The organism is Pontiella desulfatans (assembly GCF_900890425.1).
Lineage (GTDB): Bacteria > Verrucomicrobiota > Kiritimatiellia > Kiritimatiellales > Pontiellaceae > Pontiella > Pontiella desulfatans.
The window spans coordinates 1,095,327-1,152,997 of sequence record NZ_CAAHFG010000003.1 but is presented as its reverse complement, the minus strand read 5'-3'; the positions used below and the strand labels follow the sequence as shown (position 1 = coordinate 1,152,997).

The window sequence follows — 57,671 nt, the reverse complement described above, 5'->3', positions numbered from 1 at the left end:
GTCATCCACCGTATCGTAGATTTCGAAGACCTTGTAGGCCCGGGTGATTTCGAAGACCATGCGCGGTTTTTTCTGGAGTTCCGCAATCTTCATGTCGCCCCCCTTTTCACTCACGCGCTTCAGCACGGCGATCAGGGTTCCCAATCCCGCCGAGTCCATGAAATCGACCTTCCCGAGGTCGAGCACGAAGTCCTTCACATCGCCTTCCGCTTCCTGCCAGCCGGCAAGTTGGTCGCGGAATGCATCCACCGTGGCGGCCGTGAGCGCCTGGTCGACCTGCACGACGCCAATCCCGTTTTGTTTGGTACAAGTTACCACCATATCAATTCTCCCTAATAAGCCCCGCGGCCGAACAACACGGCGGGGATGGTTTTCAGCATGATTACAATATCCTTGAAGATGCTCTGGCTCTGTATGTACTGCATATCCAGGCCGACCTGCTGGTCGAACGGCAGGTCGGAGCGGCCGCCGATCTGCCATAGGCAGGTGAGGCCCGGCTTGACGTGCAGGCGCTTGCGGTCGGCCAGCGAATAGGCCTTGACCTCCTCCGGCAAGGGCGGGCGCGGCCCGACCAGCGAGAGATCGCCCACGAGCACGTTGAAGAACTGCGGGATCTCGTCGATGCTGGATCGCCGCATGAACCGGCCGCAACGCAGTACGCGCGGATCGTCCTTGAGCTTGAAATTGATTTCGTCCTGTAGATCGTTTTGCTTGCGCAGCTCCGATTTCAACTCCTCCGCCCCATTGACCATCGAGCGGAACTTGTGGAACCGGAACTCCTTACCGTTGAGACCCACGCGCTTCTGCGTGTAGATGACCGGGAAGCCATCCTCGACCAGGATGCAAAGCGCCGCCATCAGGAACAACGGGAAAAGCACCACCAGCGCGACCAAGCTGGCTACGATGTCGATCATGCGCTTGAACACGAGCAGACTGCGCAGCATGCCTTCCCAAAAAACCAAACGGAAGCGCTGCTTCAGTTTCAGGATCTGAACATCCGCCTTGGTGACGGGTATATCCATCCGGGCAAACATTTCTCGCCTGGCCTTATAAACCGGTCGTTCCATCTATTCCTCCTCCCCGTCGATGATGGTGCAATAGGTCAGGTTCTGCATCTGCACCCGGTAGCGTTCGATGCGGTCGGTGATGGCGTTGGTGATGGCCAGGCCCCGACCGCGCTCTCCCATGTAGGCTTCGTCCAGCTCGCGGTTCAACGCCTCCTCCAAATCCCATTCGGTCCCCTCGTCACGCAGCACCAGCTGGCACACGCGCCCATCGATGCGCAGCTGGAGCCAGAACGAATCGTCCTCGTCCAAGCCGCCATGGTCCACCAGGTTCGCCCCCAGCTCCATCACCAGCAGGCGCAGCATTGCGGCGGTCTCCGGCGAGATGCCCTGCGACACCGCCGCCGATTCCGCCTGCTTTGCCGTATCCGACACGAGATAAATATTCCGCGGCACCGTCTGCTCAACCACGATCTTGAGCGGATCGAGCATGTGGATGGAAATCGCGGTGCAGTCGTCGCCCGCAATGTCGTAGTGGTGCGCCTCGACCTGGTCGAGCAGTTCGGCCGCCTTGTCCGACAACTCCGGCCGGGCCACCACCTCGGAATAGATCTTCGCCATGCACTCCCCGCACTCCTCGCCGGTGGCCCGGTGGCGTGCCTCGAGCAAGCCGTCGGTGAAGAGCAGCAGATAGGAGTTGCCCTCGTCCCGGATCACGATTTCGTCCTTCTCGCCATAGGGCCGTTCCGACCCAAATGGAAAGCCGATCGGCGCTCCGCCGCGCACCTTGAAAACCGCCGTATCAACCGGAACACCGTTGCGGATGAATACCGGGTTCGGGTGCCCGCAGTTCATGCAGCGCCACTTGAGGGTTTCCGGATCGTGGATGGCCATGAACATGGTGGCGAAATAGGAGGGGTTGTCGATGCGCCGGCGGATCACCATGTTCAACGCGTTGCAAACGGCGGCGGGCCCCTGGTCGGCATAGCGGTGGATCATCTCGCTGGCGGTCGCCTTCAGCAGCGAGGCAATCATCGCCGGCGCCACCCCATGGCCCGAAACGTCGGCCACATAGACGCAATGCTTGCCGTCCGGCAACGGGATGATGTCGAACGCATCACCGCCCACATCCATGCAAGGACGGTAGGCTATGCGCACCTCGAAGCGGTGCGAGAAATGGGGGATGTCGGAAAAGAGCGAACGCTGGATGGTGCCGGCCAGTTCGAGATCCCGCGAAACGCGGTTGTTCCACTTGGTGAGTTCGTCGTTGCTCTTCTTCAGCGCCAGGGCATTGCCCACGCGCAGCACCAGTTCGCGCGGGTTGAAAGGCTTGCGGATATAGTCCATCGCCCCAAGCTCGAAACCGGTCTCGATATCCTCGATTTTCGATTTCGCCGTCACCATGATGACCGGGATATCCGCCGTTCGCGGTTCGTCGCGCAACAAGCCGCACAGCTCGAAACCATCCATCTGCGGCATCATGACATCCACCAGAATCAAATCCGGCGTCTTCTGGAAAGCAACCGACAACCCCGACGGGCCGTCATCGGCATCGAACACTTCGCACCCGCGCGCCTCGAGCAGCTTGCGCAGATAGAGGCGGTTCGGCAACTCGTCGTCCACCACCAGCACCCGGCCGGACAGGTTTTGCAAGAGGCGTGATGTTGTTTTTCCAGAAAGACTGGTTTGGTCGGTCGAAATCATGCCTAGTCCAGTGTCGCCATCCAACGGGCCATGGCATCGACCATGGGCTTCGCATCGGCAAGGCGTTCATCCTTGGCCAGGTTTTCCACCTCCAGCCCCAGCACCGAGATTTCCGGCAGCCCCATGGTTCCGCCCATGCCCTTGATGGAATGGGCCGCCATGCGCACCATTTCCAGATCGGCTTGGGCGATGCCGTCCTGCAGCTCGCCCGTCAGGCGGCGGATCTCCTCAATGAAGACCTCGACCAACTCATCGTCCACTTCATCCGTATCGACCACAAACTGATCGATGCGGGAATCCAGATTGGGGATCAACTCCGCCACCCACTCGACGTTTCCAGGAATATTCGCCATATTTTCCTCCAGCATAAAAATGTTGTTCAAGAACCTTAAGATCATATCAGCATTCAGAATGGAGGCAAATCCGCAGTCGATCAATTTCCCGCCCCCGTTTTGCCGCCCCCACCGAACATCATACTTATGCAAGTATGATCAGACCACCTGTTGCCCCAGGCACATTATACCGACCGCGATTGACCCGATTTGCCTGATTCGGTAAGTTCACCGGCATGATCGCCCCAACCCGAACACCAGGATCCGCCAAACATGACAACAGATGACCCCAAGCAACGCATCATGAAGCTGCGCACGGAGATCGAGCGGCACAACCGCCTCTACTACATCGACGCCGCGCCCGAAATCACCGATCGCGAATACGACGCGCTGCTGCAGTCGCTGGACGAGCTCGAAAAGCGGTTCCCGGAATTCGCCAGCGCCACCTCCCCCACCCAACGCGTCGGCGGCGCGCCGCTGGATCGTTTCGAGAACGTCCAACATGCCGTCCCGATGATGAGCCTCTCGAACACCTACTCGAAAGAGGAACTGGTGGAGTTCGACCGCCGCATCCGCAGACTGATCCCGGAAGAGACCTTCGACTACATCCTCGAACCGAAGATCGACGGGGTTGCGATTTCGCTGCGCTATGAAGACGGAGAACTGGTGCGCGCGGTGACGCGGGGCGACGGCGCCACCGGCGACGATGTGACCTCCAACGTTCGCACGATCAATTCCATCCCCCTGCGCCTGTCCGACCTAATGCCCCCCGCCGTGCTGGAAGTACGCGGCGAAATCTACATGGACACCGCCGGCTTCGCCAAACTGAACGAAGAGCGGCAGGAAGCCGGACAGGAACCGTTTGCCAACCCGCGCAACGCCTGCGCCGGGTCCCTCAAACTGCTCGACCCGCGCGAAGTGGCCAAGCGCCCGCTCGATGCCATTTTCTATGCAACCGGCCAGCTCGACGGCATCGCCTTCGACACCCATGAACAAATGCTCCAGACCTTGAAGGGTTACGGATTGCGCATTACACCAAACTATTGGCTTAACGATACAATCGAGGAAATCCTCGACCAGCTCGATGCCCTCGAAGCCCTGCGCCACGAATTCCCGTTCGAGATGGACGGCGGCGTCATCAAAGTGAACGAGCGGCGGCTTTACGAGGACCTCGGCTACACGGCCAAAAGCCCGCGCTGGGCCGTGGCCTACAAATACGAACCGGAACAGGCCGAAACCACGCTGCATGCGATCTCCATCCAGGTGGGCCGCACGGGCGTTCTCACCCCCGTGGCGGAATTGGAACCGGTGCAGCTGGCCGGCACCACCGTCAAGCGCGCAACCCTGCACAACGAGGATGAGATCCGGCGCAAGGACATCAAGGTCGGCGACCGCGTGATTATCGAGAAGGCCGGCGAAATTATTCCGGCCGTGGTGAACGTCGTGAAAGAGAAGCGAACGGGGGCCGAAACCGAATTCCGCATGCCGACCGCCTGTCCGGTCTGCGGAAGCGAAGTGGAAAAGCGCGAGGGCGAGGTTGCCCTGCGTTGCATCAACCTCCAATGCCCGGCCCAGGTCAAAAGCTGGCTCACCCATTTCGCATCGCGCGGGGCGATGGACATCAATGGCCTCGGCGAATCGCTGGTTGAGCAACTGGTGGATGGCGGACTCGTCAAGAACCCCGCCGAGCTATACGCGCTGCAAAAGATTGAAGTGCTCGGACTCGAGCGCATGGGCGAGAAATCGGCCGAGAATCTCATCAAAGGCATCGAGGAGAGCAAGAAGCGCCCGTTCGAGAAAGTGCTGTTCGGCCTAGGCATCCGGCACGTGGGCAAGGGCGCGGCCTCCATACTGGCCAAGGAGTTCAAGAACATCGATGCGTTGATGGCCGCCGACATCCAACGCCTGGAAACCATTCACGACATCGGCCCCATCGTCGGGAAATCGGTTGTGGAATATTTCGTGTCCGATCAAGCCCGGGGCGTGCTCAACCAGCTTCGCGAAGCCGGCGTAAACTTCGAACAGGCGCAGGCCGGCGGCAGCAATGAACTGGAAGGCCTGACCTTCGTGCTCACCGGTTCCATGGAATCGATGTCGCGCGAGGAAGCGGGCGACAAGATCCAGGCGCGCGGCGGCAAGGTCAGCGGTAGCGTCTCGAAAAAAACCAGCTACCTCGTGGCCGGGGAGAGCGCGGGATCGAAGCTGGCGAAGGCGGAAAAGCTGGGCGTGACCATCCTTAGCGAGGAGCAGCTGCTGGCCCTGCTCGGCTCCGACGAAAAACTCAAGGATCAAAAGGCCGGCCAGCTGGGATTCGAGTTCTGATGTATGTCCGCAAGTCAGCGCCCGGGGTACGGAATGGTACGGTTCAGAAAAAGAACAACCACACGTATACCTACGCCGACAAGTTCGTGATCAGCCGCAATACGGCCTGGCGCGGCTACCGGCACGTCGTTACGAAACGCGACGTGCACGACTTCCTCGAAATCGTCCCCGACTGGGAGCACGGCCACCATGGGGTCGAGTGCATCCATCTCTCCGGGGGCAGCAAGGAGGTGTGGGGATCATACAAATATTTCTACGATACGCGGACGGGGATCATCATCCTGCCGGCGTGGCACAAGGAGTTTTGGTTCGACATCAACGCGTGGTATTTCGAGAAAAACCGCTACATCTTCGAAAAGCTACGGCTAAGTTACGATAGGAATGGGGACGACTACCACTGCCGCTTCACGACTAAAAAGGCCAAGGCCTTCATGCTGCTGCATGTATTCCTGCACGAGCTCGGGCACCATTTGGATCGGATGAACACCAAGGCCCGCAAGGAACCGGTGAGGGGCGAGGAGTTTGCCGATCAATATGCCGACCAAACCTGCGAACGAATCTGGGACGCCTACTGCGACCGCTTTGGACAACCCTAACCGCCCCACAACTGGAGGGGCGCACAGCTCGGATGGAACCTCGCCCTCCCAATGTGGAGCGGGCTTTCTTGCCTGCTCATGGCCGGGCTGGGCAGGACTTTGGCAAAATGATTTAGAGCAAAATGATTCTCGGTGCGGACGGAGAGATTTTACAGGACGATTAATGACAGGACTATTTCCGGTGCGGGCGCAGGGGAAATTAGTGTTCATTCGCGGTTAAGCAAATGATCCTGTCATTCCATTATCCTGTCTTGTGAATTTTACGCCTCCTCGTGGCCATCCCAACGCCTGCGCTGCCTTGCTGGAGGGGCGCACGCCGTGCGCCCGGGCGGACGGCGTCCGCCCCTCCACGCCCGGCTCGGATGCAACCTCGCCCTCCAGCTTCGGGGCGGTGGGCGGACCCCATGGAAAACCTGATGCCAAAGCTTGGGGAGCGATGGGTTGCCATGCATACTCACCGAATGATCGTTAGCATATTCAATGATGTGATCGGCCCGGTGATGCGCGGCCCTTCGAGTTCCCACTGCGCCGCCGCCCTGCGCATCGGCCGCCTCGCGCGCGAGCTGATGGACGGGGACTTCAACGACGTGCTGGTGGAGTTCGACCGCGCCGGCTCGCTGCCGACCACGCACGATACGCAGGGCTCCGACATGGGGCTCTTCGGCGGCCTGCTGGGATGGGATGCGGCCGACGAACGGCTGCCTACTTCGGCGCAGGCGCTGCGCGAGGCCGGCGTAGGCGTTTGCATTGAAACCGTCGATGCGGGCGACCCCCACCCGAACACCTATCGGCTCACCCTGAAGAGCGATAAGGAAACCCGCTCCCTACGCGCCATCTCAACCGGCGGCGGCAGCATCGAGGTGATCGATCTCGACGGATTCGCCATTTCGATGACGGGCGATTGCTGCGAAACCCTGGTCTGGGCCGACGGGCCGGTTGAAGGCATCCTCGCCCGGCTAAAGGATTTCGAGGCCGACGAGATTCTCGTCCATGAATCCGGCGACCGGAGATTGGTTGAAATCAAGGCGGCAACTTTCATTGGCGATGAACTACCGGAGGAGCTTTGCATTAAACGGCTGAGCCCCGTGCTGCCGGTGATGTCGCGCAAGGCCATCGCAGTTCCCTTCGGCTCCTGCGCCGAAATGCTGGAACATGACGCCGGACGCGGCACCCCGTTGTGGCGGCTGGCCGTGGACTATGAAATGGCGCGCGGCGGCCTGACGGAGGACGAGGTGATTGCCCAGATGGCCGGGATTGTCCGGATCGTTCGGCGTTCGATTGCCGAAGGCATTGCCGGGACGGAATACAACGACCGCATCCTCGGCCACCAGAGTGGTCGCTTCGATGAAATGATGCACAGCGGCGCGTTGCTCGACGGCGGCGCATTGAACCGTATCGTGCTCTATGTGACGGCGTTGATGGAGGTGAAGAGTTCGATGGGCGTCATTGTCGCCGCGCCGACGGCGGGCGCCTGCGCGGCACTGCCGGGTGCGGTGGTTGCGATGGCGGAAGCGATGGGGCTCGACGAAGAGGCGATGGCGAAGGCGCTGCTGGCCGCCGGCTTGATTGGCGTTTTCATCACGACCCGGTGGACGTTCGCCGCGGAGGTCGGCGGCTGCCAGGCGGAAGGCGGATCGGCGTCGAGCATGGCGGCCGCCGCATTGGTTACCCTGGCCGGCGGATCGTTGCAACAGGCCGTGGCGGCGGCATCGATGGCGCTCCAGAACCTGATCGGACTGGTCTGCGATCCGGTGGCCAACCGGGTGGAGGTTCCGTGCCTCGGCAAAAACGTGGTTGCGGCAAGCAACGCTCTCTCCTGCGCCAACATGGCCTTGGCGGGGTTCGATCCGGTGATTCCGCTCGACGAAGTGATCGATACCGCCCGGCGGGTCGGAAACCAGATGCCGCGCGAGCTGCGCTGCACCAACCTCGGCGGCCTCTCCACCACCCCGACCGCCAAGGTGCTTGAAGAAAAACTATCGGCGCGCCGCTCCGGATGCGGAGGCTGCGGGCAGTAAACAGGACGGAACCAATATGAAAACACTCACCCGGCAACAATTCATAAAGGTTGCGGCGGCGGCGATGCCCGCGGCCCTCGCAACCAACCAGGCCTTCCCGGCTCCGGCGCCGGGCCGGCGCCCCAACCTCGTGTTTGTCTTTGCGGACCAGATGCGCGCATCCGCCCTGGGCTGCATGGGCAACCCACAGGTGATTACCCCGAACCTGGACCGCCTGGCCGGCGAGGGCCTGCTGGTGACGAACGCGGTTTCGGCCCAACCCGTCTGCACGCCCTATCGCGCCCACCTCATGACCGGCCGCTACGGCCACACGACCGGCGTGATCCATAACGATATCCGGCTGCCGGACGACGAAACGGTGATCGCCGAACGGATGAGGCAAGGGGGCTATGCCACGGGCTATATCGGCAAATGGCACCTGGCCGGAAACCGCAACAACCCCGTGGATGCAACCAACCGGCGCGGTTGGGATTTCTGGGCGGTCCGCAATTGCTCGCACCAGCATTCCGCGCCGCAATATTGGCTGAACGACGCCACGGAACCGGTGGTGGTCCCCGGCTGGGAACCGGAGGTGCAGACCGACCTGGCCCTCGAATTCATCCAGCGGAAAAAGCGGGAGCCCTTCTGCCTGTTCGTTTCATTCGGGCCGCCGCACAATCCGTACAAGGCGCCGGAAAAACATACCGCGATGTACCAGGGGAAAACACTGACAGCCCGGCCGAACGTGCCCAGCGGCAAGACCACCAACCTGCTTCCATACTATGCCATGGTCACCAGCCTCGACGAATGCGTGGGCCGCATCCGCGATGCCCTGGACGAAGCGGGCATTGCCGAAGACACGATCCTGGTCTTCACCTCCGACCACGGGGACATGCTGGGCTCCCAGGGCCATCGGCTGAAACAGCGGCCGTGGGAAGAGTCGATCCATATTCCGTTCATCCTGCGCTATCCGCGCAAGGTGCGGGCCGGACAGCGGCGCGACTGGATTGTCTCGTCGGTGGACGTGATGCCGACCCTGCTCGGCCTATGCGGGCTGCCGGTTCCGCCGCAGGTGCAGGGGCTCGATTATTCGGCCACGTTCACGGGGGAGTCCGATGTGGAGCGGGAGGCCGCCTTCCTCTTCAACGTCCATCAAGGCGGCGGACCGGGAACCGATTGGCGCGGCATCCGCACCAAGCAATGGTCCTATGCCTACCACTTCGCGGGCGACTGGGTGCTGTATGACCTGAAACAGGATCCCCACCAGCTTAACAACCTGATCGACGATCCAAAACATGCGGCCCGAAAAAAGGAGCTGCATCAACAACTCGAAGCCCTGCGCGCAACGCTCGGCGAGTCCCGCCCGCTCAAGGGCAAGATGCCCGCCGCCATCCAGCTGGGTTGATTTCATAGGGGTATCAAGCAAACAGACGTGAATGGATTTTAACGGGGATCAATCGATATGAAGCTACGTTGTTTTTTATTTTCAATTCTCGCATGCAGCGCGAGCGGCCAATTGGAGAAGGCCACCTTTAAACCCTATATGCACTTTGGCTATGAAACGGACTCTCCCGAAAACCACAACTATGGCGCGTTCCATTACGTCAATGTGCACAACACGCTGTACCCCGACTCGGTGGGTAGTTTTTATCAAAGCGGACTCTTCCACACCTGGTACAGGCCGGTCGAGATCTACGGCAAGGCAGACTATAGCCGCGACAGCCATGGCTACCACTGTATGGAAGGAGGCGCGGGCTATAAACCCTATCTGCATTTCCGCTCGAAACAGACCCCGCAGAAATTCACCACCGGAGCAGTCGCCGGCGGGTTCGGCTCGTTCTCGAACGGACCGGGGCAAGGCGTCCCGGCCTTTAATCGGTCCCGGAATTCGCCCACACTCGGGTGGGAGAAAAACCTGGGCCGCTACGGTGCCGCCCAGCTGAGCAATCGGCTGCTCTATCCTCTCGACGGGGTTGGATTCAAAGAAGGAACCAACAATCAAATGCTGGGCTATGGATACTTTGCCCTGCCTCTGACCGAGCCGAAGCAATCCACCGCGGGCACGGATGCCCCTTCGGGCAACTATTGCTGGACGCTCTTCTTCAACACCAGCAACTTCAGCGGCCCGGTGTGTTTTTTCACGCCGTATCACTGGGCAAAATATTCCATAGAGCATCCTCATCTGCATGGGCAATGCATGGATAGCAGCCTGCTGAAAGTGAACTCGGTCTATCAACGGGAAACCAACGTGATCCCGGCGAAACAATGGGCGGCCCCGAACGGCGATGTCTACTACCGGATTTCACCCTATACACTGCCCGTGGATACAGACGGCATCACCCGGCTTGGCTCCATGCCCATGACGTTCGACTCAACGAAGTGGAACCAGCTCGAGGCCTGGTTTGCCGGTGGCCAGCCCGCCCCCGCAAGCTTTGGCGACATTGGAAAAGAAATCCATCTCCGCCGAAGCAAACCGGCGGGCTTCAACTTCAGGATGAACAAGACCATCAGGGTGGAAACCAAAAACTTCATTGCACGAATCGAAGACCAGGATCCCTCGGCCTCGGCTTACCAGTGGAAGGGCAGGCTTGCGGAGAAAGCATATCGTTCGAATCTCGTTAAACTCCCGGAATACTATTGCCTGAAACAGGGTTCCAAACTCATTGAGGCCATTCCGGAAAACGAGGTTCCCCGTGAAAGCAAACTGACGCACGTGAAATTTCCGGAGGATGCGATGGCGGACTTTAAGTTCGACGGGTTCGCGAATGACCCCATCACAACACCCCTCAACCCGGAATATGACTACAGCGACCCCATCGTTGATGCCTGGAAAAACCCCGGACCGGTTGCAGGGCCCTTCGCGACACGGTTAAGTGATGGAAGCCAGGCGGTTTACTATTGGTATAAATTCAACGAGCAACCCGCCATTCTGAATTCATACATGGATGATGCGGAGCGCGAGTTGATTCAAAAGCGTGTGGAGCTGATCCATCGGCATTGGTCGAAGGATGATCAATACGTTCCGGATCCCGCGCAGGAGCTAGCCTCGCTGGACGAAGGATTGGTTGTCACGCCCCCGAAAGGGCTGGAAGTCGGCTATGTGCCGATCTGTGTGCATCAACAAACAGCAGGCGAACGGCTTCCTGAATTCAAAAGGGTGCGGCGATAAGGAAGCAACTGCTTTCGATCGCAAGATGGTAAGAAGTGGGAATGTAAGGGACTAGGTTTTTTCCAGGGCTGCGCCCGGAACAAAAGGCCCCGGCAGCCGATGCAAAGCCGTAGCTCGCATATCCGATGCGAGTTCCCGCTGCCCAGGAAACGCGGATCGGATATCCGCGCTACGCCGGACAACATGTTCGCTAAGGAACAACATGTTGTTCTGGCCCTCCGGGGAAGGGACTAAGGCAGGACTATTGCGGAGGGGCTATCCCCCACCAGCTCCGTGGTATCGCCCAGTTCGATCCGCATGGTTTCCAGTTGTGCAGCGAGCGCCGCTTTCACCTGCTCATACTCGGCGTTATCCACCAGGTTGTTGAGCTGGTACGGATCGTTTTCCAAATTATACAAAACCCAATCGCCGCCTTCATGATAGGCATAGGTCCAGTTTTCCGTTCGGATGCCGCGCCAATCGACACCCGGCCCGGAACCGGCCTGCACGTTAAAGAGATAAACCGCGTCGCGTTCCGCGTTGGAGGTTCCGGTGAAGGTGGACGAATAGTCCACGCCCTGCAGGTTGCCGGGCACATCAATTTTACATAAGCCCAGCAGGGTCGGCATAACGTCGATCGACGAGAAGAGCCAATCGGGCTGCTGCCCGGCCGCGATGCCGCGCGGATAGCGAATGAGGAACGGAATATTGATCGATTCCTCCCACGGGCGCTGCTTCAAACTCTGCCCCAGCGAACCGAGCATATCGCCATGGTCCGAGGTGAAGACAAAGATGGTATCGTCCGACAACCCGGCGGCTTCGATCGCCGCGTCCAACCGCCCCATGTTTTCGTCGATGCTGGTGATCATCGCATAGTAGTTCAGATAGTCCGAATAACTAAAACGGGAAGCGGGGACATTCGGGCGGGGCGTGATGGCTACATCGTCATACATCGCCAAATATTCCGCGGGTGCCGCGTACGGATTGTGCGGAGGTCCCATCGAAACCATCAGGCCTGTAAAATCGATCGGGCCCATGCGACCGTATCCGTATGAAAGCCTATTCTTCCTCCACGATATAGAACTTCAGTTGATCGACCGGCGGGCCGATGCTGACCGTGTTCGTTGGCGCCGTGCTGGAAATCGAGTTCAGGATGTTCGACCACGAAGAACGCGGGCTATGCAGCGAATCGGTTCCGAGCAGGCGGTAGGTCTGCCCGGTGGTGCTGTTCCAGGAAAAGGCCAGCCCCCCGGCGCTGGAATACGCCATGGCCACATGGATTTCCGGCAACCGGAAGAAGCGGGTTTCCGGCACGGCCTGCCGCGCAATGCCCGGCCCTTCCCACTCGAGCTGCAGCGTGTGCGCCGAGGCGCGCCCATGGCGGTAATAGAGGCGAATGGGATGCAGCCCCGCAACCAGGTTGACCGCGCCGGAGCGCCCGGTTCCATCGTGGTTGAAATCGTCGTCGATCACATGCGCATCGTGGATGAACAGGTTCGCCCCGCTGTCGGAAAGGAGATGGAAGGCATAGGTTCCGGTGGTGGGAATTTCGATGTAGCCGCGGTATAGGATGCCAACATGGTCGTCGCGCGTGCGCACCGAAAGATCGAGGTTCTCCACGCTGCCGAAGGCCACGGCGGGGAGGTCGCGGAATTCGGGAACGAACGACCAGATGCCTTCATGGCAGGAATAGTCGAGGCCGGGCTGCACGCTGCGGGAGGCGTGCGGGACTTGCTCCGAATCATAGGGGCGGCTGGCGCTGGAATCGGAACGGCGCGCCTGCAGCGCGACATCCTTCATCGCCTGGTGCAGCTCCGGCAGGGCGGATGCGAGATTGGTGCCCTGCCCCGGATCGTTGACGACGTTGTAGATGCGGAAGTCGTAGCCGTTATCCTCGATATCGTTGCGGATGCCCATGTGGTTGCCGATGCGCACGCACTGCATCTGGTCGTGCCGCTCGCTGTAATGGCTGGGGAAATAGGAGTTCCAGTTGGGCGTCGAGCCGTTGTGGTAATACTCGAAATAGAGATAGCCTTTGTCGCGCTGCACCGCTTCGCCCGTGAGCGTCGGCAGCAACGAAACACCGTCGCACCAGGCCGGGGCCGGAACGCCCGCCATTTCGGCAAAGGTTGGCATCCAGTCCCAGATGGCGCTGGGATAGTCGATTTCCAGAATGTTGTTTTCGTCGCCCGTCGCCCCGGCAATCCGGCCGGGCCAGTTGACCACGGTCGGCACGCGGATGCCGCCTTCGAACAGGTCGCGCTTGATTCCTTCGAAATGGGCGAACGATCCGAAGTAGCGCGGATCGTTGCCTTCGTTATGCGGGCCGTTGTCGGAGGAAAAAATAATCAGCGTGTTATCCCGGATGCCCAGGTCTTCGAGCAGCTGAACGACGTCGGCCATGGAGTTGTCAATGCGGCGGATCATGCCGACATGCTGCTGGTTCGACTCCGGCCAGGCGGTATCATTTTCGGGATGGTTGTAGGCATCCTCCACCCCGGTGCCGTCGGCGGTCGAGGCATAGCGCACCCTGCCGGAGCCATCGGTTGCGGCAGTCCACTGGATGCCGCCGGCCAGGCCGCCGCCGGCGGGATAGGCCACCGCCGGGCGCTGCATCTTGAAGTGCGGCGTGTCGTAGGCGAGATACAGGAAGAAGGGCTGGTGGTCGCCGTCCTGCACCTCCTCCAGGATCGCCTTCTTGGCGTAGGCCGTCCAGGCGTCGGTGGTGTAGAGATCGAGCGAGGCATCCTTGACCTGGCGGTAGCCGTCGTAGATGTGCGCCCCCTTGCTGGTGCCCCCGTTCCGGGGAAAGTGCTCATGGCCGTCGGCATGGAACAGGTAGCCGAAAAACTCGTCGAACCCGCGGTCGAGCGGATGGCCCTCCAGGTTGCGCGAGCCGTCGCCGGAAAGGTCGACGCTGTTCTCGCCGCCGGCCACGCCGTTCTTGCCGACGTGGATGGTGCGGTAGCCGGCGCGCCGCAAGGTGTCGGCCACGGTGTGGTTATCGGCGATCGCCTTGTCGAACTGGTTGTCGCGCACGGAGGCATGGCCCTGGTGCACCCCCTGCAGCAACGACGCACGGGTGGGCGCGCAAACCGAGGCGGCCACATAGTGGTGGGTCAGCTTGGCGCCGCCCGCCGCGAGCGCGTCGATGTTGGGCGTGTCGAATTTCTGGGAGCCCGTGCGTTGATCCTGCCAGAAGCAGCCGAGGTCGCCGTAGCCGAGGTCGTCGACAAAGAAAAAGAGGACGTTCGGGCGCTCCAGATATTCCGATGGATCGTTGGGATCCAACCCGCGTTCCACCTCCATGCCGTCGGGCGTACCGTCGCCATCGCTGTCGCGCTGGTTCGGGTTGGTGGAATAGAGGTCGGCCTCGTCGAGATCCGGCAGGCCGTCCCGGTCGGTATCGGTGCCGGGGCCGGGAACAATAACGGTCACGGCGGCGTCCATCGTGTTGGCGGCGCCGGAACCGTCCTCCGCAACGGTGACCGAAAGCGTGTAGGTGGTGGAGTTGCTGACCTGGCCGATCCCCATGCCGCCGGAATCGAGGGCCGCCTGCCCATCGACCGATGCAACCAAAGCGGTGACCGTCCCGTTTCCGTCGCTGATTTCAAGATAACCCGCGCCCGCCGTTTGCCAGCTCAGCTCAATATCGCCGGGCAAGCTGAAGCTTTCCGGAGCGGCCTGGAACGCGGCGATGTAGGGCACGCCGTTGGTGGTCGCCGTGGCCGTGACGGGGCCCGAGCCGGAAAAGGAAAGCTGGGTGGAATCGTCGTTGAACGACACGCCTTCCACAAAGATTTTCGCGCCCTGCTCAGAGAATTCGGCAAGGCTGTGGAGCGTCAGTTGCGCGCCGATATCCAGATGCACCTCGGCGGAATTGATCGGGATGCCGGTTCCGTTGAGCGTCAGCGAACTGGTGCCGTCCACCGAGACGACCGCTTTCAGGATAAACTGGAAATCGGCGGAGCTGCCGCCCTCGATCCGCAACGTCGAACCGGCATCATGCAGCGTGATCCCCGCAGCGTCCTTCAACTCGATGAGCCCGCCATCGTCGACCAGGATGGAATCGAATGCCGATACGGCGCCGACCTTCAGCTGCGATCCCGAACCGGTAATGGTCATGGCCGACCCCGCGCCGCCCCCAACCACGCTATCGTTGCCGCCAAGCACCTTTCCGTTCGCCACCAGCAGGTCGTCGCCGGATGCCAGCATGAAATCGCCGTTGAAGTTATTGGGCTTCCCCGAACCCGAATTGATTTCGATCAACCCGCCCGTATTGGCGGTCAGTTCGGTATTGGCATTGACCGAATTATTGGGCGGCACCGCGCCGGAATCGTCGAGCCAGTTGGCCTCCTTGTACAGCGAGACCGCATCGCCCGCCCCCGTCCAGGTCAGCGCTGCCGGAGCCTGATTGCTTGCCACGACCCAAATCGCCAACAACACCAGGAACCGAGCCTTCAGCCCGATTCCGCGACCCATTCCATTTGCAAAAATATCCATATAGCTTTTTCCGATCTGGTGCGACAAAACAGGCCGGCATCATGCCGTGCGGCCCTACCCCCCTAGCTTTCTAACGTTTGCCGAACCCGAAGAGTGACGTCATCTCTAGTTCTTTTTTGCGGCCAGGCCTTCATCGCGCATCCCGCGCCAGAGGGCGGTCATCTCCTTTGCCATCGTGGCAACCACTTCGGGATGCTGCTCGGCAATATCGTTGCTCTGCGCGGGATCCACCGAAAGATCGTAGAGTTCGAACAGCACCGGATCGTTGTGGACAAACCAATCATTGAGTTCCTCGCCTTCGGCGCGCTTTGGCAGGCGGCCGATCAACGAATAACTGCCCGAACGCATCGAGACCTGCGGCATGCGGAACCAGGTGTCGCCATGGTGCGGGAAAAACCAGATGGCGGAATCCTTGCGCTCAACCGTTTGACCCAGGAAGGCGTTGAAGGCATCGACCCCGTCCACGTTGCGGTTGGCCGGAACCGCGGCGCCGACCAGCTTGCAGACCGTCGGCAGTATATCGGTTCCGCTGAAGAGCACCCCGCTTTCGCTTCCGGCCGGAATGGCGCCGGGGAGGCGGGCGATGCCGGGCACGCGGTGGCCGCCTTCGAACGGATAGCGTTTCATGCCGCGCAATTCGCCGGGGGTGCCGAAACACTTGTCGCGGATGGGATCTTCCCACTGGCCCTGGCACTCCTCGAAGGTGACCGGCGTTTCGGGGCCGTTGTCGCTGGTGAACAGCACCAGGGTGTTTTCCCGGAGCCCCTGTTCGTCGAGCGTATTCATCAAACGGCCAAAGGCGTCGTCGAGCTGGTTCACGGTTCCGTAATACTCTTTTTTATAGGCGGAGATATCCTTTTCCGGGCGGTTGATCGTTCCGTATCGGGTCTGCTTTTCCAGCTGCTCCACCCACGGGTTGTCATACTTGGAGCTGTAGGCCTCCGGCGGATGGATCGGCGTGTGCGGCTCGTGCGAGCAGACATACATGAAGAACGGCTTTTCTTTGTTGCGCTTCGACTTCAGCCATTCGCGCGCGTCATCAACGATCACATCGCAATACCATCCATCGACCTCGCCCACCGGCTCGCCGTTCTTGATGAACGCCTTGGGGCGCTGCGGCCCGCCCAGTTTATCGAAGGCGTTCAGCGTCGTGCCCATCCAATAGTCGAAGCCCTGCTCGCCCGGGCCGGGATGGACATAATGGGTATGCTCCAGCGTGGAAAGATGCCACTTGCCCCAGAACGCGGTTTCGTAGCCCTTGCCCTTGAGCACTTCGGCGAGGGTGACTTCCTCATCCTTCAGGAAGGTGGTTCGGTTGTGGATATAGAAGAAGCCGGAGCGGTAGGGATTGCGGCCGGTCAGCAGCGCGGCGCGCGAAGGGGAACACACGGTGCCGCCGGAATGGCAATCCGTCAACCGCACGCCCTCCCGGGCGAATTGGTCGAGATGGGGCGTTTGGATAATCCTGTTGCCATAGCAACCCAGATCGCCATACCCCAAATCATCGGCCAGAAAGACAATGACGTTGGGCGGCGCTTTCTTCCCGGCGAAGCCGGAACCGGCCACCCCCGCGAGCAGCAACAGCATTAGCATTTTTTCCATCTTATCGTTCCTTACCTTCCTGCTTCTCCAACTATTGCTCCAACCGCTCCGCAGAAATAATTGGCAAAATCATTTAATGCAAAATGATGGCTTCGACTCGCACGAGAGAAAGTTCAACATTTTGCATAAAATCATTTTGCTTAATTCATCTACAGTAGCGTCGCGGTCGTTTTCTACTGACTAACCAGTTTGTACGAACCGTCTTTGACGGTGCGGAACTCAAGCGATCCGTCTGTGTTCAGCGTTGTCTCGATCTCTTTTCCATCCTGCAAAACCTTGAACGCGGCACCGTCGCCGATGCGGCAAACGGTTCCTGCCTTCGACAGGATTTCGACCCGGGAAATGCGCTGGTCGTCCCACTTCATGTTCAACTCAAATCCACCGCGGACGCATACGCCGTCGAACGCGCCGTTCGCCCATTCCTGCGGCAAGGCGGGCAGCAGATCGATCGCACCCTCGTGCGACTGCACCAGCATTTCGGTAATGCCTGCGGCCACGCCCATGGTGCCGTCGATCTGCAACGCGGTTCCGCACTTGGCGAACAGCTGCGGACAGCACTGCTCCTGCAAATATACCTTGAAGACCTTGTTGGCGCGATCGCCATCGAAGAGCCGCGCCCAAAGCGCCATCTTCCAACCCATGGAAAAACCTTTGCCTCCATCGCCGCGCTGTTCGAGCACCGCCTTGACGCCATCGATGTATTGCGGGGTGCGCCTGGCGGAAATGACGTTGCCCGGATAGAGGCCGTAGAGGTGGGAGAAATGGCGGTGCCGGTCTTCCATCTGCCCCAGGTCTTCCGTCCATTCCTGCAGGGTGCCGTCTTTTCCAATGGTTGGAGGAGCCAGCCTTTTCCGGGCGGCGAGCGCCTGCCGGCCGAAGTCCGACTCCTTGCCCAGCAGCTTTTCGGCTTCGAGATAGTTGCCGAACAGGTCGGTCAGGATCTGGATGTCCATCGACGAGCCGTAGCAGATGGTCGTGAAATAATACATGCCCGTCACTTCGTCGTAGAAATATTCATAGCCGGGGCCCTTCGGCGGGTTTTCCGGAGAGGTCGAAGGATTGGTCACGAGGAATTGGCCCGAGGGATCCTCCACGAGGAAATCGAGGAAAAACTGAACGGAACCTTCCAGCAGCGGCAGGATTTCCTTCAGGTATGCTTCGTCCCGCGTGTAGAGGTAGTGGTCGAACAGCTGGTTGCAGATCCAGGCACCGCCGACGGTGAAGGTGCCCCAGCAGGGGCCGTCCATCGGCGCCGCCACGCGCCACAGGTCGGTGTTCTGGTGGAACACCCAACCGCGCGCGCCGTAGTGCTCCTTCGCCACCTGCGCGCCTTGGTCGGTCAGCTCCTGCGCCATCTTCCTGAAGGGCTCGAAGCATTCGGCGAGGTTGCCGGACTGGGCGTTCCAATAGTTCATCTCGGCATTGATGTTGGTGGTGTATTTCGAATCCCACGACGGATTCATATCCTCGTTCCAGATGCCCTGCAGGTTGGCGGGCTGGGTTCCGGGACGCGATGAGGCAATCAGCACGTATCGCGCAAAGTGGTAGCAAAGCGCCGCGAGGTTGGGATCCGGATCTTTCTTGCGCTCATCGGTCGGGAGGAAGGAGCGTTTGTTCTTCGGCAGCTCCAGCGCGACCCGCTTGAAAAAGTTCCAATGGTTGGAAACGGCGGCTTCGGCAATTGCATTGAACGGCTTCCCTTCCACCTTTTTCAAGCAGTCCGCCACGCGCTTTTCCTGATCGGCGCCGACATCCTTATAGTTCTTGAAATTGGAGGCCGCCGCAATGAGCAGCGTCACCGCGTCCGCGTTTTCGATGATCAGGAAATCGTCTTCCACTTTCATGGTTCCACCCTCTGGAACCGCCTGCAGCTCGGCCTTGTAGCGCAGCCGGCCTTCGATGCCCAGATAGTCGGCCGACTTGCCGTTGAGCATCAGGCCGCTCCGGCCGACGCCATCCATACGGAAATAGTCGGTGGCATAGTTCGAATGCGCACTGTTGCGGCATCCGCGCAGCTGCGCCTTGAAGGAGAGCGCGCCGGGCTGGCTCGCCGTCAGGCGGACGGCGATCACCTGATCGGGCGCGGACGCGAACACCTCGCGGCGGAACGTCACATCGTCAACGGTGTATTCCACACCGGCGATGCCGGTTTCCAGATCCAGCCATCGCCGATAGTCCTTCACCTTCTCCTGCCCGTCGAAGAACAGCATGAGGTTGGCGAGCGATTGGTATTTCTGCTGCTCGACGGGATAGCCCATGAGCTTTCGGCCAAACAGCTTGTGGGCCCGGATCGGCTGGCCTTCGAAGATGTGTTGCTGGATGGTCGGCAACGCTTCGGCAACGCCTTTCACCACCGTGGAATAGGGGCCGCCCGACCAGCAGGTTTCTTCGTTCAACTGGATCCGCTCCACGCCGTGGCTCCCGAAAACCATGGCCCCCAGCCGGCCGTTCCCCACGGGCAGCGCGGCCTGCCAATCCGCGGCGGGCGCGGCGTACCACATCACGGTTGCAGGATCGAATTGCTGTGTATCGATCTTCTCAAACATATCCTTCTCCATCGCCTGCATATTCACCGCAACCCCCATCAGCACGAAAATAGCGCAAAAAAATTTGATACGAAAGGTTGGCTTCGACCCCATCGGCAGAGCGTTCAATCTTTTGCATTCAATCATTTTGCTTCATTCCCCCGCGTTAGTTTTCGATGGGCCAGTCGTCGGTGCGGAACGAAGGCGCCGGCAAGCCTTCCTGGTTGGAAAGGTTGGGCATATCGGCATTGCCCCAGCCATAGCGCACCGCAACCGGCTTCGAAACCCCTTCGGCGCGGACAACAACCGTGTCGCCATCGATCACTGCTTCGGCATCGACAAACCGTTTATCTTTTCCGGCAATGGTGAAATGGGTCAGCGCCTCGCCATCGCGGCTGACGAGCCCGCCGCCGACGTGATCGAACGCGAGCCGAACCTGGCCGCCTTCGATCCGGCACCCTTTAAACAGCGGGCCCGAACAAACAAGGTTGGATTGGCCGTAATCCTTCGCCAAGGCCAGCAGGGCCAAGCGATGCGCCACGGGTTTTTTCTTCTTCGGATGAATGTTGCCCGCATCCCCGACATCCATCGTTACGGCCATGCCGGTGTTGGGCACCGCCAGCGCCAGGGTCTGCGCCTCGCGCAGGAAGGCGACCCCGATCGGCTCGTTCTTATAGGCCCATGGCGCGATCTGCACATAGTAGAACGGGAAATCGCCGATGCCCCAGCGGTTGCGCCAATCCTTGATCATGGCGGGGAAAAGCGTGCGGTACTGCACGGGTTCCTTCACGTTCGATTCGCCCTGGTACCAGATCGCGCCGCGTATCGCGAACGACACCAGCGGCTCGATCATGCCGTTAAAAAGCACCGCCGGGTTGCGTTGGTTCATGCCTTTCGGTTTCTGCGCGGGTGGATAAAGAAGCCCCGTCTGATCGATCATCTCCGGATATTCGGCCATGCGTTCGTTGAATTCGGGGAACGCCTTGCCCAGCACCTCCCGGCTCGTCCACGCCTCGGCGGAGGAACCGCCCCAGTTGACGGATATTAAACCGATCGGCACGTTGAGTGCTTCGAAAAGTTCGCGCCCGAAGAAAAAACCCACCGCGCTAAAACCGTAGACACTGGCGGGGTTGCAGACCGACCAGCTCGCCTTCACCGAATCCTGCGGTTCCAGCGCGATCACCTGCGCCACCTGGCAAAACCGGATGTTGGGATAGTTGGCCGTTTCGGCATCCTCCTTCCAATGGTCGACCCCGAACCCCCGCATCTTCCACTGCATGTTCGACTGCCCGGTGCAGAGCCACACCTCGCCCGCAAGGACGTTGCTCAGCTCAATCGTTTCGTCGCCGCTTTGTATCGAGAGGCTGAGCGGGCCGCCGGCCTTGGGCGTTTTTACTTTCGTCTTCCAAGCGCCATCGGCATCCGCCTTCGTCTCATAACCCTTTTTGCTCCAGGAGACGGAGATTGTCACCTTTTCGCCGGGCTTGGCCTTGCCCCAGATCGCGGCATCGGTCTCCCGTTGCAGCACCATATTGCTTCCGAACGGGCTCCCCAGCTTCAAGGATTGGCCCATCGCCGCCGAAGCGAACAACGAAGCAACCAAAAGCACAACCGCATGTATTTTATGCATTCCAACCCCACTGGAGGAATCCGGTTCGCGGATTCCGGTTATCGTTTTGTTTCAAATCCCATTTAACACCATGCTGAAAGGCTACCCAAGCGGAGGAACCTCCGTCTTGTAGGATTCTGGCAGGTCTGTGTAGATTACTGAAAGAACCATTCGAACGAGATCCAGGACGCATCATTTACTCTGGGCATCAAGGGACAGAATGATGGAAGGACAGGATCATTTCTCCCTACCTGCATAAAAATAATCCTCTCATTCCATCATCCTGCCCCAAGCCCGCGCTACGCTATCCGCATCCATATCTATATGTTTTACGTTTTTCGTATTAAACATTTGCCTAAAAACCATATTCGTTCTAAAAGCGACCAACACCAATCAACAACGGAGTGTGTCATGAGAATCGGAGTGGCGAAGGAGATCAAGAAACACGAGTATCGCGTTGGCCTCACACCGGCGAACGCGAAGTCGTATATCAGGGCGGGCCATGAAGTATCGATCGAGGCTGGCGCGGGCGCCAACGCGGGCTTTCCCGACCAGGCCTATCTGGACTGCGGCGCCGCCATTGAGTCCGACACCCAGGCGCTGTTCAACAACAGCGACATGATCATTAAGGTGAAAGAGCCGCAGGCCTGCGAGTATGACCTCTTCCATGAAGATCAAATCCTCTACACCTATCTCCACCTCGCCGCCGACGAGGCCCAAACCCGGGCGCTCATGGAACGGAAGATTATTGCCGTGGCCTACGAAACCATCGAGGAAGCCGACCGCCACCTCCCCTGCCTCACCCCCATGAGCGAAATCGCCGGACGCCTCTCCGTGCAGGAGGGCGCGAAATATCTCGAAAAGCCCTATGGCGGACGCGGCGTGCTGCTTGGCGGCGTGCCGGGCGTTCCCCGCGGCAAGGTGGCGATCCTCGGTGGCGGAATCGTGGGAAGCAACGCGGCCAAAATGGCGATCGGACTCGGGGCCGACGTGACCGTCCTCGACATCAGCGCCAAACGGCTGGCCTATCTCGACGACATCTTCGAAACCCGTATCACCACGCTCTACAGCAACGAGGAAAACATCGAGCTGGTGCTGAAGGAAAGCGATCTGGTAATCGGCGGTGTGTTGATCCCGGGGGCGAAGGCGCCGCACCTCGTCCGCAAGGAACATCTGAAACTGATGAAACCCGGAGCGGTCATCGTCGATGTCGCCGTGGACCAGGGCGGTTGCGTTGAAACCACCCACCCCACCACCCACGACGACCCCATCTTCGAAGTGGAGGGAATCGTCCACTACTGCGTGGCGAACATGCCCGGGGCGGTTGCACTAACCTCGACCCTCGCGCTGACCAGCGCAACGCTCCCCTACGGCTTGGCCCTCGCCAACCAGGGCGCGGAAGAAGCCGTTAAATCGTCCGCCGCAATCAGCAAGGGCCTGAATATTTACAAGGGCGCCTGCACCTACGCCCCGGTGGCCAAGGCCCTCGGCATCGACTACACGTCGGTGGATGAGCTGATACACTAAATAATCTCACCACAGAGTGCACAGAGGCACAGAGCAACCTCACCGTAAGCCATGCTCAGTGGCTCAGTGTCCTCTGTGGTGGAAACATAAATGGAGCGGCAAATGCAACTGGATGGAACGGACTGGAAAATCATCAACATTCTACGGGAGGCCCATGTCCCCAACAACGCCATTGCCAAAGCGCTGAACCTGTCGGAAGGCGCCATACGGCAACGGCTGAAAAAGCTCAAGGACTCCGGCGTCATGGTGGTTCGCGGACTGATCAACCCCGACATCCTCGAAGGCCAGCAAATCGCACTGATCGCGGTGACCGTGGCCGAGTCGGCGCTGCTGGAAAGCAAGGCGGCCGAGATTGCCGAACTTGAAAACGTCCAATCGGTGAACCTTACCACCGGGCGCTACGACCTGATGGTCGAGATCCTGGTTGATTCCAACAAGGGCCTGGTGAGGTTTCTCACCGAACAGCTCTCCCAAGTGGCGGGCGTCTCTTCGACGGAAAGTTTCCTCGTCCTCAAAGGCTACAACAAATATATCTAGCTCGAACCTCAACCCATCCGGAGCCGCATGAAAAAAACAACCCTCCTAGCCCTCGCTTCCCTGTCGGTCCTCACCGGGGCCCACGCAATGCCCATTAAAGTCGCCTGCGTCGGCGACTCCATCACGTATGGCGCCCGAATCGAAAACCGGGAGGAAAACTCCTACCCGAAACAACTCGGCAACCTGCTGGGCGAAGGCTATGTGGTGCAAAATTTCGGGGTCAGCGGATCCACCCTGCTTAAAAAGGGCAACCGCCCCTACGTTCAACAAAAGCAATACCGCGACTCGCTGGCCTTCAATCCCGACATCGTCATCATCAAACTCGGCTCCAACGATAGCAAACCCGGCAACTTCGACGCCCACCAGGACGAATTTGTCCCCGATGCCGTTGCACTGGTCAAATCCTACCAAGCCCTGCCATCCAGTCCGCGCGTCATCCTCTGCAAACCCGTGATGGTCACCGTCAAAGACAAACCGATCACCGAGAAGGTCGTCCGCCAAGAGGTGTCGCCACAGATTGAAAAAGCCGCCATTCAACTCGGCGTCGAACTGGTCGATCTCCACCCGCTCCTGCGCGACCGTCCCGAATGGTTGCCCGATGGGATCCACCCCAATGCCCAGGGAGCCAAAGTCCTGGCCGAATATCTCCACCGCCATCTGACCACGCCCCGCGTCAAAAACGTTTCCATGGACTATCCGAAGCCGCAATCAACAGAATACTTTCATGGCTACGAAGTCGACAACAGCCATTTCGAAGGCATCGACTGCAAGATCGCCAAACCACGGGTTCCGGCCACAGGATCGCCGTGGATCTGGCGCGCCCGCTTTTGGGGACATGAACCGCAGTTCGATGTCGCCATGCTCGAGCTCGGTTGGCACATCATCTACTGCAACGTCGCCGATCTGTTCGGCTCACCGGAAGCCGTCGAACGCTGGAACACCTGCTACCGGAAAACCCAACAGATCGGCTTGAATCCCAAACCCGTCCTGGAAGGCATGAGCCGCGGCGGATTGATTATCCACAACTGGGCGGTCGCCAACCCCGACAAGGTGGCCGGAATCATTGCCGACAACGCCGTACTGGATTTTACCAGCTGGCCCGGCGGCCTGGGCGCGGGCGAGGGAAGCGCGGGCAATTGGAAGAAATGCCTCGCGGCCTATGGATTGGCCGACGACGCGGCCGCCAAAGCCTACGACCGCCAACCGGTGCACACGGTCAACCAACTGGCGGAGGCAGGCATCCCCCTGCTCTACCTGGTCGGTCTGGACGACCGCGTGGTTCCGCCCGAAGAAAACAGCCTGAAAGCGGCGAAGGCGCTCAAGGGTTATCCCGGACTCCGGATCATTGAAAAGCCCGGCATGGACCACCATCCGCACGCGTTGCCGAACCCTTCCCCCATCGTCGACTTTGCGCTCGGCACCCGTTGATGCCCGGGGTTCAACCGCCCCTTGGTTCCGATCAAATAGGTGCGGCACGGCACAACGCATGGGTTTCAAACTGGTTTACCAGCTGTAACGGAGTCCAAGGTCGACGAGGAGCGCGTCGGCTCCATCGCCCATGGAGGAGGTCAGGCCGCCGGGGGCCGGGATAGACGGTTTTTTGACAGGATAACCAGATGTACGGGATCGGCGGGCGGCTCAAACGGAGCGGGGGCTTTCCTGCCCCCGTCGGGGACAGGAATGTCCCCGCTCCCGCACCAACCATTCCCCGCCGACGCGCCGCTGGTCGTACCGCAGGCGGCCCGCCTGCCCCGCCGAACGGGCAACCACCGCGCGCCCCCAAAACCGCTCGTTATCTTCTGCATCAAACCCTTGTATTCTCAGCCTTTTCCAACGCCATTCGGAACCTCTTGGATGACCCTTAGTTCTTCAAACACAAAGATCAAAGGACCGACCCTTCGCCAAGCTACCAACAAGATGAGAACACTGAACAATATTGGTTTTATGTAGTTCATGTTTTTATGCGATTCCAACGATTAGGATTTTATCCCTCCTGCTTCCCCAAACGTCCTCTCTGCTGAAGCAGGTTAAAGAGCAGGAGGATATGAGGGCACCCAAAAGGTGCCATCTTGATGTTGGACTGAGCCACCCCGGCACGTCCGGCCTATCTATGGGGATTGTATGGAGCGCGAGTCCCCGTCGCCATGATATTATTAACATTTCTTTCCAAGGGGCGGGGCCCGTCGGTTCCGGCGGAGCGGCCGCGGATGCGGACGGCGGAAGGTTCCGGGCGATGGTGGCGGTAGTGTTCGCCAGCCGGGCCAGCCCGTTGATGTAGGTCTTGATGGCACGCTCGGAATAGTGCCCGAGCCTCAGCGTTTGGATCGTGCGTTCGCGCAACGCCGTCATGGTTTATCTCCGGTTCATCCCGGTGTTCCCCATGAACACCGGGGCGAAACGAAGCGTTACCCCAAAACGAATTAAATGCGAGAGCCTGACGCGTAGCGGCTTCGTTCAACTTGTATTTGTTGGCCACAAAGAGGCACAAGAAGCACGAAAACCTGCTGAACGGAATTGTCTTTGTGTTTCCTATGCCTTTTTGTGGCAATCCATTTTCCTGCAAGGGCGGAACAATCAATTCTATTCAGATCAATTCCATAATAGGCGCCTATATGCGCAAAAAAAAAGCGGAGCCGTGGCTCCGCTTTTTTTGCGACCGGGAATCCTATTTGTTTGCGCGGAAATATTCGATCAACGCGTTGGTGGAGGCGTCGTGCGCGAGGGCGCTTTCGGCCTCGAGCTCGGGCAGGATGGCCTTGGCGAGGATCTTGCCGAGTTCAACGCCCCACTGGTCGAAGGAGTAGATGTCCCAAATGATGCCCTGCACAAAGATCTTGTGTTCGTAGAGGGCCACCAGCTGGCCGAGTACGGACGGGGTTAGCTTTTCGGCCATGATGCTGTTGGTCGGGCGGTTGCCTTCGAAGGTTTTGTGCGGGATCAGCTCGGCGGGTACGCCTTCGGCCTCCAGCGATTCCGCAGTCTTGCCGAAGGCGAGAGCCTGGGTCTGCGCAAAAAAGTTGGCCATCAGCTTAACATGGTGGTCGCCGATGGGATTCTGCGATTTGCAGAAGCCGATGAAGTCGCACGGGATGAGCTTGGTGCCCTGGTGGATGAGCTGGTAGAAGGCGTGCTGGCCGTTGGTGCCGGGTTCGCCCCAGATGATTGGCCCGGTCTGCCATTCGACCTTTTCGCCGGAGCGGCTGATGTATTTGCCGTTGCTCTCCATGTCGCCCTGCTGGAAGTAGGCCGCGAAACGGGACATGTATTGGTCGTACGGCAGGATCGCCTGCGAGTCGGCCCCGAAGAAGTTGTTGTACCAAATGCCGAGCAGCGCGAGGATCACCGGCATGTTTTCGGCGAACGGCGCGGTGCGGAAGTGGACATCCATCTTGTGGTAGCCGGCGAGCAGCTCGGTGTAGTTGTCGGCGCCGATGGCGATCATCAGCGGCAGGCCGATGGCGGAGGTGAGCGAGTAGCGGCCGCCGACCCAGTCCCAGAAGGCGAACATGTTGGCGGTATCGATACCGAATTCGGAAACCGCGTCGGCGTTGGTGGAGAGCGCCACGAAATGTTTGGCGATGGCCGCTTCGTCCTTCAGCGCATCGAGGCACCAGGAACGGGCGGAGTGCGCGTTGGTCATGGTTTCCTGCGTGGTGAAGGTCTTGGAGGCGACGATGAAGAGGGTTTCCTCGGCATCCAGGCCCTGCAGCGCTTCGGCAATGTGGGTGCCGTCGACGTTGGAGACGAATACAATGTTCAGGTCGCGCTGGGAGTAGGGCTTGAGCGCTTCGTAGGCCATGACGGGGCCGAGATCGGATCCGCCAATGCCGATGTTGACGATATTCCTGATCGGCTTGCCGGTGTGGCCTTTCCACTCGCCGGAACGAATCTGGCCGGAACAGGCGGCCATTTGGTCGAGTACGGCGTGGACGGCGGGGACGACGTTTTCGCCATCGACCTCGATCACGGCGTCTTTCGGGGCGCGCAGGGCAACGTGCAACACGGCGCGGTCTTCGGTGGCGTTGATCTTTTCGCCGGTGAACATGGCTTCGATCCACTTCTTGAGGTCGGCGGACTCGGCGAGCGCAACGAGCTTGCCCATGGTTTCGGCGGTGATGCGGTTCTTGGAATAGTCGAGCAGGAGGTCTTCGGCCTTAAGGGTGAACCGCGCGGCGCGGGAAGCATCCGCGAACAAATCGCGCATGTGTGCGTCCTTGATTTCGGAACAATGGCTTTCGAGGGCTTTCCATTCTGAACGTTCGGTCAATTTGGTGGTCATAGAAACATATCTCCTTTTGAAATGGATTCGAGTGCCGGAAAATACAGGCATTGGAACATGGGTTGAAGGTAAAAACGCAGGAATCTACGCCCCAAACCAGGCTTGTTTTGAGACGGAACAGCCGATATGGTGGTATTCCCTAAATTGCGACCGAAGGATTTACATGAGAGCCAGAACCCATTTATTGGTTATTTCACTCGCGACACTCCCGATGCTGGGAAGTTGCGATCTCGCAAAAAGCGAACTGGATACGAAGAAAATCAGCCGTTCCGTGGCCTATTCGCTCCCGGTTTTCCATCTGAACCAGTTGCCGATGGATACGCACATCTCCACCAACGCGTTCAACCTGTTCATCAACTCGCTCGATCCCGCGCACAGCTATTTCCTGCAATCCGACATCAAGAAATTCGAGAAAGACTCGAAAAACCTCCACAAGCTCCTGCGCAAAGGGGACATCGAGTTCGCCCACGAGGTCTTCAACACCCTGATGGACCGGCTGGAAAACCGCATGGCCTTCACCGAGACCCAACTGGAGAAGGGATTCGATGTCGAAACCGACGAAACCTTCCTGTGGGATCGCAAGGATGCCCCTTGGCCCAAGAACGAGGCCGAATGGGACAACCTCTGGCGCAAACGCCTGAAAAACGAATATGTGGCCCGGCTCGTCTCCAAGCAGATTTATCCCAGCAACACCAATACCGTTGCATACATTGACGGCCAGAGTCCCTCTCCCCAATTCACTGCGTCCACCATTACTTTGGCCAATCGCTCCGTCCCGGCCACTGCTGACCCTCTCTTGGCCACTCCCGCCACCCCGGCCACCCCTATCGATCCCAATGCCATGTGCGAGGTCGCCACCAACCTAACCGCCGTAACGGAACCCAGCACCAACGCGACAGTAGTAGCGGGATACGTTGAGGCGGAAGAGGACGATAAGCTTTCGCCCGAGGAATTCATCCTGGAGCGCTACAAACAATTCCAACTGACCATGGAATCGTTCGACGAGGAGATGCTGCTCCAGCGCTACCTCTCCTCCTTCTCGCTCGTCTACGACCCGCACTCCGACTACATGTCGCCCAGCAGCGTCGAGGATTTCGACATCAACATGAAGCTCTCGCTGGTGGGCATCGGCGCCATGCTGCGGCCGGACGACGGCTCCGCCAAGATTATCCGCCTGATCCCCGGCGGCCCCGCCGAGCGCGACGGACGCCTCAAGGCCGGCGACAAGATCGTGGCCGTGGCCCAGGGCAAGGAGGAACCGGTGAGCATCCTGCATTGGCCGCTCTATAAAGCCGTCCGCCTCATCCGCGGCGAAAAAGACACCACCGTCGTGCTGACCGTCATCCCGGCATCCGACCGCTCCGGAACCCGCACCAAGAAAATCGACCTCGTGCGCGACGAAGTGAAGCTTGAGGAACAGGCCGCCAAGGGCGAAGTCAAAACCCTGAAGACCGACGATGGCCAGGAGCGCAAGTTCGGCGTCATCACCCTCCCCGACTTCTATGCCGACTTCCAGGCCACCAGCAAAAACCAGAAGGATGCGCGCCGCGCCTCCACCGACGTCCGCAGGCTGATCAACGAACTCACCCTCGAAGGCATCGAAGGCATGGTGCTCGACCTGCGCAACAATGGCGGCGGCTCGCTGGTCGAGGCCATCGAAACCGCCGGCCTCTTCATCTCTTCCGGCCCCATCGTCCAGGTCAAGGAACGCAACGGCATCCAGGTGCTGCCCGACGCCGACCCGGACATCAACTACGACGGCCCCATGATCGTGCTCGTCAACCGCCTCAGCGCATCGGCCTCCGAAATTCTCGCGGCCGCCTTGCAGGACTACAAGCGCGCCATCATTGTCGGCGACAAGCAGACCCACGGCAAGGGCTCGGTGCAGACCCTGATGACCCTCGGCGACCGCAGGGGCTCGCTCAAGCTGACCACCGCCGGCTTCTACCGCATCAACGGCGGCTCCACCCAGCTCAAGGGCGTCACGCCCGACATCATCATCCCCTCCTACCTCGACGTCATGGATGTCGGCGAGGATTCGCTTGAGCATGCGTTGCCGTGGGACACCATCCGCCCGGCGATGTACCGCCCGCACAACGGGCTTTCCAAGCTGGTGCCCGCCCTGGCCGACCAATCGCGCGAGCGCATCGACAACGACGACGAATTCAAAGCCTTCCTCGCCAAGCGCGAGCGGCTCAAGGAGCGCTACGAAACCAAGATCGTTTCCCTCTCCCTCGAAAACCGTCTCGCCGAAGCCGAGGCCGAAAAGGAACTCGACGACATCCAAAGCGGCGCCTTCCTCGACGATGAGGGGGAAGAGGATGAAAAGTCCGACATCATACTCGACGAAACCCTCAACATTCTTTCCGACCTGGTCGACATGGATACGATGGCCCAGAACACCGAACTCATCGCGCCCAACCTCAGCGGGAACTAGCGGCAACGCCCACAACGCAGCAGCCCCACCGGACATCCCACCAGAATCCAATGGGACAAAGGAACACCACGCATCTGACGACGGCCGTCGCGAGATGCGTGGCAGGCACATCGGCCGGACATGGGGTAAATCCGCATTTCCTGCACAATAAACCGGGCGAGCGGATCGTTGGAAGGACTCGACTCCAACCAATAATCTATTGCTTTTTCCAAAGCCGGAATGGCAGGATGCGTTTCCCATGTTGACGACCAATACCAGAATCCACGACCTACTCGAAGCCACGGGCCTCCTTGAAGAGCGGCAGCTGAAAAACCTGCTGGCCGAAGCCCGCGAAAACGGAACCGCCATTTGCGCAACCATCTTGAAAGGCAGCGAGCTCAAGGAAGAAAAATTACTTGAAAAGCTGGCCGAAACCATGGCGTTGCCCTTCCAGCGGCTCAAGGAGGTCGAAGTGGAGAACGGGGTGCTTGAAATGCTGCCGACCAAGGCGATTTTCCAATACAACGTTATTCCGTTGGCCCACGAGGAGGGGTGCCTGAAGGTCGCAACGAGCGATCCCTTCATCCACGGTTTGGTGGATGCCCTCCGGCTCGCCGCCGAATGCCGCATACGGCTGGTGATCTGCCCGTCGGAGGATATTTCGACCGCCGCCAAGAAATTCTACGGAGTCGGCGCGGAAACCCTCGACCGCATGATGCAGGACGGCGCCATCGACCTGGAGGACGACGACAACCTGCTGAAGCAGGACTTGAGCGAACTCGACCAGGAAGCGTCCGTTGTTAAATTCGTCAACCAGATTATCTGGGAAGCCTATAACGACCGCGCCACCGACATTCACATCGAACCCATGGAAATGGACTTGCGCATCCGCTACCGCGTGGACGGCGTGTTGCACGAAACCCCGATGCCGCCCCAGCTCAAGCGGTTCCAGTCTTCCGTGATTTCCCGCATCAAGGTGATGGCCAACATGGATATCGCCGAGAAACGGTTGCCGCAGGATGGCCGCATCAGCGTCCGCATCCGCGGTGCCGAAATCGACGTGCGCGTATCCACCATGCCCACCGTCTACGGCGAGTCGGTCAGCCTGCGTCTGCTGATGCGTGGCGGCGGGCTGGTCACCATGGCGGATCTCGGCCTGAACGACCACGACAGCGCCATCCTCAAGAAAATGATCACCCGGCCGCACGGCATCCTGCTCGTAACCGGGCCGACCGGTTCAGGAAAATCCACCTCCCTCTACGCCTGGCTCCACACCATCAACTCGGTGGATAAGCGCATCATGTCCGCCGAAGACCCGATTGAATACGAAATGGCTGGCGTCAACCAGGTGCAGATGCGTCCGGAAATCGGGCTCACGTTTGCCAACACCCTTCGCACCTTCCTTCGCCAGGATCCCGATGTGATCATGGTGGGGGAAATCCGCGACAAGGAGACGGCGGAAATCTCGATCCGCGCGGCCCTGACCGGGCACTTGGTCTTCAGCACCATTCATACGAACGACTCGGCCAGTACCATCACCCGCTTGCTCGACATGGGCATCGAACCCTTCCTCGTGGCCTCTTCGGTCGAAGGCATTGTGGCCCAGCGCCTGGTTCGCGGGCTTTGCAAGGCCTGCCGCCAACCGGTCGAACTCGACGAAGCATTCCTGAAGGAACACAACTTCCCGATCGAGCGCCTGGCCAACGAAGGACCGATCTACGAAGCCGTCGGATGCGACGAATGCCGCGGCAACGGATACAAAGGCCGAACCGGAATCTTTGAAATCCTGCACGTAACCGATGAAATCCGTCCCTTGGTGATTGCCCATGCATCCGCCGCCGAGATCAAGAACCGGGCCCTGGAGCACTGCAACATGAAAACCCTGCGCGACGATGGCTGGGACAAGGTGCTGGCCGGCACGACGACCATCGATGAAATCCTCCGCGTCACCGAAGACGACGATTACGACGAAGAGTGAGGCGTGAGGCGTGAGGCGTGAGGCGTGAGGCGTGAGGCGTGAGGCGAAAAAAGGAAAACCCCTCAGTCGCAAAGTCAATTACGAATTACGCGTTACTCGTTACGCGCCTACTCCCCACCCGGTGGAGGTAGAATGCCTTCGGCCACGAGCTGGTCGTCCATATCCTTCGTCAACGGAATGGGAAGCGGCGGCATTCCGGCGCGGATAACCTCCATCTGGTACTGCCGCAGGTTTTCCTTAACCTCTTCGTTTTTCTGGACTTCTTCAGGAGTGGGAATCCTGGGCTCCGCAGGTTTAACCGGTTCGGTCGGACGGCGGAACCCGCCACCGAAACGACGGGGCGTGGCGGCCGGGCTTGCCGCGGGAGCGGCGGCGGCCGGCGCCTTGGCCAGCTCGAACGTGATCGGCTTGCCATTGCTTTCCAACGTTGCGCTCGAGTTCGGCAAGTCGATTTTCGAAAGCTTCATGCCTTTGAAGTTTTCACCGACCATCAGCATCACGCTGCTTGCCTCCCCCTTCTGCGCCTTCAGGTTCTGGAATCCGGCACGGATTTCGCCGCTTTCGGTTTCCATCAGGAAGCACAACCGGATTTCCTTTTCCAGCTTCTTGGCTTCGGCGGCCGCGGCCGCGGCATCCTGCACTGATTTGGCGGCTTCGTTGGCAATCGTCGGGTCTTCGCCAAAGGGCGACCGATCCACAATCACGTCGTAGCGGTCGCGCTTATATTCAGCGGCACGGGCCGCAAGTGTCCCCACGGCCAATAGAATCAAAATACATCTGGTCTGTTTTCCACCCATTCGAAAGCTTCCTTTAAAATCCTTGAAACAATGGGCACTCGCTTGCGGTTCGTCAAGCGCAAGGCGGGTTCCATTCCATCAGAGAACGTTCCGGCCCCCTCGGATATTGCCCGCACTCCCCAATTGAGCCTACAATCGCCGGATGAACCGTAAAACCGTCATCATTACCGGCGCCAATTCGGGCATCGGCAAGGCCGCCGCCCAACGGATGGCCGCCGAAGGGCACCGCATTGTCCTGGCCTGCCGCAATCCCGACCGGGCCGAAGCCGCGCAACGGGAAATCGGCGAAGACACCATCGTGGGACTGGTTGACCTCTCCCGCCGGGCCAGCATCCATGCCTTCACCGACTGGGCGCACCGTGAACTGGGGGAAATCGATGTGCTCATCAACAATGCCGCCGATTTCGATCTCGCGCACAAGGAACGGGAAATGACGGCGGATGGCTTCGAACGGATCTGGTTCACCAACCATCTCGCCCCGGTGTTGCTGGCCGACCGCCTGATGGACAGGCTCGTGGCCAGCCCGCAGGGCCGGATAATCAATGTTTCCTCCATGGGATTGCTCTTTCATCCGTTCCTGACGGTCGATTTGAAGGATCCCATGTTCAACCAACGGACGTTCTCCGTGGCCAAGGCCTACTACCAATCCAAGCTCGCACAACTCATGTACACCCTTTGGCTCTCGCGGCAGCTTTCGGGAACCATGGCCACGGCCAACTGCATCCGCGTCAGCAATGTCCGGCTCGACCTCGACCGTTTCCCCGACCTGCCGCAATGGATGAAAAACCTATACGCCATCAAGGCGCGCTTTTCGATCACCCCGGAACAGATGGCCGAAACCTATGCCCAAGCCGCCCTGAACGGCGATGCGGGCAACCAGACCGGACAACACATCGGCCACCCCTTCAAGGAAACCGGCATCCCCGTCTACGCCAAAGACCCGCTCTGCATCGAGCAGGTCATGCAGCTCACCTACAAGCAACTCGGCATCAGGCCGTCCATCTCCTATGAGCAACCGGAGACCGGCTAGCGCCGACGCCTGCCCAGCGGGACGGAAAGCGTGCCGTTGAAGAATTCGATGATGTGCCCGCGCTCGATCAGCCAGCCCAGCGGTTGAAGCGCATCCTTGGCCTCCTTCGACGCGGGATCGAGCGACGGATGCAGCACTTCCAGCAAGTGCTGGCGGGTGGACCCCGGATGCTCCTTCAGGAACATCAGCACTTCGGCAATCGAGGGAATGGTGTCCTCCGGCTTGACCGGATTCGGCTTGATGTGGGTCACGAAGTTAATCTTGCCGGCCTTGAACAGATAGAGATGCATATGCCGGAAGGCGGCCCGCATCGAAAACGACATGGTTAGCGCAAACCGGCTCTCCTTGCCCCACACGCGGCGGATGGCGTGCACAATGTTGCGGTCTTCGAGCCCCTGCGCCACCTTGGCCGGAAGCACCGCGCGGTGCGTGGCCTCGTATAGCCCGGGGATTTCCTTCGAAAAATCAACCTCGGCCTTTTTCAGGTCAACCGGCTCCGCCTCGGGATCGGACTTGAGCTTGTAGATGGTTTTCTTGCGGCTCTCCTCCTTCCATTGCTCGACCAGCTCCTCGTCCTTCACGATTTCTATGTTCCGCTTGTATTCTTCGAGCGACAGATGGGCAAAGCGCGACTCGTGAACCTCGCTGACCTTCTCGGAATAGCTATGGTGGTTGGGCGGCCCCAGCAGGATGCCGGTCTTGCGGCAACGGGCGACTCCCGGAAAACTGCCGGCGGGAGGTTCGGTTTCGACCTCCTCCTTTTCGTAGTAGTCGGCCATATGCTTCGATTTAACATGCTGGACCATCATCTCCTCGCGCTCTGCAACCGCCCGGCACTTCTTGCACTGGAACATCTCGAAATCCGGCGTGGCCTTGTTGCCCTCGATCTTGACGAGATACCCCTCCGAATCATGGATCAGCAGGCTGGCCAGATCCATCAGCGGATAGGCCCGGCGCGAGTGGTGGATTTGCCTCACCAACGAAGCGAGCCTCTTTTGCTCCGGAAGGAACGAGACCGTGATGGGTAGCTCCTTGAGCTGCTCACGCGGTTCGCGGCGACGCTCGGGACGCTCTTCGCGTTCGCGGCGCCCCTCGCCCTCGGGGCGGGGCCGGCGCGGGCGATCATCGCGGCGCTCATCCCGTCGGCCATCGCGGCGCGGCGGACGGCGATCATCGCGGCGCGGACGCTCGTCGGAATATTCCTTCTTGCTATAGTGGTTTTCGCCCGGGGGCTTGCGTGCCCACTGGGGCACAAAGTTGAGATCCAGGATCACATCGCGCGGATCCTTATGCTCTTCCTGTGCGTGTGTTTTCTCTTCCATAGGTCTGCACCATCGGTTTAGTTTATTGAAAAACAGTTTAGGGAAATCATTTCCAATGAAAAGCAATAACGACCGCCTGATTTGCCCTTCAGCCGAAACATGAACGAGCCACGCAAAACCTTTCTGCATGTCGACATGGATGCCTTCTTCGCATCCGTCGAACAACGCGACCACCCGGAGCTGCGCGGCAAGCCGGTGGTGGTCGGAGCACCGCCCGACCAGCGCGGCGTGGTGGCCGCCGCCTCCTACGAGGCCCGCAAATACGGCATCCATTCGGCCATGCCCTCCCGCACCGCCAAGCAAAAGTGCCCGCACGCCATCTTTGTTTCCCACAACATGGGAAACTATAAGGAAGCCTCCCGCCAGATCATGCGGATCTTCGAATCCTACACCCCCATCGTCCAGCCCCTCTCCATCGACGAAGCCTTCCTCGACGTCACCGGCGCCCGGCGCCTCTTCGGTGACGGGCCAACCATCGCCGAAAAAATACGGCGCGATATCCGCGAACAGACGCAGCTCACCGCCTCCGTCGGCGTGGCCCCCAACATGTTCCTCGCAAAAATCGCGTCCGACATGGATAAGCCGGACGGGCTGACCGTTGTCCCGTTCGAACAGGAGGCCATCGAGGCGTTCCTGGCCCCCCTGCCCATTGCCCGCATGTGGGGAGTGGGCAAGGTTACCCAGAAAAAACTGCTCTCCCTCGGCCTCAACACCATCGGCAAACTCCAGCAATGCGACCCCAAACAACTCGAAAGCGCCATCGGCTCCCGAGCCGCCAATGGGTTCATCCGCCTGGCGCACGGCATCGATGAGCGCGGCATCGTGGGCGAAGTGGATGAAAAAAGCATTTCCAACGAAATCACCTTCAAGGAGGATATTGCCGACCGTCCAACCATCGAGGCCACCTATAAACGCCTCATGGACAAGGTTGGAACCCGCTTGCGCAAGGCCGGCTTTTTTGCCACCACCGTCCACCTGAAGATCCGATGGAGCGATTTTTCCACCATCACCCGCCAAACCCGCTTCCCCGTCCCCTGCTCCGACGACACCAGCCTGCGTGAAGCCGGCATGCAGCTGCTGGAGGAACATCTCCGCCACCGGCCCGTCCGGTTGATCGGGTTTGGCGTCAGCGGCCTCACGGAAACCGAGGAACCCCAAACCCGGCAGCTCAACCTTTTCGAAACCCCCGACACCGCCCTGCAAAAAAAGAGAAGCCGATTAAGCCAAACCACCGATTCCGTCCGGGAAAAATATGGAAAAAACAGCCTGAAACGGGCCTCCGACCTGCCTTAAAAGAATTTAGTTAATATCTTGTCCACTATTCAGTCCATAAGTCGTTCCCTGTGCAAGAGACTTTACTGGTTTCTTCTTCCTAAGCGGCGCAAGGTTTATACCCCTCTACCTTGCGCCGCTTCCTTTTTGACCTCTCTTCCGGACGGAAAAACTGACGGCCGTCAGTTTTTCCGTCCGGAAGAGATTTGCCCGCACAATTAAATTGAAATATCCGGATAAACGGATATATACCCTTCAACCCTTTAAACCGGAGCAGGCCATGGCACATAAAAAATATTTGAACCCTTTCACCCATGAACACGGGCAGCTTTTCGCGGAACTGCTTCAAACACAGGTGCTCATGCTGGATGGGGCCATGGGCACCATGATCCAGAAGCACAAGCTGGAGGAAGCCGACTTCCGCGGAGACCGGTTTGCCGACCATCCATCCGACCTCAAGGGCAACAACGACCTGCTCACGCTGACCCAACCGCAGGTGATCGAGGATATCCACACCGAGTTTCTCGAAGCCGGGGCGGATATTGTTGAAACGAACACCTTCAGTTGCACCACCGTTTCCCAGGCCGACTATGGCTTGGAGTCGCTGGTGCGCGAGTTGAACATCGAGGGAGCAAAACTGGCGCGTAAGGCGGTGAACCGTGTGCTAGAAAAGGATCCATCGCGCACCTTGTTCGTGGCGGGTTCCATCGGGCCCACCAACCGTACCGCCTCCATTTCGCCGGATGTGAATGATCCGGGCTACCGCGCCGTCAGCTTCGATGATTTGGTTGCCGCCTACTCCGAACAGGCCGAGGCCCTCATTGAAGGCGGCGTCGATGTTTTGTTGGTCGAAACCGTATTCGACACGCTCAATGCCAAGGCCGCGCTTTATGCCATCGACGAAGTGTTCGAAAAGATCGGCCAGCGCCTGCCCGTCATGGTATCCGTCACGATCACCGACCAATCCGGCCGCACGCTCTCCGGCCAGACGCCGACCGCGTTCTGGTATTCGATCGAACATGCGCACCCGATTTCGGTCGGCATCAACTGCGCCCTCGGCGCGGAAGACATGCGCCCCTATATCGAAGAGCTGGGCGAGGTTGCCCCGTGCTACATCAGCATCTACGCCAACGCCGGCCTGCCCAACGCCTTCGGCGGCTACGACGACTCGCCGGCCGACATGGCCAAAATCTACGACGACTTTGCCCAACATGGGCTTGCCAACATTTGGGGCGGTTGCTGCGGCACCACCCCCGACCATATCCGCGCCATGGCCGAGGTCGTCAAAAAACACCCGCCGCGCGTTCCGCCCGAACCGGACGGCGCCCCGCGCTTCAGCGGACTGGAGCCGCTACGCATTACACCGGAAATGAACCTGTGCATGGTCGGCGAGCGCTCCAACATTACCGGCTCCCCCAAGTTTGCGCGGCTGATCCGCGAGGGTAATCTGGAAGAGGCGCTGCAGGTGGCCCGCCAGCAGGTCGAAACGGGCGCCAACCTGATTGATATCAACATGGACGAGGGCCTGATCGACTCCGTGGCGATGATGGTCAAGTTCCTCAACCTCGTGGCTTCCGAGCCCGACATCTGCCGCGTGCCGATCATGATCGATTCCTCCAAATGGGAAGTCATCGAGGCCGGGCTCAAATGCGTCCAGGGCAAGGGCATCGTCAACTCCATCAGCATGAAGGAGGGCGAGGACGCCTTCCGGGAGCATGCCAAAAAGATCCAGCGCTACGGTGCCGGCATGGTTGTGATGGCGTTCGATGAAAAAGGCCAGGCCGACACCACCGAGCGTCGGATTGAAATCTGCACCCGCGCCTACCGGATCCTCGTGGAGGAGCTGGGCATCGACCCGACCGACATTATTTTCGACCCGAACGTGTTCCCGATCGGCACCGGGATGGAGGAGCACCGCATCAACGCCACCTCCTTTTTCGAAGCCACCAAGATGATCCGCGAAACGCTGCCCCGTTGCTCGGTCAGCGGCGGCATCAGCAATGTTTCCTTCTCGTTCCGCGGCAACAACCGCGTCCGCGAAGCCATCCACGCCTCCTTCCTCTACCACGGCATGGAAGCCGGGCTCAACATGGCCATCGTCAACCCCGGCATGCTGGAGGTCTACGACGAAGTCGAACCCGGGCTGCTCAAGGCGGTTGAGGATGTTGTGCTGAACCGCGACGAAGACGCAACCGAACGCCTGATCGATTTTGCGGAACGCATCAAGGCCGAGGGCGGCGACACCAAGAAGGAAGCCGAAATCCAGGCATGGCGCGAAGGCTCGGTTGAGGAGCGTCTTTCGCACGCCTTGGTGAAAGGCATCGTCGACCACATCGATGCGGACGTCGAGGAGGCGCGGCAAAAATACGAACGCCCGCTGCACGTGATCGAGGGGCCGCTGATGGCCGGCATGGGCATTGTTGGCGACCTGTTTGGATCGGGCAAGATGTTCCTGCCGCAGGTGGTGAAGAGCGCGCGCGTCATGAAAAAGGCGGTGGCCTATCTCCTGCCCTACATGGATGCCGAAAAGGACGGCGGTGGATCGTCCAGCGCCGGCAAGGTGCTGATGGCCACGGTCAAGGGCGATGTCCACGACATCGGCAAAAACATTGTCGGCGTGGTGCTGGCCTGCAACAACTTCGAGGTGAAGGATATCGGCGTCATGGTTCCGTGGGATACGATTCTCAAGGAAGCCAAGGAATGGGGTGCGGATGTGATCGGCCTTTCCGGCCTGATCACGCCATCGCTCGACGAAATGGTTCACGTGGCCAAGGAGATGGAGCGCGAAGGACTGAAGATTCCGCTCCTGCTCGGCGGCGCCACCACCAGCAAGAAGCACACGGCGGTGAAGATTGCACCCGAATACAGCGGAACCGCCATGCATGTGCTCGATGCCTCCCGCGCCGTGACCGTGGTGCAATCGTTGCTGAGCGGCGACGAGAAGTTCCGCAGCGCCGTACGCTTTGAATACAACGCGATCCGGGAACAACATGAGGCATCGCAGGAAATCCGAGATTTCATGCCGCTGGACAAGGCGCGCGCCAATGCCTTTGATGCGGACTGGAAGGGCTATGTCCCGCCCAGCCCGGACTTCATAGGAACCCAGGCGGTTCAGGTTTCTGTGGAGGCGCTCGTGCCCTACATCGATTGGACTCCGTTCTTCTGGACCTGGGAGCTGGAAGGCAAATATCCCGCCGTGCTCGACCACCCCGAAGCGCAGTCGCTCTTCGATGATGCCCAGGCGATGCTCCGGCAAGCCATGGCCGAAAACTGGTTCGAACCACGCGGTGTGCACGCCTTTTTCCCGGCGGCCCGCGTCGGCGACAGCGTGGAGGTCTACACCGATGAATCGCGTACCGAAAAGCTGAACACCCTTCAATTCCTGCGCCAGCAGATGATCAAGAAGGATGGAACGCCCAACCGGTCGCTGGCCGACTTTGTTGCACCGAAAGAGGCGAGTTGCGCCGACTATATCGGCGCGTTCGCCGTGACCACCGGGCCCCGCGTAGTGGAAATCGCCGACGGCTACAAGGCCGACCACGACGACTACAACGCCATTCTTGTGCAGGCGCTGGGCGACCGGCTGGCCGAGGCGTTCGCGGAATACCTGCACGAAAAAGCGCGCCGTGACTGGGGTTTTGGGAAGGACGAAAACCTTTCGCCCAACGAAATGGTCAACGAAAAATACCAGGGCATCCGCCCGGCGGCCGGTTATCCCGCCTGCCCCGACCACTCCGAAAAGATCACGATCTTCGAACTGCTGAACGCAACGGAACAGACCGGCATCGAGCTGACCGAAAGCATGGCGATGAACCCGCCCAGCTCGGTGTCCGGCCTCTATTTCTCGCACCCCGACTCGCGTTACTTCCCGCTCGGCCGAATCAGCAAGGAGCAGGTGGAGGACTATGCCCAGCGCAAAGGATGGAGCATTGAAGTCGCGGAGAAATGGCTCTCACCCAACCTGGGATACAATGCGTGACGAAATATCCAACAACGAGAACAGACTATGAAAACAATCCTAGAACGCATGGCAGACCAACCCCTGATCTTCGACGGGGCGATGGGAACGATGATCTATTCGAAGGGCGTGTTCATCAATACGTGCTACGAACACCTTTGCATCACCAATCCCAAACTGGTTGGCGGCATCCATCAGGAATATGCCGATGCCGGGGCGGACGTGATCGAAACCAACTCGTTCGGCGCCAACCGCCTGAAACTGCAGGGGCACGGACTGGCCGACCAACTCGAAGACATCAACCGCGCATCCGTCCGGCTGGCCCGGGCAGCCGCGGGTGATGCCGCGTTGGTTGCGGGATCGGTCGGGCCGTTGCTGAAGTCGGGCCAGGTCTTCCTTGAAAGCCAAGCCGGCGAACTGGCGGAAATATTCCGCGAACAACTGGCCATTCTTGCGGACGAGGGCGTCGACTTTTTCATGCTCGAAACCTTTACGCATATCCAGGAAGCGCAGCTTGCGGCCAAGGTGGCCAAGACGCTGGGCATTCCCGTTTTTGTTTCCATGACGGTCGGCATTGAAGGAACAACCGAAAAAGGCCGCAAGGTCGAACAGCTGGTCCAAACGCTGGAAAACGACGGGAACGTGGACGGCATCGGGCTCAACTGCGGCGTGGGCCCTGCGGCGGCCTACAGCAATGCCGAGCGCGCCCTGCCACTGACCTCCAAGCCGATGGTGGTGATGGCCAACGCCGGCTACCCGCAAGAAGTGGACGGCCGGATGATCTACATGGCTTCCCCCGAATATTTCACGGAATATGCCAAACGCATGATCGAACTCGGCGTGCGCGGCGTCGGCGGATGCTGCGGCACCACCCCGGCCGATATCGCCACGGCGGCCAAGAGCATCAAATCCATGACCGGCGTAAAGCAGCATGTGGCCATTTCCAGCCATACCGACCAGGAAGCCCCGAAGGTGGACGTGGTTCCAATGGCGGAAAAATGCGGCTTTGCGGCCAAGCTGGCCCGCGGCGAAAAAGTCACCAGCGTAGAGATCACCCCGCCCCGCTCCATCGATCTCAAGCCGATGCTCGCCCAGTGCCAAACCTGCAAGGATGCCGGCATCGACGCCATCAACATTCCCGACGGCCCGCGCGCCAGCGCGCGCATTTCGCCAATGGTTGCGGCGCTGTTCGTCGAGCGCGAAGTGGGCATTGAAACCGTGCTGCACTACTGCTGCCGCGACCGCAACCTGATCGGCATGCAGTCCGACCTGCTCGGCGGCTATGCCGGCGGCCTGAGGAATTATCTCATCATCACCGGCGATCCGCCCAAGCTCGGCGACTATCCGGATTCCACACCCGTATTCGACGTGGATGCCGTCGGCCTGACGCAGGTCGTCAACAACCTGAACCACGGCGTGGATGTTGGAGGCAACCCGATCAATCCGCCGACCGGCATCCTGATCGGCGTGGGCGCCAACCCGTGCGCGGTCGAACCGGAGCGCGAGTTGCAGCATTACATGAACAAGATTCATGCCGGGGCGGAATATTCCATCACCCAGCCGATCTTCGATCCGGAAGCCCTGCTGCGCTTCATGGATGCGGCGGCGGCCCGCGGCGGAACCATTCCGGTGGTCGCCGGCGTCTGGCCGCTGGTATCGCTGCGCAATGCCGAATTCCTCGCCAACGAAGTTCCGGGCGTTGAAATTCCGGATGCCATTCTTGAACGGATGAGCCATGCCAAAACCAAGGAAGACGGCCGCAAGCTCGGCATCGAGATCGCCCGCGAGATCTGCGAGGCGATTGCCGACCGCGTTGCCGGCTACCAGGTCAGCGCCCCGTTCGGCATTGTGGATCTTGCGCTGCAGGTGCTGGAAAATTGACAACCGCAGGATTGACTCGCATTCGCTCGATAATCCATTAGGTTGATTGGCGAGCGAATGCGAGTTAAGCAAAGGAGAACCTGCGATGAAAAGCCCTATGCTTCCCTCCGACCACCAAGCAGCTCGGAAACGCGCTTTGGAGCTGGGTAGAAGCGGGAGTCCTGAAGCCTTGAACGAGCTGAGAGTCTTACTTTCTACCCCCTCGAACGACGTTCAGCGGCTGGCGGCCTCGGCCATTGGGAAGCTTGCCGAATTCGGAGTGGACGCAAAGCGGGCCGTGGCCGCCCTTGCGCCTTTGGCAAAAGAAGCACGGCATCCGCAAACGCAGCAGTATGCCATCCGGGCGCTGGTGAAGTTTGGCGCCCGAGCCGCCGGTTATCAGCGGCGCTGGAACCTAAAACGGAAGATGGCCGATTTCCTCATCGAAGCCACGGCGGAAGAACTTGGACTCGAACTCGCCACACGCAATGCCAAGGATTTCCGGCAGGCTATGACGGTTGTGCCCTACGAACTATAGCGCCCGCAACCTACTGTTTTTTCGCGGTGATCCAGAAGGTTTTGTTGCGCACGGTGGCTTCGGCATCGATTTGGAAGCAGATCTGATCGATGATGGATATGATGGAGTCGTGCTGCGTGTTGATGCTGATCTTGAGATCCTTTTCGACACTGCGGGAACATACGATGGCCGCGTCGGAAAGCAGCGTCAGCATGTTGAATGCTTCATAGGCCGGCAAATCATGAATGCGCAGGGGGGCACGTTCCTGGCTGAGGCTCTCAATGAATTTGTCGTCCGCGGATTGGTCGAGTTCCAGCCGATACGTCTTTTCGCCCATTTTGAAGCTGGCCCCGTTTGTCAGCACGGTGACCTCGGAACTCGCACCCGTTTCGGAATCGACCAGTTTCGCGGACGGAAGGGCTGCCATGGCAACCGATGCGGAACAAAGCGCGACAATCCCTAACCCAAAAACCTTCTGCATCTTAGCCATGAAATTCTCCTGATTGTTTAATCGAGGATCACAAGATGCCGCCCAATGCGCTCCAGCACAAGGAGGGAGATACATTTTTTACTCGAAGGGCTGGCCTTCCAAAAGCCGGACCGGTATATAGTACCATTTTAGTGAGGTTTAAATGTCCGACAATTTGGAAAATCTGCATGCCCAATACCGCGAAGGCGACACCCAGTTCCGCATGGCCGGGGGAATTGAGGGAATCACGAAACTGGCCAACGACTTCTACGATGTGATGGAATCGCTTCCGGAGGCGCGGAAGATCCTATTCATGCACCCGACAGACCTGACGATGTCGCGCGAAAAGCTGGCGGTGTTCCTCTGCGGCTACCTGGACGGCCCCGACCGGTATGCGGAAAAATACGGACCGATGCAACTGGCGCCGGCCCACGCCCATCTCGCCATTGGCACCGCGGAAAAGGAAGCCTGGTTGCTCTGCATGGAAAAGGCGCTGGCCCTGCAGGACTATCCCCGCGAGTTCCAGGAGTTCCTGCTCAAGCGCCTTTCCGTTCCCGCCGATCGTTGCCGCAACCGGCCCTAGTCAGCGGGGAACCGGCGGCGGTTTCTTATTCAGGCCGGCCAGCAACAGGATCAGCCCGACGATGCCCATGCCCAGCGCGAACGCAACGGAAAGCAGGGTGTTCAAGAACAGGTTGGGGCTGACGGGCCGGCGGTTGGGTTCGGCGATGTCGATGAGCTCAACCGAATCCATCTTGGCTTGCGCCCTCTTGGCGTCGCGATAGGTTGCCACCATTTCATTCGCAATATCGGCGGCCTCATCCGGATTGTCGCGCCTGACGCTGATCTCAACGATCGGTGAGTTGCGACGGTTTGATATGTTGATGCTATTCCGCAGAATCTTGCAAGCCACGGAACGAGGCAGTTTCTCCCGGTCGCGCCCCCATTCAGACTGCAGATCGAGGCGTTTGATCACCTCATGGAGAATCGGCTTGGATTCGAGGATCGCCATCTCTGTTTGAATCAACGCCGAGGCCGAGAGTCCGCAATGTTCGCAAGGATTCGGGCACCCCGCCCCTCCCAGGGCCCGCACGGAAACCACCGCCGTTGATTGATAGATGTTCGGAAGCATCAAGGTATATACGGTGCTCGCCAGGATCACAACGGGAACCATCGAAATCAGGATGATCCCCAAAACCATCAACGCTTTTTTCATCGTTCCCCCGACTTAATCCGATTGAGACCCCAGAGATTGGAAGACCGCGTTGGACAGCTCCGCAACATTGATGGGCTTGGTGATATAGCCATCCATGCCGCCTTCCAAACAACGTTCGCGGTCGCCACTGAGGGCGTGGGCGGTCATTGCGATGATGGGTAGTCGGGGCAACGCCTCCGCCACCTCCTTTTCCCGGATGGCCTTGGTAGTTTCGAGTCCGTCCATCTTGGGCATCTGCACATCCATCAGCACCAGGTCGAAATGGCGGTTCGCCAAAAGTTCGATGGCATCGGCACCATCCTTCGAAGCCTCCGCAATACACCCCATCTTATGCAGCGTGCGCACGGCAACGGTTTGATTCACGAGATTGTCCTCCACCACCAACACCCGGACATCCCGATCCATGGCCTGGATTTCCATACGGGTTGACAAAAGTATGTCCTGGGTGGCGCTCACTTCGTCCTCGCACGGCTTGGGTGTGCCGGTCTTCACGAAGTCGAATGCGGTCTGGACACTTGTCCCACTCTGCAGATCAACCGGGATTTCGAACCAGAAAACGGAACCTTCGCCAGCGGCACTTTCAGCCCCGATCTCGCCGCCCATGATTTCCACCAGCTGCTTGCAGATCGTCAGCCCCAGGCCGGTTCCTCCATATTTGCGGGAGGTCGAGGCATCCTGCTGATGGAATGCGCCAAAGATATGGGCCAAATGCCCGGGATCGATGCCAATGCCCGTGTCCCTGACTTCGAACCGGATATGGACGTGGCCATCATGGCGGTCGGAAAGCAATACAGCCAATGCCACCTCACCCTCTTCGGTGAACTTGATGGCGTTGCCGACGAGGTTGGTGAGGATCTGCCGGAGGCGGCTCACATCGCCGCATAACCGGGCAGGCACCTCCGGGTCCACACGCACGTCGAAGCCGATCCCTTTGCGTTGCGCTTGCAGACTCAGCATGGCCCGCAGATCGCCCAGCACAACCTTCAGATCGAAATCGAGTATTTCGATCTCCATGTGCCCCGCCTCGATCTTTGAGAAATCCAGGATATCGTTCACGATGGCCAACAATGATTTGCCGCTGCGGTGCACCGTGGCGGCCAGGTCTTGCTGGTCTTCCGTGAGCCCCGAATCCAGCAGCAGGTTGGTGACCCCGATGATGCCGTTCATGGGGGTTCGGATTTCATGGCTCATGTTGGCGAGGAATTCGCTTTTGGCAATGTTGGCCGCCTGGGCCTCGACCGCCAGTTCATTGGCACGCCGGATGGCCTCCTGCAGTTGTTCGTTGGCCTCCTCGAGTTTTTCGCGCGCCTCCTCGGTATCCTCGTTCACGCTCACCAGCATGGCGATGTTGGCATCGCGGTCGCGCAACCGTTCCTCGCGGGCGGCCTCGGCCATCACGCGTCGCTCCAGCTCGCGCTCGAGATCTACGGACTGCCGTTGCATCCGCCGCTTGAGCCGCCGGTTCCAGACCAGCACCCAAACCAACACAAGGAGCACCAGCAGTTGCATCGCCATGACGAACGGCCATGCCTTGACCAGGTCGACCGCCGCAAGCGTTGTGAAACATGATGTGGATATGAGCTGCATTTTTCCAAGCCTGAAGGGAGACTCTTGCCTCCGCTTGGAAAACTATGCCAAAAACAATTGAACCGTGCGATCAATTCTTTTCAGCACACGCTCGCGCCCCAGCACATCCAGCATGGGGAACAAGTCCGGCCCGGACTGGATGCCGGAAACCGCAATGCGCGCCGGCGCCATCACCGCTCCGAAACCGAGGCCGGACGCTTCGACAAAATCGTGCAACGCTTGGTCGGTCGAGGCTTCGTCGAAGACTTCCAGGGCAGCCAGGAGCTCCTTCAGCTGGGCCAGGATGTCGGCCACGCCGTCCTTCTGGATTTTCTTCTTCACGGCCTTCTCGTCGTATGCATAGTCATCGGTGAAGAAATAGCCCACCATCGGCGCAAGGTCGGCCACGGTCTTGACGCGCTCGCGGACCAGCCCGAACACACGCTGGGCATATTCGGGTTCCGCCTCGATCCCCGCCTTCTCCAGCTCGGCGAATGCCATGGAATCGAACTCCTCCTCCGGAAGCTTCAGCATGTATTCGCCGTTCATCCATGTCAGCTTCTTCAGGTCGACCTGGGCGGCGGACGACTGGCAGCGCTCCAGCGTGAAGGCCTCGACCATCTCGTCGCGGCTCATCACTTCGCGGTCGTCGCCGGGCGACCAGCCCAGCAGGGCGAGATAGTTGAAGAGCGCATCGCCGAGGAATCCCTTTTCGCGGAAATCGCCGACGAACGCGTCGCCGTCGCGCTTGGAGTAGGGCTTGCCCTGCGCGTTGACGATCATCGGAAGGTGGGCAAAGTTCGGGACTTCGGCGCCGAGGGCCTTATAGAGCGCAATATGGCGGAAGGTGTTTTCCACATGGTCGTCGCCGCGGATCACGTGGGTGACCCCCTGTTCGATGTCGTCGAGCACGTTGGCCAAATGGAACACCGGCGTCCCGTTGGAGCGGACGATGACGAAATCCTGCATGTTTTCCGCCGCCTTCGAAAGCGTACCTTTGATGCCGTCCTCGAACGTGCTGTCGGTTCCGGGCATCTTGAAGATGATGCATTCGCCCTGTCCGGTTCCGCCCTTGTCCTCCTTGTAGGCCATGCCCTTGGAGAGGAGCATTTCCGCCGCTTCGAGGTGCGCCTCCATGCGGGTGCTCTGGTAGAGCGGTTCCCCGTCGACATCCAGCTTCAACCACTCCATGGCCTCGAGCAGGGTTTGGATGGCCTCGGGGGTCGAGCGCTCGCGGTCCGTATCTTCCACGCGCAGAAGGAATTCCCCACCCATGTGGCGGGCGAACAACCAGTTGTAGATCGCGGCACGCATGTTGCCGATGTGGACATGGCCCGTAGGGCTCGGTGCAAAACGTGTACGTACTTTCATTTCAAATCTCCAGTGAACGTGATCCGTGGCGATTGAGGCGAGATTCAATTCACGCGTCACGGATCAATCGTCACTCTTTCGTTGCCCAAATCCAAAACGTTGGGCATGCTTACTACCAAATTTTGGAAGAACTGCGGAGACTACCCATGAGAGCGCACGATGTAAAAGAAATCCTGATCGATAAACAAACCATTGCCCGGCGGGTGGACTCCCTGGTGGACGAAATCATTGCAACCGACCAACCCGACCACCTGGTGGTGGTGGGCATCCTGAAGGGCAGTTTCATGTTTTTCGCCGATTTGATGCGTAGTTTCTACCGCCACAACGCCCATCCCCACATCGATTTCATGACGCTTTCGAGCTATGGCGCGGGCACCGTCTCCTCCGGCACCGTCCAAATCATCCACGACATCCGCGAAAACCTGACCGATGCCAACGTCCTGCTCGTCGACGACATCCTCGATAGCGGCCGCACCCTGGCCTTCACCAAGAAACTGATGATTGAACGCGGCGCGAAAACCGTGCATTCCTGCGTCCTGCTCGACAAAAAGGCCAACCGCGCCGTGGAGTTCGAGGCCGACTTCAAGGGCTTTGAAATCGACGACCTTTTCGTGGTCGGCTACGGCCTCGACTACGACAACCTCTACCGCGAACTCCCCCACATCGCCAAAGTAAATTTCCAATAGTATTCACCGCCCATACTTGCGGAACCGCCGTTTATACGTGTACTGTGCATGCAACTCTCGAAGGAGATTTCAATGACATATCTGAACGAACGCATTACGGTCGATTCCAACCAGTGCGGAGGTCGTCCGTGTATCCGCGGCATGCGCATCCGGGTTACCGATGTACTAGACCTCTTTTCTGCGGGATTGGATGCCAAGCAACTTCTTGAGGAAATGCCGGATCTTGAAGAAGCCGATCTCCAGGCATGCCTCCAATACGCATCCAAACTGATCGACCACCCCATCATCGCGGCATGACGGTCTGGCTCGATGCCCAACTCTCGCCAAGGCTCGCTCCTTGGATTGAGGAAACGTTAGCCATCCCAACCAAGGCCGTACGCGACCTCGGCCTGCGCGACGCAGATGACTTCGAAATATTCCAAGCCGCCCGTGAAGCGAACGTGATTGTTTTGACCAAGGATGCCGACTTCCCCCATCTTTTATCTCAACACGGCACACCACCCCAGGTCATTTGGCTGACCTGCGGGAACACAACAAACCTTAACCTTCAGCGGATTCTATCCACAACACTCCACCCTGCGCTTGAAATGCTGGCCTCGGGGGAATCCATCATCGAAATAAAAGGATAAGCAAATGAAAACCGTACTGTTCACCCAACTCACCCTCGCAAGCACCGCACTCCTCATGACCGCGTGTGCCAGCACTTCGCGCGTCTACTTCGGAACCCAAAAAAGCAAAGGCATCTACTTCGCCGACTTCGATGCCCAGACCGGGGAACTCTCCACCCCGGCACTCGCGGCCGAAACCAAGGGCTGCGGCTTCATCGCCATCCACCCAAACAAGGAACTCCTCTACTCCACCGGAACCACCGCCTTTAAAATCAACACCGACGGATCGCTGACGGAACTCAACACCCAAACAACCGAGGGCGGCGGTGCCTGCCACGTCAGCCTCGATAAAACCGGCCAATGCGTCATGACCGCCCATTACGGCGGCGGCGCCGTGGCCTCCTACCAAATCCAGGACGACGGCTCGCTCTCCGCGCCAAAATCCTTCTTCAAACACGAAGGTTCCGGCACGCACCCCAAACGCCAGAAAAAGGCCTATGCCCACTCCGTCTTCGTCAACCCGGCCAACACCCACGCCTATGCGGCCGACCTCGGCATCGACAAAATCATGATCTACCAGCTCGATCCCAAGGCCGGCACCCTCTCCGCAGCCGGATTCGCGGAAGTCCCCGGTGGAAGCATGGGGCCGCGCCACATGAAGTGGAACCAGGACGGCTCCCTGCTCTACCTCCTCAACGAGCTCGACCTAAGCGTCTCCATTTTCAAGGCGGCCGAAAACGGTCAACTCGAGTTCGTTAAAACCGCTTCCACTCTCCCGGAAGGGGGCGATAAATCCGAGATGACCTGCGCTGAAATCCGCATTCATCCCAACGGCCGGTTCATCTATGCCTCCAACCGCGACCTCACCGAACAAGGCCGCGACTCCATCAGCGTCTTCACCCGCTTCGAGGATGGTTTCGAACGACTGGAAACCACACCTGCGCAGGTGTGGATCCCCCGCAACTTCAACATCGACCCCACCGGGAAATGGATGCTCGTCGGCGGCATGAAATCGCACAACATCGCCCTCTTCGAGGTCGATCAAAAAACCGGCAGGCTCACCTTCACGGAAAAAAAAGTCCCCTTCGAAGGCGGCCCCATCTGCATCGAATTCCTCGATTAACCTCCGAAACCAGCCAACCGCTCCCTGCCCCCTTCCGCCCCAAAGGTATATCATCCAGCACCCACGATCGTGGGTGCTGGATGATATACCTTGAGGATCGGGGGGCTTTCGGCTTCCGGCGGTCGGCGGCTCCCTTTATAGTGCTTGCATGAACATCGTCTACAATGCATCCGCCGGCACGGGCAAGACCTACCAGGTTACCGGGCTCTATGAAAAACTGGTCCTGGACGAGGCGATCGACCCGCGCAAGATCCTGCTGATGACCTTCACCGACAACGCAGCGGCCGAGCTGCGGATGCGGGTTGCGCACCGGCTGCTGCGCGCACGGCGGGAGGCGGAGGAATCCGGGAACGATGCAACGGCCGAGCGCGCCATTGCGGCCATGACCCATCTGCCGTCGGCCCCAATCGGCACAATCCATTCGTTCTGCACGCGCCTGCTGCGCGAACATGCGCTCGAAGCCGGCCTCTCGCCCGGTTTTTCCGTTTTGGTGGGCGACGAGCACAAGGAGTTGCTCAACCAAATCTGCCGCGAGGAACTGCTCAAGCAATTGGAAACCGATCCGGACTTCAAGACCTTTTGCGCCGGGGCCCAGATGATCGGAACCGGCGGGGGCTTTGGATCGAGCGTGACGGAAACCGTCCCGGCCCTCATTGGCCAAGCCGGCAGCCTGGGCATCTCGCTCGAACATGCCGAAGCCATGCTACCGGAACCCCGGCCCCCGGTATCGATCGTCGATTTCCTCCAAATCCTCAAGGAACTTAAAGGCCTCGCCAAACAGACGAAAAAAACCACGGAAGCGATCGTCGCCCTAGAAAAGGCGTTGGAGCAGACCGACGATCCGCTTCGGCTGGTTGAACTCTTCGGGCAGAATTTTTCCGGCCACTTTTCCTACGGGGAAGCGAAAAGCATCTATCCCCGCTTCAAGCAACTGCGGGAGGAAACCGTTGAACGGGAGCACTACCGGACACGCTTCCCGGCGGCCAAGGCCTTCGCCCGCTATGTTCAGACCGTGGCAACACGGTTCCAACAGCGCAAGCATGCGATGGATTCGGTTGATTTCGACGACCAGCTGCGCATGGCGGCCGAATTGCTCGCATCCGGGAAAGCCAAGCCGGAATTCGACTATGTGATCGTCGACGAGGTGCAGGATACCTCGCGCATCCAGTGCGACCTGATCCAGGCGCTTTGGAACGAGCACACCCGGCTCATCATTTGCGGCGACAAGAAACAGAGCATCTATACCTGGCGCGGCGCCGATCCGGAGGTGATGCCCGACCTCCAGCAACTGATTGTGGCGGCGGGAGGGGAACTGGAAAACCTGAACACCAGCTACCGCAGCAAGGCGCCGATTCTCGACGTGGTGAACGCGCTCTTCTCTTCGGTTTATGGCGCGGAGGACTATGCCGAAGGCGACCGGCTGGAAGCCAATCCGGACTTTGAAACGGATGGAGAGAAAGCCTGCGTCGAATTCCTCGAATCGGATATCGACGAAGACCTTTCGAAGCAAGACCAGGTTGCCGCCGAAATGAAGGCCGTGGCCAACCGCATTCAGTTGTTAGTCCATGGCGACAGCGACTGGCAACCGGCCTATCGCCACGCCGATGGCTTCCAACCGACCGGCGGCGGCAACGCCTACCGGTATTCCGACATCCTGATCCTGCTGCGCCGCACAACCCATCAGTCGGCACTGGAGCAGGCCTTGCGCCACCAGGGCATCCCCTACACCCTCGGCGGCAAGGGGCGCGGTCTCTTTACCCGGCAGGAAACACGCGATGTTTCGCTGTTCCTAAACGTCGTCACGAATCCGAAGGACGCCTATTCGCTCGTCGGCTTCCTGCGCTCGCCCTGGATTGGGCTGTCCGACGAAACCATCGCCGAGCTGGCCTGGAGCAATGAAGGCTTTTCCATCGGCACCCTCATGGCCAACGCTGCAAACCAAACCGATGTAATCGACCGCTACCGCGAGTTGCCCGGCACCAAGCTGGCGTCGGAGCTGGTGCGCCTGCTGATTGATGAAACCGGCTACGATGCCCTGCTGGCGGGATTGCCGCGCGGCGCGCAACGGCTGGCCAACCTGCGCAAGGTGCTCGACTGGCTGCGCGATGCGGAGCGCGGGGCCCGGACCACCCCCGCGGCCGTGGCACGTAAACTGGCGCAGCAAATCGCCAACCCGCCCCAGGTTCCCGAAGCGGCCCTGCTCGATCCCGCCCAGAACGCCGTTACCCTCATGACCGTGCACGGCTCGAAGGGGTTGACCAAACGTGTCGTCTTCCTGCCGGACACCAGCTTCCGCCCCGACTCCGACCGCGGCTTTGCCCGGATCAGCTTCGACGACGAGCACCAGCCCATGCTGGGCGTCAAGGTGACTTCGCCGGACAAGAGCCAGGCGGCCTCGCCCGGCTTCGCCGCCGCCAACGAACGCGCCAAGGCCGTACGTGCGCACGAATTGAAAAACCTGTTCTACGTGGCCATGACCCGCGCACGCGACCTGGTGGTTACCTCCTCCACGAAGGGGAAAATTTCCGGCGGTTGGCTGAAGGATATGGAGCCGTTCATCGGCAAGGAGATTCCGGCCATTCCCTATGCCCGGCTTGCGGACGCCGTCGAGATCGCCGAGGCGGAACCGGCGGCCCTGCCGACGGAGGGCGGGTTGGCCCGCGCGCTGGATTCCCTCCCCCCGCCTCCGCCGCAGCCCACGCTCCGCCGCATTCCGGCCACACGGTTGGCCAAGGAGCAGGATGAACTGGAAAGCGACGGTCCTTTCGATCCAACCGGATTCCGCAGCGTGGAAAACGCCGCGGCCATCGGCTCGCTCGGCCATGCCGTGCTGGAGCAGCTGGCCTTGAACGGATGGGAAGGGTCGGTTGCGGAATGGCTGGAAATCCTGCGCGAGGATTTCGGGGCAACCAAGGCCGAGGCGGGGGCGATGGAGGAGCGGATCGGGCAGACCCGCGAACTAATGATCCAGCTGACCGGCAGCATGAAGGAATTGCTTCCCGAGTTCCCGTTCGTCCTGCACGAGGACGACACATTGATCGACGGAACCATCGACCTGCTCTGCCAAACGAGCGATGGATTTGCGATCTTCGACTATAAATTCACCGAGGCCAGCGACGAAAAGGCCGTGGCGGACTACCAGGGGCAGATGGAGATCTACCGCAAGGCGGCGGAAAAGAAATATCCCCATGCCGGAACGGCGGACATCCGGCTCATCGTGGCTTCTTCCGCCGGCGTGCGGACGGTTAAATGTATGTAGTTCCGCCTTTACCACTTGAAACCCATACACATTTCAGCCACAGTCTGCACCATGAGCGAGATTGACACACTGGTCATCATCCCGACCTACAACGAGAAAGAGAACATCAACAGGATCACCACCGCGGTGCTGGACACCTCTCCGCATGTGAACATCCTTTTTGTTGACGACAACTCCCCCGACGGCACCGGCGAGATGGCCGACGCCCTGTCTGAAAAATTCGAACGGGTGCATGTGCTGCACCGCACATCGAAAGACGGCCTGGGGCGCGCCTACATTGCCGGTTTCAAATGGGCGCTCGAACGCGACTATAAATTCGTGATGGAGATGGACTGCGACTTCTCGCACGACCCCACCGAAATCCCCAACTTCCGCGACAAGATTCTCGGGGGTTGCGACCTCGTTATCGGCTCGCGCTATTGCGGCGGCATCCGCGTGCTGAATTGGCCGATGTCGCGCCTGCTGCTCAGCCGCGGCGCGGCCATCTATGTCCACCTGATCACCGGCATGCCGGTCTCCGACCCGACCGGCGGGTTCAAGTGCTTCCGCCGCGAGGTGCTGCAGGCCTACGACTTCGACGCCGTCAAGGCCAACGGCTATGGCTTCCAGATTGAAATGACGCACAAGGCCTGGATGAAAGGCTTCAAGATCGGCGAGGTGCCGATTACCTTCGAAGACCGCCAGGAAGGCACATCGAAGATGAGTGGCAACATTGTCTACGAAGCCCTTTGGGTGGTCTGGACGCTCGCCGTCCGCAACGGATTCCGCCGCAACCCCAAAGCCAGGGCATAGGCATGGGAAAGCCCAACGACATTGAAAAACGGGGCGCCGGCGGATCGTCGGGGGGAATTGGCCAGTTTTTGATCGGGCTCGTGATGATGTGTGGCGGGATCTACATGCTGCTCAACTCCATCATCGTCAGCACCCATTTCGGTTTCGGCTACCATCTCTATAGCTTCGGGCGCTTCGGCATCACCAGCGGCATGGTCATGATCCCGTTCATGTTCGGGGTCGGCATCATTTTCTACGACAGCAAAAAGTGGTATGGCTGGTTGCTGGCGGTCGGTTCGCTGATTGCGCTGGTCTTCGGTGTCATCTCATCGATCCAGTTCCGCTTCCGAGCCATGAGCGCGTTCGACCTGATTGTCATCCTCGTGCTGTCGATCGGCGGGCTCGGCCTTTTCCTGCGTTCGTTGCGCTCCTACAGCAGGGACGACGATTAGACCCTCGATGCCCTTATGCGGGCCGCGTGGCGGCCACGAGTACGGCGCGGTCGCCGGGTTCCAGCTTGAAGCCCGGCTTGGGAAGCAGAATATTTTCCTCCTTGCGGCGGATGCCCATCAACAGGGTCTCGTCGTTATCGTAATGGGCTTTCGCCGCCTTGAAGTCGCTGCATCCCTGCGCAACGTCAACGAGATAGAATTGCCGGCCGTGCCGGTTGGAGGTCAGCTCGGCAACCACGGCGGAGACGCCGGGATCCTGCAGCTCCTGCACAACCATCTGCCCGGATAGCGTTGCAATGCAAACCACACTGTCGCAGTTGGCGCGCTCGAAAAACACGGCACTGTCGGGGTCGATGCATTCCACGCAGCTGAAGATTTCCGGGCAAAGGGTTTCGATGGTGAGCGCCGCACGGAGGTTGGCAATGTCGGACTCCTTCGGTCGGGACGGATCGGCCTGCAGGATGACCGCGCGGGCGCCAGCCATGTTTGCTTTCTCGAGCGTGCTTTCGCGTGCCGGCGAGCCTTTCACATAATGGACATTCTCCTGCTGCTGGAGTTCCGGGGGAAGCTCGTCGAGCTGTTCGTCGATAATCACCACATGGGCCTCGCGCGTGGATTCGTCCTGGCGGATTTCATGGATCAACTGCAATGTTTTTTCGAGGCCGGCAAAGTTGCAGATGAGAATATGGTTGTTCAATTCGATATCGTTCATGCCTTTGATCTCCTTCAATCTAGATTCCACCATCGCGGTCGCCACCACGGAAAGCACATAGCCCAGGATGCTGACGCCCAGCAGCATGGTCGGGAACCCGACCAGGAAGCGGCCGGCGGCGGTGCTGGGATAAAGGTCGCCGTAGCCAACCGTGGTCATGGTAACAATCGCCCACCAGAGGGAATCGCCCCAACCGAGGTCCGGGTTCACCCGTCCTTCGAAGTAGCGGTATCCCGCCGTTGCATAGAGCAGCAAAGCGAAAAAGACGATGCAGACGCGCAGCACCTGCACCGAGCGCAGCACGGCGAACCGCCTAAAGATCATCATCAACAATTGAACCATAACCCCACCTTGCCTTTGGCCACTTCCAAACGTTTTACGAGAAATACTTCCTTGCATCAACGACACGCTTCATCTTTCGTTCGCCGAACGCCTCCGGCGAAACAAACTCCAGCTCGAATTCGGCAAATCCATAGTGGAACACCGCGTCCAGTTCGAAGATGCCCCGGCGCAGGGTTTCGGCGATGCGTTCCCGCCGGGATTCGGCGGCCTTCGGCAACACCAGCGTGATGCGGGCCTTGTCGGAACCCGGGATGTCGTCGAGCCGGATGGTCAACAAATCGATCTCAGGCACCGCCTTGCGCAGGGCATTGAAGACGGTTTCGTAGCGGAACTTGTCGCCGGTGATAATGAAGCTATCGGCGGTACGTTCGACAAAGCGCAACCGCGGCGAGTCCTCGCCACAGGGGCAGGGGTTGAGATCGAGCTGCACCACATCGCCCGCACGGTATTTGACCACCGCCTGGCTCCGGAAATGGAGCGTCGTGAAATATCCTTCGCCTTCGAATAGGCCCGGGGAAAGCTCGCTTGGATTGCCGAGCGTTGGGCAAACCATGCGGGGGTCGAAATGGCACCCGTTGCCATGGATGCATTCGCCGCCCATGCCGCCGAGTTCCGTCGTCCCGTAAAAGGAATAAACCTTGCAACCCCACACCGTTTCAATCTCCCGCTTCAGGTCGGGATGCATGGCCTCGCCCATGTGGATGAACGACTTGACCGGCGACGCCCCCTTCGGCCAATGGTCGCGTATGTAGGGCCAGGCCTTGACCATCAGGCTCGGCAAGGAGAGGATCACCGTGGGTTCCAACCGCAACAGCGGGGCGAACGATGCGGCATAGTGGCTGGTCACCTTGATATAGGTCGTCTGGGCGGCGCCGATGTTGCGCGCGGCGCGGAAATAGAAGTCGTATATTTCCGGCGCCCCCACTTCGAGGCAAACAAAGCGGTCGCCCGCCCCCATGCCCGCGCGGCGGAACACGGTTTCGGTAATCTCCAACTCGGCCAACTCCTCTGCAACCGACGAAAAGCGCAGCACGCATTTGTCGGTGGAGCCGGAGCTGTAGTCGCTGATGAACGGGCGCGCATGCAGGGTCTGCAAGGCCTCGGTTTGCAGGGCGTCGCGATAGTCTTCCTTGGAGGAGACCGGCATGCGGGAAAGCAGTTCGAACGGAGCATCCAGTGGAACCCCGGTTTCTTCGATTTGCCTTCGGTAGAACCGCGAGGTTTGAAACAGATGCCGCAGGAAGCGCTCCACCACGAGGGCGGAATGCTCCCCTTTATCGACCAAGGTCAGCGAGTTTTCGTGCTGGATCCATTCGAGGTTCACACGAGCACCTCAAAGGCGTTGGGGAGTTCATAGCGCACCAGCGGGAAGGCCTCGTGCTTCAAGGTTGTGATGGCCGGCCGGCCGGAATGGCCGGCTTCTATCAAAAGCTGTTCCCAATCCACCCGGAAGGCCGTTCGCCCCGGGGGACGCGAACCGATCAGATTGATTTCGTCGCAGAAAAGCCAGAGCATGCCCTGCCAGTCCGGCAACGGGGCATCGATGCAGTGGGCAACGATGGTTTGCTCGCCGGGGAACGGCAGCAAGCCCGTGGGGTTCTGCGGCAAACACCAAACCACATAGTCCGGTTCATGCGCAGCAAGCTGGAAGCCGAGCTCCTCTTCGGTTCCGCCCCAATAGTGGATCGAGGCGGGGTGCCCCTCCCAACCCAGGCCGGTCGAGAGATCGCAGGCGAACGGGCCGTTGGCTTCGTTGGTGATCATCAGCATCCGCCGGGAAGGTTCTTCGGCAATGCCGACATCCCCGAGCGCCCGCTCCAGCCGCTCCTGCCGCTGGTCGATATCCGCCTCCGACTCCACCACCGTGAAAGGAAGCCGCCTGAACCCGCGATGGAACGGCGGCAACGCCCCGCAAATCGCCACCGCGGGATCGATGCAATCCAGCGTCCCCTCCGCGCGGAAATAGTGCGTGCTTCCAACAAACGGAACCGCTTCGGTTCGCTCCGGCCGTTCACCATAAAGCAAACGGAAAAAACCCACCCGGTCAAACGCCTGTTGCGCCGCTCCTAAAATCGTTTCCATTCAAACCCCTTCATGTTCTGTTCGGTTCCATAAATAACCACGCACCGCGCGGCTGATGCGCGGGGGAACCGAACGTCCACCCAAGGGCTGCACCACGAAGGTGAAGTCGCCGGTATAGTGCGGGTTGGCATAGTGCTCCCGCAACGCCACAAGCACGCGGAACAAGGTTTCCCGCAAGG

The 57,671-nt window shown here is 59.6% G+C and carries 44 protein-coding genes (2 of these 44 cut by a window edge); 23 read left to right on the top strand and 21 right to left on the bottom strand.

Annotation, left to right across the window (positions count from 1 at the left end):
* The 4 genes in view from E9954_RS25215 to E9954_RS25200 are tightly spaced (at most 11 nt apart) and all read right to left on the bottom strand, a layout consistent with a single transcriptional unit that may run on beyond the window.
* Positions 1-321, bottom strand: partial view of an STAS domain-containing protein gene (locus E9954_RS25215; protein WP_136082032.1) — the 5' portion only. Its footprint begins 21 nt before the window's first position; 321 of the gene's 342 nt are visible here — the first part of the coding sequence; it begins with the start codon at positions 319-321; its stop codon lies beyond the left edge, outside the window.
* Between the two features lie 11 nt (positions 322-332).
* Positions 333-1,067 (bottom strand): sugar transferase, encoded by a 735-nt coding sequence (locus tag E9954_RS25210; RefSeq protein ID WP_222847312.1) that lies wholly within the window; start codon positions 1,065-1,067, stop codon positions 333-335.
* Complete coding sequence (locus tag E9954_RS25205; RefSeq protein WP_136082031.1) at positions 1,068-2,708, bottom strand: ATP-binding SpoIIE family protein phosphatase; 1,641 nt, start codon at positions 2,706-2,708, stop codon at positions 1,068-1,070.
* 2 nt (positions 2,709-2,710) lie between these two features.
* Positions 2,711-3,061: an Hpt domain-containing protein gene (locus E9954_RS25200; protein WP_168442592.1), complete on the bottom strand. Its 351-nt coding sequence runs from the start codon at positions 3,059-3,061 to the stop codon at positions 2,711-2,713.
* 252 nt (positions 3,062-3,313) lie between these two features.
* Between E9954_RS25200 and ligA the strand changes: the two genes are divergently transcribed.
* From ligA to E9954_RS25175, 5 genes are all read left to right on the top strand, one after another.
* Entirely contained in the window at positions 3,314-5,362 is a 2,049-nt protein-coding gene (ligA, locus tag E9954_RS25195; RefSeq protein WP_136082029.1) for an NAD-dependent DNA ligase LigA, read from the top strand.
* Positions 5,362-5,958, top strand: coding sequence for a hypothetical protein (locus E9954_RS25190; protein WP_136082028.1), 597 nt, complete (start codon positions 5,362-5,364; stop codon positions 5,956-5,958). The genes ligA and E9954_RS25190 overlap by 1 nt, the downstream gene beginning before the upstream one ends.
* 461 nt (positions 5,959-6,419) lie before the next feature.
* Positions 6,420-7,976 carry an L-serine ammonia-lyase, iron-sulfur-dependent, subunit alpha gene (locus E9954_RS25185; protein ID WP_136082027.1) on the top strand — a complete coding sequence of 519 codons (1,557 nt, stop codon included), beginning with the start codon at positions 6,420-6,422 and terminating at the stop codon, positions 7,974-7,976.
* The gene (locus E9954_RS25180; protein WP_136082026.1) at positions 7,924-9,360 is read left to right on the top strand and encodes a sulfatase family protein; all 1,437 of its coding nucleotides are present in this window, start codon (positions 7,924-7,926) and stop codon (positions 9,358-9,360) included. The genes E9954_RS25185 and E9954_RS25180 overlap by 53 nt, the downstream gene beginning before the upstream one ends.
* Before the next feature lie 57 nt (positions 9,361-9,417).
* On the top strand, positions 9,418-11,124 hold the full coding sequence (locus E9954_RS25175; RefSeq protein WP_136082025.1) for a hypothetical protein: 1,707 nt from the start codon (positions 9,418-9,420) through the stop codon (positions 11,122-11,124).
* A 230-nt stretch (positions 11,125-11,354) separates the two neighbouring features.
* Here the strand turns inward: E9954_RS25175 and E9954_RS25170 are convergent, their stop codons facing one another.
* From E9954_RS25170 to E9954_RS25150, 6 genes are all read right to left on the bottom strand, one after another.
* Positions 11,355-12,140 carry a sulfatase/phosphatase domain-containing protein gene (locus E9954_RS25170; protein WP_136082024.1) on the bottom strand — a complete coding sequence of 262 codons (786 nt, stop codon included), beginning with the start codon at positions 12,138-12,140 and terminating at the stop codon, positions 11,355-11,357.
* A 22-nt stretch (positions 12,141-12,162) separates the two neighbouring features.
* Positions 12,163-15,606 carry a sulfatase-like hydrolase/transferase gene (locus tag E9954_RS25165; protein WP_136082023.1) on the bottom strand — a complete coding sequence of 1,148 codons (3,444 nt, stop codon included), beginning with the start codon at positions 15,604-15,606 and terminating at the stop codon, positions 12,163-12,165.
* Between the two features lie 105 nt (positions 15,607-15,711).
* Entirely contained in the window at positions 15,712-17,208 is a 1,497-nt protein-coding gene (locus tag E9954_RS25160) for a sulfatase family protein (RefSeq protein WP_222847311.1), read from the bottom strand.
* Positions 17,209-17,381: 173 nt separating this feature from the next.
* Positions 17,382-19,754, bottom strand: a complete 2,373-nt coding sequence (locus E9954_RS25155; protein ID WP_222847310.1) for a glycoside hydrolase family 95 protein — start codon at positions 19,752-19,754, stop codon at positions 17,382-17,384.
* The gene (locus E9954_RS33545) at positions 19,747-19,872 is read right to left on the bottom strand and encodes a hypothetical protein (RefSeq protein ID WP_281281266.1); all 126 of its coding nucleotides are present in this window, start codon (positions 19,870-19,872) and stop codon (positions 19,747-19,749) included. The genes E9954_RS25155 and E9954_RS33545 overlap by 8 nt, the downstream gene beginning before the upstream one ends.
* Before the next feature lie 27 nt (positions 19,873-19,899).
* Positions 19,900-21,363: a sialate O-acetylesterase gene (locus E9954_RS25150; protein ID WP_136082022.1), complete on the bottom strand. Its 1,464-nt coding sequence runs from the start codon at positions 21,361-21,363 to the stop codon at positions 19,900-19,902.
* Positions 21,364-21,753: 390 nt separating this feature from the next.
* Between E9954_RS25150 and ald the strand changes: the two genes are divergently transcribed.
* From ald to E9954_RS25135, 3 genes are all read left to right on the top strand, one after another.
* The gene (ald, locus tag E9954_RS25145) at positions 21,754-22,869 is read left to right on the top strand and encodes an alanine dehydrogenase (RefSeq protein ID WP_136082021.1); all 1,116 of its coding nucleotides are present in this window, start codon (positions 21,754-21,756) and stop codon (positions 22,867-22,869) included.
* Between the two features lie 90 nt (positions 22,870-22,959).
* Positions 22,960-23,406 carry an Lrp/AsnC family transcriptional regulator gene (locus tag E9954_RS25140; RefSeq protein WP_136082020.1) on the top strand — a complete coding sequence of 149 codons (447 nt, stop codon included), beginning with the start codon at positions 22,960-22,962 and terminating at the stop codon, positions 23,404-23,406.
* Positions 23,407-23,433: 27 nt separating this feature from the next.
* The gene (locus tag E9954_RS25135; protein ID WP_136082019.1) at positions 23,434-24,834 is read left to right on the top strand and encodes a GDSL-type esterase/lipase family protein; all 1,401 of its coding nucleotides are present in this window, start codon (positions 23,434-23,436) and stop codon (positions 24,832-24,834) included.
* 1,237 nt (positions 24,835-26,071) lie between these two features.
* Here the strand turns inward: E9954_RS25135 and pgi are convergent.
* Positions 26,072-27,685: a glucose-6-phosphate isomerase gene (gene pgi / locus E9954_RS25130; RefSeq protein ID WP_136082018.1), complete on the bottom strand. Its 1,614-nt coding sequence runs from the start codon at positions 27,683-27,685 to the stop codon at positions 26,072-26,074.
* A gap of 163 nt (positions 27,686-27,848) precedes the next feature.
* On the opposite strand from pgi, the gene E9954_RS25125 reads away from it, so the two are divergent.
* Positions 27,849-30,122: a carboxy terminal-processing peptidase gene (locus E9954_RS25125; RefSeq protein WP_168442590.1), complete on the top strand. Its 2,274-nt coding sequence runs from the start codon at positions 27,849-27,851 to the stop codon at positions 30,120-30,122.
* Positions 30,123-30,360: 238 nt separating this feature from the next.
* Positions 30,361-32,079: a GspE/PulE family protein gene (locus E9954_RS25120; RefSeq protein ID WP_136082016.1), complete on the top strand. Its 1,719-nt coding sequence runs from the start codon at positions 30,361-30,363 to the stop codon at positions 32,077-32,079.
* Positions 32,080-32,186: 107 nt separating this feature from the next.
* On the opposite strand, the gene E9954_RS25115 is transcribed toward E9954_RS25120, so the two are convergent.
* On the bottom strand, positions 32,187-32,876 hold the full coding sequence (locus E9954_RS25115; protein WP_136082015.1) for a hypothetical protein: 690 nt from the start codon (positions 32,874-32,876) through the stop codon (positions 32,187-32,189).
* 142 nt (positions 32,877-33,018) lie between these two features.
* Here E9954_RS25115 and E9954_RS25110 point away from each other — a divergent pair, with 142 nt between their 5' ends.
* Positions 33,019-33,906: an SDR family NAD(P)-dependent oxidoreductase gene (locus E9954_RS25110; protein WP_136082014.1), complete on the top strand. Its 888-nt coding sequence runs from the start codon at positions 33,019-33,021 to the stop codon at positions 33,904-33,906.
* Here the strand turns inward: E9954_RS25110 and E9954_RS25105 are convergent.
* A complete protein-coding gene (locus E9954_RS25105; RefSeq protein ID WP_136082013.1) occupies positions 33,903-35,228 on the bottom strand; it encodes a hypothetical protein in 1,326 nt (441 codons plus the stop codon). The two genes, E9954_RS25110 and E9954_RS25105, sit on opposite strands and share 4 nt — an antisense overlap.
* A 99-nt stretch (positions 35,229-35,327) precedes the next feature.
* Here E9954_RS25105 and dinB point away from each other — a divergent pair, with 99 nt between their 5' ends.
* The 4 genes from dinB (at position 35,328) to E9954_RS25085 (ending at position 42,856) form a co-directional block, all read left to right on the top strand.
* Positions 35,328-36,521, top strand: a complete 1,194-nt coding sequence (dinB, locus tag E9954_RS25100; RefSeq protein WP_136082012.1) for a DNA polymerase IV — start codon at positions 35,328-35,330, stop codon at positions 36,519-36,521.
* 259 nt (positions 36,522-36,780) lie between these two features.
* Complete coding sequence (gene metH / locus E9954_RS25095) at positions 36,781-40,479, top strand: methionine synthase (protein ID WP_136082011.1); 3,699 nt, start codon at positions 36,781-36,783, stop codon at positions 40,477-40,479.
* 27 nt (positions 40,480-40,506) lie between these two features.
* Positions 40,507-42,339, top strand: coding sequence for a bifunctional homocysteine S-methyltransferase/methylenetetrahydrofolate reductase (locus tag E9954_RS25090; protein ID WP_136082010.1), 1,833 nt, complete (start codon positions 40,507-40,509; stop codon positions 42,337-42,339).
* Positions 42,340-42,424: 85 nt separating this feature from the next.
* On the top strand, positions 42,425-42,856 hold the full coding sequence (locus E9954_RS25085) for a HEAT repeat domain-containing protein (protein WP_136082009.1): 432 nt from the start codon (positions 42,425-42,427) through the stop codon (positions 42,854-42,856).
* Positions 42,857-42,866: 10 nt separating this feature from the next.
* Here the strand turns inward: E9954_RS25085 and E9954_RS25080 are convergent, their stop codons facing one another.
* A complete protein-coding gene (locus E9954_RS25080) occupies positions 42,867-43,325 on the bottom strand; it encodes a hypothetical protein (RefSeq protein WP_136082008.1) in 459 nt (152 codons plus the stop codon).
* A gap of 142 nt (positions 43,326-43,467) precedes the next feature.
* Between E9954_RS25080 and E9954_RS25075 the strand changes: the two genes are divergently transcribed.
* On the top strand, positions 43,468-43,887 hold the full coding sequence (locus tag E9954_RS25075) for a group II truncated hemoglobin (RefSeq protein WP_136082007.1): 420 nt from the start codon (positions 43,468-43,470) through the stop codon (positions 43,885-43,887).
* Here E9954_RS25075 and E9954_RS25070 read toward each other — a convergent pair whose 3' ends face one another.
* From E9954_RS25070 to gltX, 3 genes are read right to left on the bottom strand one after another with little or no spacing between them, the layout of a single operon-like run.
* Positions 43,888-44,520, bottom strand: a complete 633-nt coding sequence (locus tag E9954_RS25070; RefSeq protein ID WP_136082006.1) for a YveK family protein — start codon at positions 44,518-44,520, stop codon at positions 43,888-43,890. It lies immediately after the preceding gene.
* Between the two features lie 12 nt (positions 44,521-44,532).
* The gene (locus tag E9954_RS25065) at positions 44,533-46,107 is read right to left on the bottom strand and encodes an ATP-binding protein (RefSeq protein ID WP_136082005.1); all 1,575 of its coding nucleotides are present in this window, start codon (positions 46,105-46,107) and stop codon (positions 44,533-44,535) included.
* A 42-nt stretch (positions 46,108-46,149) separates the two neighbouring features.
* On the bottom strand, positions 46,150-47,457 hold the full coding sequence (gltX, locus tag E9954_RS25060) for a glutamate--tRNA ligase (protein ID WP_136082004.1): 1,308 nt from the start codon (positions 47,455-47,457) through the stop codon (positions 46,150-46,152).
* Between the two features lie 146 nt (positions 47,458-47,603).
* On the opposite strand from gltX, the gene hpt reads away from it, so the two are divergent.
* The 7 genes from hpt to E9954_RS25025 all read left to right on the top strand — a co-directional run bounded on the left by hpt (position 47,604) and on the right by E9954_RS25025 (position 54,356).
* Positions 47,604-48,143 (top strand): hypoxanthine phosphoribosyltransferase, encoded by a 540-nt coding sequence (gene hpt, locus E9954_RS25055; RefSeq protein WP_136082003.1) that lies wholly within the window; start codon positions 47,604-47,606, stop codon positions 48,141-48,143.
* Between the two features lie 72 nt (positions 48,144-48,215).
* Positions 48,216-48,440, top strand: coding sequence for a DUF433 domain-containing protein (locus E9954_RS25050; protein WP_136082002.1), 225 nt, complete (start codon positions 48,216-48,218; stop codon positions 48,438-48,440).
* Entirely contained in the window at positions 48,437-48,772 is a 336-nt protein-coding gene (locus E9954_RS25045) for a DUF5615 family PIN-like protein (protein WP_136082001.1), read from the top strand. Before E9954_RS25050 ends, E9954_RS25045 begins: the two co-directional genes overlap by 4 nt.
* 4 nt (positions 48,773-48,776) lie before the next feature.
* Complete coding sequence (locus tag E9954_RS25040) at positions 48,777-49,874, top strand: lactonase family protein (RefSeq protein WP_136082000.1); 1,098 nt, start codon at positions 48,777-48,779, stop codon at positions 49,872-49,874.
* A 148-nt stretch (positions 49,875-50,022) separates the two neighbouring features.
* Positions 50,023-53,133, top strand: coding sequence for a UvrD-helicase domain-containing protein (locus tag E9954_RS25035; protein ID WP_136081999.1), 3,111 nt, complete (start codon positions 50,023-50,025; stop codon positions 53,131-53,133).
* Positions 53,134-53,184: 51 nt separating this feature from the next.
* Positions 53,185-53,925 (top strand): polyprenol monophosphomannose synthase, encoded by a 741-nt coding sequence (locus E9954_RS25030; protein WP_136081998.1) that lies wholly within the window; start codon positions 53,185-53,187, stop codon positions 53,923-53,925.
* A gap of 2 nt (positions 53,926-53,927) precedes the next feature.
* The gene (locus E9954_RS25025) at positions 53,928-54,356 is read left to right on the top strand and encodes a hypothetical protein (protein ID WP_136081997.1); all 429 of its coding nucleotides are present in this window, start codon (positions 53,928-53,930) and stop codon (positions 54,354-54,356) included.
* A gap of 13 nt (positions 54,357-54,369) precedes the next feature.
* On the opposite strand, the gene E9954_RS25020 is transcribed toward E9954_RS25025, so the two are convergent.
* The 4 genes in view from E9954_RS25020 to E9954_RS25005 are tightly spaced (at most 34 nt apart) and all read right to left on the bottom strand, a layout consistent with a single transcriptional unit that may run on beyond the window.
* Positions 54,370-55,410, bottom strand: a complete 1,041-nt coding sequence (locus E9954_RS25020) for a potassium channel family protein (protein WP_168442589.1) — start codon at positions 55,408-55,410, stop codon at positions 54,370-54,372.
* A gap of 34 nt (positions 55,411-55,444) precedes the next feature.
* Positions 55,445-56,734 (bottom strand): phenylacetate--CoA ligase family protein, encoded by a 1,290-nt coding sequence (locus tag E9954_RS25015; RefSeq protein ID WP_136081995.1) that lies wholly within the window; start codon positions 56,732-56,734, stop codon positions 55,445-55,447.
* Positions 56,731-57,492: a hypothetical protein gene (locus E9954_RS25010; RefSeq protein WP_136081994.1), complete on the bottom strand. Its 762-nt coding sequence runs from the start codon at positions 57,490-57,492 to the stop codon at positions 56,731-56,733. Before E9954_RS25010 ends, E9954_RS25015 begins: the two co-directional genes overlap by 4 nt.
* Positions 57,493-57,671: the final stretch of a hypothetical protein gene (locus E9954_RS25005; protein WP_136081993.1), read on the bottom strand. Its footprint extends 1,240 nt past the window's final position; only the last 179 of its 1,419 coding nucleotides appear in the window; its start codon lies off the right edge, out of view; its stop codon occupies positions 57,493-57,495.

Excerpts from the sequence above, each read along its gene's own strand:
- E9954_RS25210 (WP_222847312.1), bottom strand. The coding sequence starts at position 1,067 with ATGGAACGACCGGTTTATAAGGCCAGGCGAGAAATGTTTGCCCGGATG.
- E9954_RS25205 (WP_136082031.1), bottom strand. The coding sequence starts at position 2,708 with ATGATTTCGACCGACCAAACCAGTCTTTCTGGAAAAACAACATCACGC.
- E9954_RS25200 (WP_168442592.1), bottom strand. The coding sequence starts at position 3,061 with ATGGCGAATATTCCTGGAAACGTCGAGTGGGTGGCGGAGTTGATCCCC.
- ligA (WP_136082029.1), top strand. The coding sequence starts at position 3,314 with ATGACAACAGATGACCCCAAGCAACGCATCATGAAGCTGCGCACGGAG.
- E9954_RS25190 (WP_136082028.1), top strand. The coding sequence starts at position 5,362 with ATGTATGTCCGCAAGTCAGCGCCCGGGGTACGGAATGGTACGGTTCAG.
- E9954_RS25185 (WP_136082027.1), top strand. The coding sequence starts at position 6,420 with ATGATCGTTAGCATATTCAATGATGTGATCGGCCCGGTGATGCGCGGC.
- E9954_RS25175 (WP_136082025.1), top strand. The coding sequence starts at position 9,418 with ATGAAGCTACGTTGTTTTTTATTTTCAATTCTCGCATGCAGCGCGAGC.
- E9954_RS25170 (WP_136082024.1), bottom strand. The coding sequence starts at position 12,140 with ATGGGCCCGATCGATTTTACAGGCCTGATGGTTTCGATGGGACCTCCG.
- E9954_RS25165 (WP_136082023.1), bottom strand. The coding sequence starts at position 15,606 with ATGGATATTTTTGCAAATGGAATGGGTCGCGGAATCGGGCTGAAGGCT.
- E9954_RS25160 (WP_222847311.1), bottom strand. The coding sequence starts at position 17,208 with ATGGAAAAAATGCTAATGCTGTTGCTGCTCGCGGGGGTGGCCGGTTCC.
- E9954_RS25155 (WP_222847310.1), bottom strand. The coding sequence starts at position 19,754 with ATGTTTGAGAAGATCGATACACAGCAATTCGATCCTGCAACCGTGATG.
- E9954_RS33545 (WP_281281266.1), bottom strand. The coding sequence starts at position 19,872 with ATGCAAAAGATTGAACGCTCTGCCGATGGGGTCGAAGCCAACCTTTCG.
- E9954_RS25150 (WP_136082022.1), bottom strand. The coding sequence starts at position 21,363 with ATGCATAAAATACATGCGGTTGTGCTTTTGGTTGCTTCGTTGTTCGCT.
- ald (WP_136082021.1), top strand. The coding sequence starts at position 21,754 with ATGAGAATCGGAGTGGCGAAGGAGATCAAGAAACACGAGTATCGCGTT.
- E9954_RS25140 (WP_136082020.1), top strand. The coding sequence starts at position 22,960 with ATGGAGCGGCAAATGCAACTGGATGGAACGGACTGGAAAATCATCAAC.
- E9954_RS25135 (WP_136082019.1), top strand. The coding sequence starts at position 23,434 with ATGAAAAAAACAACCCTCCTAGCCCTCGCTTCCCTGTCGGTCCTCACC.
- pgi (WP_136082018.1), bottom strand. The coding sequence starts at position 27,685 with ATGACCACCAAATTGACCGAACGTTCAGAATGGAAAGCCCTCGAAAGC.
- E9954_RS25125 (WP_168442590.1), top strand. The coding sequence starts at position 27,849 with ATGAGAGCCAGAACCCATTTATTGGTTATTTCACTCGCGACACTCCCG.
- E9954_RS25120 (WP_136082016.1), top strand. The coding sequence starts at position 30,361 with ATGTTGACGACCAATACCAGAATCCACGACCTACTCGAAGCCACGGGC.
- E9954_RS25115 (WP_136082015.1), bottom strand. The coding sequence starts at position 32,876 with ATGGGTGGAAAACAGACCAGATGTATTTTGATTCTATTGGCCGTGGGG.
- E9954_RS25110 (WP_136082014.1), top strand. The coding sequence starts at position 33,019 with ATGAACCGTAAAACCGTCATCATTACCGGCGCCAATTCGGGCATCGGC.
- E9954_RS25105 (WP_136082013.1), bottom strand. The coding sequence starts at position 35,228 with ATGGAAGAGAAAACACACGCACAGGAAGAGCATAAGGATCCGCGCGAT.
- dinB (WP_136082012.1), top strand. The coding sequence starts at position 35,328 with ATGAACGAGCCACGCAAAACCTTTCTGCATGTCGACATGGATGCCTTC.
- metH (WP_136082011.1), top strand. The coding sequence starts at position 36,781 with ATGGCACATAAAAAATATTTGAACCCTTTCACCCATGAACACGGGCAG.
- E9954_RS25090 (WP_136082010.1), top strand. The coding sequence starts at position 40,507 with ATGAAAACAATCCTAGAACGCATGGCAGACCAACCCCTGATCTTCGAC.
- E9954_RS25085 (WP_136082009.1), top strand. The coding sequence starts at position 42,425 with ATGAAAAGCCCTATGCTTCCCTCCGACCACCAAGCAGCTCGGAAACGC.
- E9954_RS25080 (WP_136082008.1), bottom strand. The coding sequence starts at position 43,325 with ATGGCTAAGATGCAGAAGGTTTTTGGGTTAGGGATTGTCGCGCTTTGT.
- E9954_RS25075 (WP_136082007.1), top strand. The coding sequence starts at position 43,468 with ATGTCCGACAATTTGGAAAATCTGCATGCCCAATACCGCGAAGGCGAC.
- E9954_RS25070 (WP_136082006.1), bottom strand. The coding sequence starts at position 44,520 with ATGAAAAAAGCGTTGATGGTTTTGGGGATCATCCTGATTTCGATGGTT.
- E9954_RS25065 (WP_136082005.1), bottom strand. The coding sequence starts at position 46,107 with ATGCAGCTCATATCCACATCATGTTTCACAACGCTTGCGGCGGTCGAC.
- gltX (WP_136082004.1), bottom strand. The coding sequence starts at position 47,457 with ATGAAAGTACGTACACGTTTTGCACCGAGCCCTACGGGCCATGTCCAC.
- hpt (WP_136082003.1), top strand. The coding sequence starts at position 47,604 with ATGAGAGCGCACGATGTAAAAGAAATCCTGATCGATAAACAAACCATT.
- E9954_RS25050 (WP_136082002.1), top strand. The coding sequence starts at position 48,216 with ATGACATATCTGAACGAACGCATTACGGTCGATTCCAACCAGTGCGGA.
- E9954_RS25045 (WP_136082001.1), top strand. The coding sequence starts at position 48,437 with ATGACGGTCTGGCTCGATGCCCAACTCTCGCCAAGGCTCGCTCCTTGG.
- E9954_RS25040 (WP_136082000.1), top strand. The coding sequence starts at position 48,777 with ATGAAAACCGTACTGTTCACCCAACTCACCCTCGCAAGCACCGCACTC.
- E9954_RS25035 (WP_136081999.1), top strand. The coding sequence starts at position 50,023 with ATGAACATCGTCTACAATGCATCCGCCGGCACGGGCAAGACCTACCAG.
- E9954_RS25030 (WP_136081998.1), top strand. The coding sequence starts at position 53,185 with ATGAGCGAGATTGACACACTGGTCATCATCCCGACCTACAACGAGAAA.
- E9954_RS25025 (WP_136081997.1), top strand. The coding sequence starts at position 53,928 with ATGGGAAAGCCCAACGACATTGAAAAACGGGGCGCCGGCGGATCGTCG.
- E9954_RS25020 (WP_168442589.1), bottom strand. The coding sequence starts at position 55,410 with ATGGTTCAATTGTTGATGATGATCTTTAGGCGGTTCGCCGTGCTGCGC.
- E9954_RS25010 (WP_136081994.1), bottom strand. The coding sequence starts at position 57,492 with ATGGAAACGATTTTAGGAGCGGCGCAACAGGCGTTTGACCGGGTGGGT.